This is a genomic window from Haloferax gibbonsii, assembly GCF_001190965.1.
Lineage (GTDB): Archaea > Halobacteriota > Halobacteria > Halobacteriales > Haloferacaceae > Haloferax > Haloferax gibbonsii.
On record NZ_CP011947.1, the window covers coordinates 1 to 56203 of the forward strand.

General features: G+C 67.8%; 54 protein-coding genes and 1 tRNA gene (1 of these 55 cut by a window edge). 20 read left to right on the forward strand and 35 right to left on the reverse strand.

Annotated elements, in window-relative coordinates:
* Positions 1 to 257: 257 nt before the first annotated feature.
* Positions 258 to 1931, forward strand: a complete 1674-nt coding sequence (locus ABY42_RS00005) for a Cdc6/Cdc18 family protein (protein WP_050458398.1) — start codon at positions 258 to 260, stop codon at positions 1929 to 1931.
* An 89-nt stretch (positions 1932 to 2020) separates the two neighbouring features.
* On the opposite strand, the gene ABY42_RS00010 is transcribed toward ABY42_RS00005, so the two are convergent.
* Positions 2021 to 2869: a S26 family signal peptidase gene (locus ABY42_RS00010; protein ID WP_004974062.1), complete on the reverse strand. Its 849-nt coding sequence runs from the start codon at positions 2867 to 2869 to the stop codon at positions 2021 to 2023.
* 78 nt (positions 2870 to 2947) lie between these two features.
* Here ABY42_RS00010 and ABY42_RS00015 point away from each other — a divergent pair, with 78 nt between their 5' ends.
* Together ABY42_RS00015 and ABY42_RS00020 are read left to right on the forward strand one after the other, a co-directional pair.
* On the forward strand, positions 2948 to 4540 hold the full coding sequence (locus tag ABY42_RS00015) for a DNA-directed DNA polymerase II small subunit (RefSeq protein WP_050458399.1): 1593 nt from the start codon (positions 2948 to 2950) through the stop codon (positions 4538 to 4540).
* Between the two features lie 134 nt (positions 4541 to 4674).
* A complete protein-coding gene (locus tag ABY42_RS00020; protein ID WP_050458400.1) occupies positions 4675 to 5802 on the forward strand; it encodes an oxidoreductase in 1128 nt (375 codons plus the stop codon).
* A 124-nt stretch (positions 5803 to 5926) separates the two neighbouring features.
* Here the strand turns inward: ABY42_RS00020 and ABY42_RS00025 are convergent, their stop codons facing one another.
* Together ABY42_RS00025 and ABY42_RS00030 are read right to left on the reverse strand one after the other, a co-directional pair.
* On the reverse strand, positions 5927 to 6736 hold the full coding sequence (locus tag ABY42_RS00025) for a ZIP family metal transporter (protein WP_050458401.1): 810 nt from the start codon (positions 6734 to 6736) through the stop codon (positions 5927 to 5929).
* Between the two features lie 153 nt (positions 6737 to 6889).
* Positions 6890 to 7318: a hypothetical protein gene (locus ABY42_RS00030; RefSeq protein WP_004974055.1), complete on the reverse strand. Its 429-nt coding sequence runs from the start codon at positions 7316 to 7318 to the stop codon at positions 6890 to 6892.
* A gap of 187 nt (positions 7319 to 7505) precedes the next feature.
* On the opposite strand from ABY42_RS00030, the gene ABY42_RS00035 reads away from it, so the two are divergent.
* Positions 7506 to 8684, forward strand: a complete 1179-nt coding sequence (locus ABY42_RS00035) for an aspartate kinase (protein ID WP_004974053.1) — start codon at positions 7506 to 7508, stop codon at positions 8682 to 8684.
* 216 nt (positions 8685 to 8900) lie between these two features.
* Positions 8901 to 10247: a tryptophanase gene (locus ABY42_RS00040; protein ID WP_050458402.1), complete on the forward strand. Its 1347-nt coding sequence runs from the start codon at positions 8901 to 8903 to the stop codon at positions 10245 to 10247.
* A 39-nt stretch (positions 10248 to 10286) separates the two neighbouring features.
* Here ABY42_RS00040 and ABY42_RS00045 read toward each other — a convergent pair whose 3' ends face one another.
* The gene (locus tag ABY42_RS00045; protein WP_050458403.1) at positions 10287 to 10946 is read right to left on the reverse strand and encodes a metallophosphoesterase family protein; all 660 of its coding nucleotides are present in this window, start codon (positions 10944 to 10946) and stop codon (positions 10287 to 10289) included.
* A gap of 84 nt (positions 10947 to 11030) precedes the next feature.
* Positions 11031 to 11603: an IMP cyclohydrolase gene (locus ABY42_RS00050; protein WP_050458404.1), complete on the reverse strand. Its 573-nt coding sequence runs from the start codon at positions 11601 to 11603 to the stop codon at positions 11031 to 11033.
* A 132-nt stretch (positions 11604 to 11735) separates the two neighbouring features.
* On the opposite strand from ABY42_RS00050, the gene ABY42_RS00055 reads away from it, so the two are divergent.
* Positions 11736 to 11808 (forward strand) — tRNA-Gln (locus tag ABY42_RS00055).
* Positions 11809 to 11969: 161 nt separating this feature from the next.
* Here the strand turns inward: ABY42_RS00055 and cgi121 are convergent.
* Together cgi121 and ABY42_RS00065 are read right to left on the reverse strand one after the other, a co-directional pair.
* Positions 11970 to 12464: a KEOPS complex subunit Cgi121 gene (gene cgi121, locus ABY42_RS00060; RefSeq protein WP_050458405.1), complete on the reverse strand. Its 495-nt coding sequence runs from the start codon at positions 12462 to 12464 to the stop codon at positions 11970 to 11972.
* Positions 12461 to 14953 carry an ATP-dependent DNA helicase gene (locus ABY42_RS00065; protein WP_050458406.1) on the reverse strand — a complete coding sequence of 831 codons (2493 nt, stop codon included), beginning with the start codon at positions 14951 to 14953 and terminating at the stop codon, positions 12461 to 12463. Before ABY42_RS00065 ends, cgi121 begins: the two co-directional genes overlap by 4 nt.
* 161 nt (positions 14954 to 15114) lie before the next feature.
* On the opposite strand from ABY42_RS00065, the gene ABY42_RS00070 reads away from it, so the two are divergent.
* The 3 genes from ABY42_RS00070 to ABY42_RS00075 all read left to right on the forward strand — a co-directional run bounded on the left by ABY42_RS00070 (position 15115) and on the right by ABY42_RS00075 (position 16474).
* Entirely contained in the window at positions 15115 to 15360 is a 246-nt protein-coding gene (locus ABY42_RS00070; protein WP_004974040.1) for a ferredoxin, read from the forward strand.
* A 162-nt stretch (positions 15361 to 15522) separates the two neighbouring features.
* Positions 15523 to 15609 carry a hypothetical protein gene (locus ABY42_RS20150; protein WP_422653684.1) on the forward strand — a complete coding sequence of 29 codons (87 nt, stop codon included), beginning with the start codon at positions 15523 to 15525 and terminating at the stop codon, positions 15607 to 15609.
* Between the two features lie 4 nt (positions 15610 to 15613).
* Complete coding sequence (locus ABY42_RS00075) at positions 15614 to 16474, forward strand: DUF7089 family protein (protein ID WP_050458407.1); 861 nt, start codon at positions 15614 to 15616, stop codon at positions 16472 to 16474.
* 21 nt (positions 16475 to 16495) lie between these two features.
* Here the strand turns inward: ABY42_RS00075 and ABY42_RS00080 are convergent, their stop codons facing one another.
* Positions 16496 to 17074 (reverse strand): DUF7090 family protein, encoded by a 579-nt coding sequence (locus ABY42_RS00080; RefSeq protein WP_050458408.1) that lies wholly within the window; start codon positions 17072 to 17074, stop codon positions 16496 to 16498.
* 98 nt (positions 17075 to 17172) lie between these two features.
* On the reverse strand, positions 17173 to 17631 hold the full coding sequence (locus tag ABY42_RS00085; RefSeq protein ID WP_004974024.1) for a DUF2391 family protein: 459 nt from the start codon (positions 17629 to 17631) through the stop codon (positions 17173 to 17175).
* A 126-nt stretch (positions 17632 to 17757) separates the two neighbouring features.
* Between ABY42_RS00085 and ABY42_RS00090 the strand changes: the two genes are divergently transcribed.
* Entirely contained in the window at positions 17758 to 18438 is a 681-nt protein-coding gene (locus tag ABY42_RS00090) for a class I SAM-dependent methyltransferase (protein ID WP_004974023.1), read from the forward strand.
* A 42-nt stretch (positions 18439 to 18480) separates the two neighbouring features.
* Here the strand turns inward: ABY42_RS00090 and ABY42_RS00095 are convergent, their stop codons facing one another.
* The 3 genes from ABY42_RS00095 to ABY42_RS00105 all read right to left on the reverse strand — a co-directional run bounded on the left by ABY42_RS00095 (position 18481) and on the right by ABY42_RS00105 (position 22579).
* Positions 18481 to 19617: an ABC transporter ATP-binding protein gene (locus ABY42_RS00095; RefSeq protein ID WP_050458409.1), complete on the reverse strand. Its 1137-nt coding sequence runs from the start codon at positions 19615 to 19617 to the stop codon at positions 18481 to 18483.
* A 94-nt stretch (positions 19618 to 19711) separates the two neighbouring features.
* Positions 19712 to 21427: an ABC transporter permease gene (locus tag ABY42_RS00100; protein WP_050458410.1), complete on the reverse strand. Its 1716-nt coding sequence runs from the start codon at positions 21425 to 21427 to the stop codon at positions 19712 to 19714.
* 9 nt (positions 21428 to 21436) lie between these two features.
* Positions 21437 to 22579: a thiamine ABC transporter substrate-binding protein gene (locus ABY42_RS00105; RefSeq protein ID WP_004974020.1), complete on the reverse strand. Its 1143-nt coding sequence runs from the start codon at positions 22577 to 22579 to the stop codon at positions 21437 to 21439.
* A gap of 130 nt (positions 22580 to 22709) precedes the next feature.
* Between ABY42_RS00105 and ABY42_RS00110 the strand changes: the two genes are divergently transcribed.
* The gene (locus ABY42_RS00110) at positions 22710 to 23744 is read left to right on the forward strand and encodes an AI-2E family transporter (protein WP_050458411.1); all 1035 of its coding nucleotides are present in this window, start codon (positions 22710 to 22712) and stop codon (positions 23742 to 23744) included.
* Between the two features lie 12 nt (positions 23745 to 23756).
* On the opposite strand, the gene ABY42_RS00115 is transcribed toward ABY42_RS00110, so the two are convergent.
* Positions 23757 to 24533 (reverse strand): sulfurtransferase, encoded by a 777-nt coding sequence (locus tag ABY42_RS00115; RefSeq protein WP_004974018.1) that lies wholly within the window; start codon positions 24531 to 24533, stop codon positions 23757 to 23759.
* 251 nt (positions 24534 to 24784) lie between these two features.
* Between ABY42_RS00115 and ABY42_RS00120 the strand changes: the two genes are divergently transcribed.
* Positions 24785 to 25645 (forward strand): sulfurtransferase, encoded by an 861-nt coding sequence (locus ABY42_RS00120; protein WP_004974017.1) that lies wholly within the window; start codon positions 24785 to 24787, stop codon positions 25643 to 25645.
* A gap of 53 nt (positions 25646 to 25698) precedes the next feature.
* Here ABY42_RS00120 and ABY42_RS00125 read toward each other — a convergent pair whose 3' ends face one another.
* On the reverse strand, positions 25699 to 27141 hold the full coding sequence (locus ABY42_RS00125; protein ID WP_050458412.1) for a short-chain fatty acid transporter: 1443 nt from the start codon (positions 27139 to 27141) through the stop codon (positions 25699 to 25701).
* A 185-nt stretch (positions 27142 to 27326) separates the two neighbouring features.
* Here ABY42_RS00125 and ABY42_RS00130 point away from each other — a divergent pair, with 185 nt between their 5' ends.
* Positions 27327 to 27926, forward strand: coding sequence for a hypothetical protein (locus ABY42_RS00130; protein WP_004974015.1), 600 nt, complete (start codon positions 27327 to 27329; stop codon positions 27924 to 27926).
* A 257-nt stretch (positions 27927 to 28183) separates the two neighbouring features.
* Here the strand turns inward: ABY42_RS00130 and ABY42_RS00135 are convergent, their stop codons facing one another.
* Positions 28184 to 28453, reverse strand: coding sequence for a DUF7553 family protein (locus tag ABY42_RS00135; RefSeq protein ID WP_004974013.1), 270 nt, complete (start codon positions 28451 to 28453; stop codon positions 28184 to 28186).
* Positions 28454 to 28541: 88 nt separating this feature from the next.
* Here ABY42_RS00135 and uvrB point away from each other — a divergent pair, with 88 nt between their 5' ends.
* The 4 genes from uvrB to ABY42_RS00155 all read left to right on the forward strand — a co-directional run bounded on the left by uvrB (position 28542) and on the right by ABY42_RS00155 (position 33062).
* Complete coding sequence (uvrB, locus tag ABY42_RS00140; protein ID WP_050458413.1) at positions 28542 to 30638, forward strand: excinuclease ABC subunit UvrB; 2097 nt, start codon at positions 28542 to 28544, stop codon at positions 30636 to 30638.
* Positions 30639 to 30644: 6 nt separating this feature from the next.
* Positions 30645 to 31064 (forward strand): NUDIX hydrolase, encoded by a 420-nt coding sequence (locus ABY42_RS00145; RefSeq protein ID WP_004974011.1) that lies wholly within the window; start codon positions 30645 to 30647, stop codon positions 31062 to 31064.
* 408 nt (positions 31065 to 31472) lie between these two features.
* Positions 31473 to 32558 (forward strand): sulfite exporter TauE/SafE family protein, encoded by a 1086-nt coding sequence (locus ABY42_RS00150; protein ID WP_008090981.1) that lies wholly within the window; start codon positions 31473 to 31475, stop codon positions 32556 to 32558.
* Positions 32559 to 32621: 63 nt separating this feature from the next.
* Positions 32622 to 33062, forward strand: a complete 441-nt coding sequence (locus tag ABY42_RS00155; RefSeq protein WP_050458414.1) for a universal stress protein — start codon at positions 32622 to 32624, stop codon at positions 33060 to 33062.
* A gap of 25 nt (positions 33063 to 33087) precedes the next feature.
* On the opposite strand, the gene ABY42_RS00160 is transcribed toward ABY42_RS00155, so the two are convergent.
* Positions 33088 to 33582 (reverse strand): acyl-CoA thioesterase, encoded by a 495-nt coding sequence (locus ABY42_RS00160; RefSeq protein ID WP_004974008.1) that lies wholly within the window; start codon positions 33580 to 33582, stop codon positions 33088 to 33090.
* Between the two features lie 455 nt (positions 33583 to 34037).
* Positions 34038 to 35240, reverse strand: a complete 1203-nt coding sequence (locus ABY42_RS00165; protein ID WP_050458415.1) for an SPFH domain-containing protein — start codon at positions 35238 to 35240, stop codon at positions 34038 to 34040.
* A 76-nt stretch (positions 35241 to 35316) separates the two neighbouring features.
* On the opposite strand from ABY42_RS00165, the gene ABY42_RS00170 reads away from it, so the two are divergent.
* Together ABY42_RS00170 and ABY42_RS00175 are read left to right on the forward strand one after the other, a co-directional pair.
* Positions 35317 to 35511 (forward strand): DUF7554 family protein, encoded by a 195-nt coding sequence (locus ABY42_RS00170; RefSeq protein WP_004974006.1) that lies wholly within the window; start codon positions 35317 to 35319, stop codon positions 35509 to 35511.
* 48 nt (positions 35512 to 35559) lie between these two features.
* On the forward strand, positions 35560 to 36057 hold the full coding sequence (locus ABY42_RS00175) for a 2'-5' RNA ligase family protein (protein ID WP_004974005.1): 498 nt from the start codon (positions 35560 to 35562) through the stop codon (positions 36055 to 36057).
* 93 nt (positions 36058 to 36150) lie between these two features.
* Here the strand turns inward: ABY42_RS00175 and ABY42_RS00180 are convergent, their stop codons facing one another.
* Together ABY42_RS00180 and ABY42_RS00185 are read right to left on the reverse strand one after the other, a co-directional pair.
* Entirely contained in the window at positions 36151 to 37527 is a 1377-nt protein-coding gene (locus ABY42_RS00180) for a cytochrome P450 (RefSeq protein ID WP_050458416.1), read from the reverse strand.
* Positions 37528 to 37601: 74 nt separating this feature from the next.
* On the reverse strand, positions 37602 to 39806 hold the full coding sequence (locus ABY42_RS00185) for an ATP-dependent DNA helicase (protein WP_050458417.1): 2205 nt from the start codon (positions 39804 to 39806) through the stop codon (positions 37602 to 37604).
* Between the two features lie 147 nt (positions 39807 to 39953).
* Between ABY42_RS00185 and ABY42_RS00190 the strand changes: the two genes are divergently transcribed.
* Positions 39954 to 40424 (forward strand): hypothetical protein, encoded by a 471-nt coding sequence (locus ABY42_RS00190; protein WP_050458418.1) that lies wholly within the window; start codon positions 39954 to 39956, stop codon positions 40422 to 40424.
* A 30-nt stretch (positions 40425 to 40454) separates the two neighbouring features.
* Here the strand turns inward: ABY42_RS00190 and argF are convergent, their stop codons facing one another.
* The 16 genes from argF to ABY42_RS00270 form a co-directional block, all read right to left on the reverse strand.
* Entirely contained in the window at positions 40455 to 41354 is a 900-nt protein-coding gene (gene argF, locus ABY42_RS00195) for an ornithine carbamoyltransferase (protein WP_050458419.1), read from the reverse strand.
* Between the two features lie 63 nt (positions 41355 to 41417).
* Complete coding sequence (locus tag ABY42_RS00200; protein ID WP_050458420.1) at positions 41418 to 42605, reverse strand: [LysW]-lysine hydrolase; 1188 nt, start codon at positions 42603 to 42605, stop codon at positions 41418 to 41420.
* A complete protein-coding gene (locus ABY42_RS00205; RefSeq protein WP_004974000.1) occupies positions 42602 to 43738 on the reverse strand; it encodes an aspartate aminotransferase family protein in 1137 nt (378 codons plus the stop codon). The genes ABY42_RS00200 and ABY42_RS00205 overlap by 4 nt, the downstream gene beginning before the upstream one ends.
* Complete coding sequence (locus ABY42_RS00210) at positions 43738 to 44721, reverse strand: acetylglutamate/acetylaminoadipate kinase (protein WP_050458421.1); 984 nt, start codon at positions 44719 to 44721, stop codon at positions 43738 to 43740. Before ABY42_RS00210 ends, ABY42_RS00205 begins: the two co-directional genes overlap by 1 nt.
* 54 nt (positions 44722 to 44775) lie before the next feature.
* A complete protein-coding gene (argC, locus tag ABY42_RS00215) occupies positions 44776 to 45819 on the reverse strand; it encodes an N-acetyl-gamma-glutamyl-phosphate reductase (RefSeq protein WP_004973998.1) in 1044 nt (347 codons plus the stop codon).
* A complete protein-coding gene (gene lysX, locus ABY42_RS00220; protein WP_004973995.1) occupies positions 45816 to 46691 on the reverse strand; it encodes a lysine biosynthesis protein LysX in 876 nt (291 codons plus the stop codon). The genes argC and lysX overlap by 4 nt, the downstream gene beginning before the upstream one ends.
* A 1-nt stretch (position 46692) precedes the next feature.
* Complete coding sequence (gene lysW, locus ABY42_RS00225; protein ID WP_004045057.1) at positions 46693 to 46872, reverse strand: lysine biosynthesis protein LysW; 180 nt, start codon at positions 46870 to 46872, stop codon at positions 46693 to 46695.
* Positions 46873 to 47189: 317 nt separating this feature from the next.
* Positions 47190 to 48656 (reverse strand): argininosuccinate lyase, encoded by a 1467-nt coding sequence (gene argH, locus ABY42_RS00230; RefSeq protein ID WP_050458422.1) that lies wholly within the window; start codon positions 48654 to 48656, stop codon positions 47190 to 47192.
* Position 48657: 1 nt separating this feature from the next.
* Entirely contained in the window at positions 48658 to 49875 is a 1218-nt protein-coding gene (locus ABY42_RS00235) for an argininosuccinate synthase (RefSeq protein ID WP_004973993.1), read from the reverse strand.
* Between the two features lie 484 nt (positions 49876 to 50359).
* On the reverse strand, positions 50360 to 51574 hold the full coding sequence (locus tag ABY42_RS00240) for a cation:proton antiporter (protein ID WP_050458423.1): 1215 nt from the start codon (positions 51572 to 51574) through the stop codon (positions 50360 to 50362).
* Positions 51574 to 52059 carry a cation:proton antiporter regulatory subunit gene (locus ABY42_RS00245; protein ID WP_004973991.1) on the reverse strand — a complete coding sequence of 162 codons (486 nt, stop codon included), beginning with the start codon at positions 52057 to 52059 and terminating at the stop codon, positions 51574 to 51576. The genes ABY42_RS00240 and ABY42_RS00245 overlap by 1 nt, the downstream gene beginning before the upstream one ends.
* Before the next feature lie 73 nt (positions 52060 to 52132).
* Positions 52133 to 52735: a diacylglycerol/polyprenol kinase family protein gene (locus ABY42_RS00250; protein WP_050458424.1), complete on the reverse strand. Its 603-nt coding sequence runs from the start codon at positions 52733 to 52735 to the stop codon at positions 52133 to 52135.
* A gap of 6 nt (positions 52736 to 52741) precedes the next feature.
* Entirely contained in the window at positions 52742 to 54526 is a 1785-nt protein-coding gene (gene glyS / locus ABY42_RS00255) for a glycine--tRNA ligase (RefSeq protein WP_004973989.1), read from the reverse strand.
* Positions 54519 to 55373 carry a CBS domain-containing protein gene (locus ABY42_RS00260; protein WP_004968794.1) on the reverse strand — a complete coding sequence of 285 codons (855 nt, stop codon included), beginning with the start codon at positions 55371 to 55373 and terminating at the stop codon, positions 54519 to 54521. The genes glyS and ABY42_RS00260 overlap by 8 nt, the downstream gene beginning before the upstream one ends.
* Positions 55374 to 55496: 123 nt before the next feature.
* The gene (locus ABY42_RS00265) at positions 55497 to 56087 is read right to left on the reverse strand and encodes a DUF7529 family protein (protein ID WP_004973987.1); all 591 of its coding nucleotides are present in this window, start codon (positions 56085 to 56087) and stop codon (positions 55497 to 55499) included.
* 59 nt (positions 56088 to 56146) lie between these two features.
* Positions 56147 to 56203, reverse strand: the 3' portion of a protein-coding gene (locus tag ABY42_RS00270) for a DUF7555 family protein (protein ID WP_004973986.1). Its footprint extends 381 nt past the window's final position; 57 of the gene's 438 nt are visible here — the last part of the coding sequence; the start codon falls outside the window, past its right edge; the stop codon is at positions 56147 to 56149.

Below are 56203 nucleotides of genomic sequence, written 5' to 3' on the forward strand. Positions count from 1 at the left end.
GTGGTCGCGAGGAGTCTCCGTCCCCCGAGCGAATCGAGCGCTCGTGTTGAAACGGTCCCGTCCGGCCGAGTTCCGGTCGAACGACGGCAGACGAGTCGGAGAAGTAAGATTTTTGTACCGACTGTTCGTTTGGTTCCTTTGCATCATCTGGAATCGCCTTCTTCGGCGTGACGCGCAGATGCCGACTACCACCGGCCTCACGCACCGTATGCGCCGCTGCGGGCGACTATTCCACTTGAAACAAAGGGGTATTCACGATGGACGAGGAAGAGAATCCGCGAGGCGGCGCACGAGGAGAAGTCGGGAACAGCACGTCGGACGACAGCGCCGTCGACGGCGACTCCGGCGATGCACCCAGTACCGACGCGTCCGCTGACGATGCGTCCTCCGAGACACCGACACCAGCCGCCGAGGACGACGTCTCCCCCGAAGACATCGACATTCAGGCGAGCATCGGCCCCGACGCCGACGCGCCCGACGAGGACCTCGACCAGCACAAAGACCCCGACGTCGGTCTCGACAAGGTCGTCCTCAACGACGACGAGGGTTCGAAGGGACTGTTCGACGACCTCCTCGCCGGCGAGCCGATTTTCGAGAACAAAGAAGTCCTTCGCCCGTCGTACACCCCGCACGAACTCCCTCACCGGACCGACCAGATAAACCAGATGGCGACGATTCTCGTCTCCGCCCTGCGCGGGGAGACGCCGTCGAACATCCTCATCTACGGGAAGACGGGGACCGGGAAGACCGCGAGCGCGAAGTTCGTCAGCCAGGAACTCGAATCCACCTCCCAGAAGTACGACGTGCCCTGCGAGGTCGAGTACATCAACTGCGAGGTGACGGACACGCAGTACCGCGTGCTCGCGCAGTTGGCGAACAAGTTCATCGAGAAGAACGTCGAGCGCGTCGAGGCCGAACAGGAACGCCTCGACGAGATGCGCACGCGGGCGACGGAAGACCCGAACGCCCTCGCGGACACGCCCTACGACTCCATCGCCGAGATAGACGAGCGCGCGGCGGAACTCGACGACGACGCCGACGAGATGGAGACGGTGCCGATGACCGGGTGGCCGACCGACCGGGTCTACACGACGTTCTTCGACGCCGTCGACTACAAGGAGCGCGTGGTCGTCATCATGCTCGACGAAATCGACAAACTGGTCGAGAAGTCGGGCGACGACACCCTCTACAACCTCTCGCGGATGAACTCCGAACTCGACAACTCCCGCATCTCCATCATGGGTATCTCGAACGACCTGAAGTTCACCGACTTCCTCGACCCCCGGGTCAAGTCGAGCCTCGGCGAGGAGGAAATCGTCTTCCCGCCGTACGACGCGAACCAGCTCCGCGACATCCTCCAGCACCGCGCCGACGTGGCGTTCAAGCCCGGCGCGCTCACCGACGACGTGATTCCGCTGTGCGCCGCCTTCGCCGCGCAGGAACACGGTGACGCCCGGCGCGCGCTCGACCTGCTCCGCACGGCCGGCGAGCTCGCAGAGCGCGGGCAGGCCGACACCGTCGAGGAGGCACACGTCCGGCAGGCGCAGGACAAAATCGAACTCGACCGGGTGGTCGAGGTCGTCCGTACCCTCCCCACGCAGTCGAAAATCGTCCTCTTCGCCATCATCCTCCTGGAGAAAAACGGCGTCCGCAACATCAACACCGGCGAGGTGTTCAACATCTACAAGCGCCTCTGCGAGGAGATCGACGCCGACGTACTCACCCAGCGCCGCGTCACCGACCTCATCTCGGAACTCGACATGCTCGGCATCGTCAACGCCGTCGTCGTCTCGAAGGGTCGCTACGGCCGGACCAAGGAAATCAGCCTTTCTGTCCCCATCGACGAGACCGAGGCCGTCCTGCTGACGGACTCCCGGCTCGGCGACATCGAGAGCGCACAGCCGTTCGTGCAGGCGCGGTTCGACAACTAAACGACAACCGTCGCTCTCTGACCGGAGCCGTCGTAGAAGTTCTGCTCTGCTTAGTTCTTCTCTGCTTAGTCCTGCTTACCGAACCCGGGTCACGCCGCGACCGCGTCGCCGTGCACTGCTGTCTTCGACGTCTCGACCGGAAGCGGTGCCGTCGTCGCTACGTTGGCGACCGTCGGCTCCGCCGTCGTCACGTCCTCGGTCGCCACGTCGACGGATTCGACGGAATCAGCGGAATCAATCGACACGGGCGCGACCGGCGTCGTCGTCGCCATCGAGTTGGCGAGCGTCAGGCGGACCCAGCCGAGAAGCGGGATGCGGACCCGCGCGACGCCTTGAACCCACTCGGGTCGGACCGGGTCGGCGATGCCGCTCACCTGGTCGTACCGCGGGTTGTTGTCGCCTTTCGTGATGAAGCCGGCGTACTCCGCGGGGCAGTTGGCGAGTTCTCGACAGTTGTCGGCCGACATGTACTCGGGGTTCGCCCGGTCGTACCAGTTCTCCCCTTCGTCGACCCAGAACATCGCCCGGTGGATAATCGGGGGCCCTGCCGACCCGGGGTCGTCGTAGACGATGACGCTGCCGGGGCCGCCGAACTTCCGATAGTCGACCTCCGCGCCCGTCTCGGCGGTGACGACGGCAGTTCCCTCGACGGACGCGTCCGGGGCGTACCGGTCCGGTCCCGTGATGAACACGAGGTCCCCTTTGTGCATGTGCGGTTCCATGCTCCCGCTTTCGACGGCGACCATCGGCGGCCACACGCCGCTCACCGCGAACAGGAACAACCCGACGGCCAACACGGCGAGCGCGCTCGTCAGGACTTCGCGGACGAACAGCAGCGGCCCCTCCTCTGCCGTCCGGAGCCGAGTTAGTACGCCTTCGTCGGAGGCGGGACCGCGCCGCGGTTCGGGGGAGGGCGGGCGACCGTCGTCGTCACTCATCACTCCCAGTTTACCCGGACTGGGTTTCAACGTTCTGGGTTTCGGCATCCTTTTTGCCGCGTGTCGCACACTCCGGGTGTGCCACTGGAGACGCCGGCGCGCATCGTCCGGGCGCTCGTCGGTCGCGGCTACAACGCCGAACGCGAGGCCGTGACCCTCATCGCCGGCTCCGACGACCCCGGCCGAACCCTCGCCCGCGTCGTCGAAGCCGTCCCGGACGACGCGCTTCGCATCACCGCCGACCACGTCCGCGAGGTGCTCGCGTCCGCCCCCGCCGCGGACCCGCCGGGAACGGAATCGACCGGCCCGGCCGCCGCGCGGGCTACGGACGCCGACGCGTCTGCCACCGCCGCGTCAGACCCCCCTGTTTCCGCTGCAACATCGCACGACAACGCGGACCACACCGCTCAATCGACTCCAGCCGAAGCCGAGGGAGAGCCGACCGGGCGGAACGTCGACCCGGCGCTTCGGTCCCTCGAAATCGCCAACGACATGACGGGCCAGTCGACGGGCACCGGCGAGTACGACGACTTCGTGAAGGTGTTCCGCGACCGCTACGAGAAACTCTCGAAGATGCTCCGCGGGCGCGTCAACCACCGCCCCGCGAAGGCCATCTCGAACATGTCCGGCGGCGAGGATGCGGAGCTCATCGGCCTCGTCGACGACGTTCGCTCCACCAAGAGCGGCCACTGGATTATCGAACTCGAAGACACGACGGGGACGTTCCCCTGTCTCGTGATGAAGGACAAGGACATCGCGGGCTACGTCGACGAACTCCTCATGGACGAGTGCATCGCGGTGCAGGGGACGCTCTCGGGCGACGCGGGCATCCTCTTCGTCGACTCGATGCACTTCCCCGACGTGCCGCGGAGCCACCGCCCCAACACCGCCGACAGGGACGTGCAGGCGGCGCTCATCTCGGACGTCCACGTCGGCAGCCAGGAGTTCATGGCCGACGCGTGGAACCGGTTCGCGGACTGGCTCCACACCGAGGAGGCGGAGCGCATCGAGTACCTCCTCATCGCCGGCGACATGGTCGAGGGCGTCGGCGTCTATCCGAATCAGGACGAGGAACTCGACGTCATCGACATCTACGAGCAGTACGAGTCGTTCTCGGAGCACCTCAAATCGGTGCCCGGCGACCTCGACATCGTGATGATTCCGGGCAACCACGACGCCGTCCGACTCGCGGAGCCACAGCCCGGCTTCGACGACGAACTCCGCGACATCATGTCGGCCCACGACGCTCGAATCACGAGCAATCCCTCGATGATCACGCTCGAAGGGGTCAACGTTCTCATGTACCACGGCGTCTCGCTCGACGAGGTCATCGCCGAGCTGCCGGCGGATAAGGCGAGTTACGACGAGCCGCACAAGGCGATGTATCAGCTCCTGAAAAAGCGCCACGTCGCGCCGCAGTTCGGGGGCCACACCCGCCTCGCGCCCGAGGAACTCGACTACCTCGTCATGGAGGACGTGCCCGACATCTTCCACACCGGCCACGTCCACAAGCTCGGGTGGGGCAAGTACCACAACGTTCTCGCGGTCAACTCCGGCTGCTGGCAGGCCCAGACCGACTTCCAGAAGTCCGTCAACATCGACCCCGACGCCGGCTACGCCCCCATCGTCGACCTCGACACGCTGAACATGACGGTTCGGAAGTTCTCCTGAGACGGCGACTGCGTGGTTTTCCTGTGCCGTCGACTCGTTTCCCGCCCTTCGTGCGCCCTGATAGCACGCCGGATGTGCGGGGGTCGGGACCATTCCGCCGTCGGTTTTTATCCGCGACGCGCGCAGAACCGGTGATGACTGACGACGCGCTGTTCGACGCGACGAGCCTGAACGACCTGTCGCTCGCTAACCGGGCCGGGTTGGCACCGATGACGCGTATCAGCGCCACCGACGAGGGGTTGGCGACGAACGAGATGGCCCACTACTACCGGAAGTTCGCCGACGGCGGGTTCGGATTCCTCGTCACCGAGGGCGTCTACACGGACGACGCGTACAGCCAGGGCTATCTGAACCAGCCGGGGCTCGTCACCGACGACCACGTCGAGGTGTGGACGAACGTCACGGACGCCGTCCACGAGGTCGACACGCCGATTTTCGCGCAGTTGATGCACGCCGGGGCGCAGTCGCAGGGGAACCCGCACCTCGACGGCGACCGGACGCTCGCGCCCTCTGCGGTCCAGCCCGACGGCCAGAAGGCGGAGGCCTACGGCGGAAGCGGCGAGTTCGCCGTCCCGAAGGCGGCCGACGAGGCGGACCTCGAAACCGCTCGTGAGGGCTTCGTACAGGCGGCGAGGAACGCGGTCGAAGCCGGCTTCGACGGCGTGGAACTCCACGGCGCGAACGGCTATCTGCTCAACGAGTTCCTCGCGGCGGACGCGAACCAGCGCGACGACGAGTACGGCGGCGGGCCCGAGTCTCGCGTCAAGTTCCCCGCCGAGGTCCTTTCTGCGGTCGCCGACGCGGTCCCCGAGGAGTTCGTCGTCGGCGTCCGCGTCTCGCAGGAGAAAGTGACCGACGGCGACTACGAGTGGCCCGAGGGCGAGGACGCGGCCGCGGTCTTCTTCGAGGCGCTCTCGGCCGCCGGAGCCGACTACGTCCACACGACCGAGACCGACGCGACGAGCCCGACCTTCGGCGCGGACGGTCCCTCGCTCGCGGAGGCGGCCGCCGAACACGTCGCGGACGACACGGTCGTCATCGCCAACGGCGGGCTCGGCGACCCCGACGCGGCGCGGCTCGCCGTCGACGCCGGCGCGGACCTGTTCACGCTGGGGACGAGCGCGCTGGCCAATCCGGACTGGCCGGCGCGCGTGGCCGCCGGCGACGGCCTCGACGCCTTCGACCCGGCGAAGTTCCTCGCACCGACTGCCGGGCTCTCGGACCACGAGGTTCCGTCGGACTCGCCGGTCGCCGACGACTGACGCGCGCTCGACGCGAGTTTTCTGCCGACAAACCGACGACTGAACCCCTTCGCTTCCACTCGAACTCCCGCCTTTGCGACGTTTCTCGGCGTTTCCTGTTTCGGACACCGCGACGCCGACTCGACTACCCGAGCGTCACGTCGAGGTAGAGCATCACGACGACGCCGACCATCGTCCCGAAGGTCGCCACGCGCTCGTGGCCGTTCGAGTGCGTCTCGGGGACGATTTCGTCGGAGATGACGAACAGCATCGCGCCGGCGGCGAAGCCCATCGCGTAGGGGAGCAGCGCCGAGGCGTACTGGATGGCCCACGCGCCGAAGACGGCGAGCGGAATCTCCACGAGGCCGGCGCGGATGCCCGCGAACGTCGCGTAGGTCGTGTTCCGGAGGCCGGCGTTGACGGCGGCGATGGAGACCGCCAGCCCCTCGGGGATGTTCTGGATGCCGATGGCGAGCATCAGCGGGATTGCCGTCCCGAGGTCGCCGGAGCCGAAGCCGACCCCGACGGCGAGGCCCTCGGGCATGTTGTGGATGGTGATGGCGACGATAAACAGGATAACCGAGGCCATCTTCGTTTCCGTCTCAGGGGCGTCCGTTCGGGTCTTGCCGGTCACGAGGATGTGGACGTGCGGAATCCACAGGTCCGCTTGGTCGAGGACGACGACGCCGATGACGAAGCCGACGAGGACGGGAATCGGACTCCCGCCCGCCGCCTCGATGCCGGGGAGGATGAGGCTCGTGAAACTCGCGGCGAGCATGACGCCGGCGGCGAAGCCGAGAAGCGTGTCGAGCGAGCGCTTCGAGGGGTCGCGCCAGACGAGAATGAGAAGCGCGCCCAGCATGTTCATGCCGGCGATGACGATGCCGCCGAGGAGGCCCTGCATCACGGGGTTCGACCCCGCGAGCGAGACGAACAGTTCCTCGACCGCGGTCACGGTCGTCTCACTTCCGGCGGTTGGTTTCCGTGTCGGTCGGTCATGGGCCACCAAACGAGAGGGAGGTATGTATGCCCTCCGTCGGTTCTCGCCGACCGCGCCCTCGTTGCGCGCGACGGGAGCGAACTGGGCGGCCGCGACCCGCGGGCTGGATTACCCCGTCTCGTCGAGGACGTACCGGACGGTCGGCGCACCCTCGAACCGGGGGCCGTGACCCACCCGGTCGAACCCGGCGTGCTCGACCGCGTCACACAGCGGCCGCTCGGATTCGAGGACGAGCACCTCGACCGGCAGGCTCTCGGCGCTGGCGAAGCGGAGCGGCTCTTCGAGCAGCCGTCGCACCGCCGGCTCGGTCCCGCCGAGTCGAGTGACGTGGAGGACGCCGTCGCGGACGTCGAAGCCGACGAACCCGAGCACCGGTTCGTCGTCGGCCGGCGCGTCGGCGTTCGGGTCGGAGCCCGTGTCGGCGGTGGCGAGACGGACCGTCCGGTCGCGTATCAGCCGCCGCATCGCCCGTATCGGCGCGTCCGCGACGGCGGCGAGCGCCTCGGCGTCGGTGTCCACGGCGTCTCTGACATCCATGCCCGAACGTACCGCGCCTTCGGTGATAAATCTCCGCACGCGAGGCGGCGGTACGAGCCGTCTCGTCGCCGGATTCGCGGGTGACGGCAACGGTTGAACCGGAGGACATAGTTATACGTCCCCCCGCGTTAGCCCCTCGCATGTTTACCAACGAAGCCCCGAAGCGACGCGACGCACCGGAGGGACGATGCGCGTAGTCGCGAAGTTCGGCGGCACCTCGCTCGGTAGCGGCGACCGAATCAACCGCGCCGCGGACTCCATCGCCGCGGCCGTCGAACACGGCCACGAAATCGCCGTCGTCGCCTCCGCGATGGGCTCGACGACCGACGACCTCCTCGACGAAATCAAGTTCGAGGCCGACGACCGCGACCGAGCCGAAATCGTCTCGATGGGCGAGCGGACCAGCGTGCGCATGCTCAAGGCGGCGCTCGCCGCCCGCGGCGTCAACGCCCTGTTCGTCGAACCCGGCACCGACGAGTGGCCGGTCATCACGAACGACCTCGGCGAGGTCGACGTCGAGGCGACCCGAGAGCGGGCCGCGAAGCTCGCCGCCGAACTCGACGGCGTCGTCCCGGTCATCACCGGCTTCCTCGCGCAGAACCACGACGGCGAAATCACGACGCTCGGCCGCGGCGGCTCCGACACCTCCGCCGTGATGCTCGGCAACTACATGGACGCCGACGAGGTCGTCATCGTGACCGACGTGGAGGGCGTCATGACCGGCGACCCGCGCGTCGTCGAAGGCGCGCGCAACGTCGGCCGCATCACCGTCGACGAGCTCCGGAACCTCTCGTTCCGCGGGGCAGAAGTCGTCGCGCCGTCCGCGCTCTCGTACAAGGACGCGGCGCTCGACGTTCGGGTCGTCCACTACCAGCACGGCGACCTGCTCACCGGCGGGACGCTCATCGAAGGCGAGTTCCACAACCTCATCGACATGCAGGAAGAGCCCCTCGCGTGTCTCACCGTCGCCGGGCGAGCGATTCGCAACCGGCCGGGAATCCTCGCGGACCTCTCGGCAGCCCTCCGAGAAGAGGACATCAACGTCGACTCGGTCGCCTCCGGGATGGACTCTATCACGTTCTACGTCCTCGAAGACGACTCCGACCGGGCCGAGGCCGTCCTCCACGACCGCGTCGTCGCCGACGACGCGCTGTCTTCGGTCACCGTCGAAGACGACATCGCCGTCGTCCGCGTCACCGGCGGCGAACTCCCGAACCGCCCCGGCGTCATCCTCGACATCGTTCAGCCGCTGTCCGACGCCGGCATCAACATCCACGACGCCATCACCTCCGCGACCTCCGTCGCAATCTTCGTGGCGTGGGACGACCGCGAGGAGACGCTCGGCATCATCCAAGACAAGTTCTGAGCCCGCTCCTCGGCTCGATTCCGTTTTCACGCAGTCGTTTCCGCCAGCGACGCCGAACAGTCGGCAGTATCCGACGGTCGGCGTGGGCGGTTCGTGGCGATAGCGGAACAGCCGGCGACACCGATGCACATTCCCGTCCACGAGCGCCGAAAATCGGTCGTCGTCCCTCGATTTTCCGCCTGCCGATTACTTCACGCTCGCGGGTCTATTGCGGGCATGAAATCGTACAAGGCGAAGATGGTCGAGCCCATCGAACTCCCCTCGCGCGAGGAGCGCGAGGCCGCCCTCGAACGGGCCGGCTACAACGCGTTCAACCTCGACGCCCGCGACGTGTACATCGACCTCTTGACCGACTCGGGGACGGGCACCATGTCCGCAGAGCAGTGGGCGGCGATGATTCGCGGCGACGAGGCCTACGCGGGCAGCGAGTCGTTCGCCCGACTCGCGGAGTCGGTCCGCGACGTGATGGGCTTCGAGCACGTCGTGCCGACCCATCAGGGCCGCGGCGCGGAGAACGTCCTCTACGGCGTCCTCCTGGAGGACGGCGACGTGGTGCCGAACAACTCGCACTTCGATACGACCCGGGCCCACATCGTCAATCAGGGCGCGGAGCCGGTCGACTGTCCGTCGCCCGCCGCCCGCGACCCGAACTCCACGGAGTCGTTCAAGGGTAACTTCGACATCGACGCGGGCTACGCGCTCGTCGAGGAGGTCGGCGCCGACGCGATTCCCGTCGTCGTCCTCACCATCACGAACAACTCCGTCGCCGGCCAACCGGTCTCGATGGCGAACATCCGCGCCACCGCCGAGTTCGCCCGCGACATCGACGCCATGTTCGTCATCGACGCCTGCCGGTTCGCCGAGAACGCCCACTTCATCAAGACCCACGAGGCGGGCTACGAGAACCGCTCGGTCGCCGAAATCGCCCGCGCGCAGTTCGAACACGCCGACGCGATTACGATGTCCGGCAAGAAGGACGCGCTCGTCAACATCGGCGGCTTCGCCGCGATGCGCGACGAGACGGTGTTCGAACACGCGAAGCAGCGCGCCATCCTCTACGAGGGCTTTCCCACCTACGGCGGCCTCTCGGGCCGCGACATCGAGGCGATGGCCGTCGGCCTCCGCGAGGCCGTCACGCCGCCGTACGTGTCTGACCGCGTCGAGCAGGTGGCCGAACTGGGCGACCTCCTCGTCGAGGCGGGCGTCCCCGTCTACCAGCCGACCGGCGGCCACGCGGTCTATCTCGACGCCGGCGAGGTGTTCCCGCACATCCCGAAAGACGAGTTCCCCGGACAGGAACTCGTCTGCGCGCTCTATCTCGAAGGCGGCGTCCGCGGCGTCGAACTCGGCGGCTTCGCGTTCCCCGGCACCGACCGACCGGACCTCGTGCGCCTCGCGCTCCCGCGGCGCACTTACAGCCGCGAACACCTCGAACACGTCGCCGAGACGGCCGCGAAGGTGATGGACTCCGCCGGCGAGTACGGCGGTCTCGAAATCGTCGAGGAGCCGCCGATGAAGGAGCTTCGGCACTTCTCGGCGCGGCTCGAACCGGTGTCGAACTGACGGCTTCAGGACGCCTACTCGATTTCGTCCCTATTTTCCCTATTTTCCCTCGTACAGCCGACTCGCCAGTCGCTCCGGCAGGCCGACCTCGCGCACGCGCTCGGCGACGCGGTCGATGTCGTAGTTGACGCGCTCCGCCTCGATTTCCATCGCGTCGAGGTCGGCGACCGCGTAGGCCGCCCGCGGGTCGCCGTCGCGGGGCTGGCCGACGCTTCCGGGGTTCAGGACGATTCCGTCGTCGTAGATTCGGTGGCCCTGCACGTGGGTGTGACCCAACACCAGCAGGTCCTCGCCGTCGAGGAGCGACGGCGCGAAGTCGTCGGGGTAGGTGTAGCGGTCGGGGTGGTCGGGGTGGCCGTGGGCGAGTTTGACCCGGCCGTCGGCGACGTGTCGGGTTTTCGGAAGTGAGGATAGCCACTCCATCGACGCCGGGGAGAGCGCGTCGCGGGCGTAGTCGACGCCCGCGGCCGCCATGCTGTTGAAGCGGAAGCCGGTCCCCGACGTGACCGCGCGGTCGTGGTTCCCCGAGACCGTCGGCACGTCCCGTTCGGCGAGTTCGGACACGCACTCCTCGGGCCACGGGTTGTAGCCGACCACGTCGCCGGCGCAGACCAGTCGGTCGACCGGCGGCATCGATTCGAGCACCGCGTCGAGTGCCGGGAGGTTCCCGTGCACGTCCGAGATGACGCCCAGACGCATGGCTCGGTGTACGGGTGCGCGGCTGAAAAGTTCCGGGCCGGTCGCGGTCGAGCGCCCGCCCGCGGCGGGACGCCGACAGTTGCGTTACTCGCCGTTGTGGAAGGCGGTCTCGACCGAGTCGCCGACGGTCGCGGCGGCGGCGCAGACGGCGTGTTCGAACTCGTGGTCGTAGAGTTCGCGGGCCGCGTCGGCCGCGGTCTCCGCGTCGAGGTCGAACGCGCGCGGGTCGTCTTCCTCGTAGGTCGCCACGAGCGTGGGTTCGGAGACGGCCTCCACGACGAGCGCGTCCTTTCGGACGATGCCGATGAACGCCTCGTCGTCGCCGACGACGCCCGCGATTCGGGGCGTGTCGTAGTCGTCTTTCTCGTAGTCGAGCGCGAGCAGAATCTCGGCGAGGGCGTCGCGCGGCGGGTAGCCGAGGTCGAGTTTCTCCGCGATGGGGTCGACCTGCGAACCGTTGCCGACGACGACGTAGTCGCCGCCCTCGCGGACGCAGTTGTAGGCGATGTAGGGGTTATCGGTCTCGGGGGCGTCGGGCGTCGGCCCGACGGTCAGGGCTCCGTCCCGGTCGACGACCTGTCGGTTCGGGAAGGACCGAGAGGAGACGCGATACGCACCGATTCCGGGGCCAACGACGACGAAACGTCCGACGTACATACACGAGAGTGGATAGAATAGGGGCAAATAGTTGGCGGTTTATGCACGTCCGTCCGTCACCGTGCCATAAAATCGCACGGCGGAATCGACACGCAACGTTTACAAATACCCGCGAAGTACGAACTGATGCGAAGTCCCATGGGGTAGTGGCCAATCCTGTTGCCTTCTGGGGGCAACGACCCAGGTTCGAATCCTGGTGGGACTACTTCTCAGCATTCTACTCTCGATGAGGCCGCGCCGTCCCCTGTTCTCCAGTTGAAACGAAGGGGTAGGTTTCAGAAACCCAAGGGGTGTGTTTCGAGTGGAGTGTTTGCTGACGTATTCTCAGACCGTCCGAATACGGAGGGTACGGGCCGCGAAAACCGCTTAGCGTTCGACCGCGAGCAGCGCGACTCGCTCTTTGACCAGTGCGGGGAGGTCGCCGTCGGCGACGCGCAACTCCGTCTCGCCCACGTCGAACACCTCGCGGACGAGCGCTTCGTCGTAGTCGCCGAGGGTCTCCGCGGGTTCGAGGTCGAGTCGGTCGAACAGCGCGGCCTCGGCGTCTTCTTCGTCGCTGCCGTCGACGAGAATCACGACGGGGAGCGTCCCCTCCGAGACGCCGATTTCGAACGCGCGGTTAATCTGCCGGCGGCCGCTGGCGTAGAGGAGGATTTCGACGGCCCGGTCACGGGCGATTTCGTTGCCGCGGCCGATGGCCCGGTCGGCGAGTTCGATCGCCCGTTCGAGGTGCTCGCGGTCCACGACGTACCGGGCGTCGAACGCCTGCACCGTCGCGCCCGTCTCGTCGGCCACGTCGCCGACGACCGCGATGAACGAATCGAGGTCCGAGACGGTCGCCTCGGCTTCGACGAGCCTCATTCGAAATCACCCAGACTGGCCTGCTGGTCGGCGCGCTCTTTGGCCGTCTCGAAACCGGCGTCGTCGGGAACGGCGTCTTCCGGCGCGTCGTCCTCGTCCACCTCGTCCATCGAGGGGTCCTTCCGACCCGCGGCTTCGAGGATGTTCTCCGCGGTCTTCCTGCGACCCCGGAGCGCGGCGAGGATGCGCGATTTCTCGGTCTCGCGGAGGTCGGCCCGACTCTCGACGCCGGCTTCGAACAGCCGTCGGGCGCGCTTTCGGCCGACGCCGCGGACGCCGGCGAGGTCGAGCAGCTCCTCGCGGACGCCGTACTCGACGCGCTTTTTCGCCTCGCGGACCGCGTACACGGAATCGAGGTCGAGTTCGGAGGCGAGTCGCTCGGCCGCGCCGAGGAGCCACTCGGCCGTCTCGACCTTCCCGCGGATGTCGCCGGGGCCGACGCCGTAGCGCTCGGTGATGCGGTCCTCGTCGACCTCACCGACCCAGTCTTCGAGGAGCTTCGCGGTCTTCAGCGCCGACAGCCAGTCTTCGAACGCCACGTCCTCGTACTCAGAGGGGACGCGCCCGAGGAACTCCGGTTCGCGCTCGTAGCACAGTTCGGTGTAGGTCTCGCGGTCGCCGGACTTCAGGTAGAGCTGATACATGTCCGGCGTCCGGCAGACGAGGTGGTAGAGGCCGAGCGGCGTCGGATACGTCCGGTCCGCCTCGAACTCGTCGGCGTCGTCGTTGTCGTCGTCGCTGTCGTCGCCGTCGTCCGCCCCCGTTCCGTCTCCCGCGTCGCCGCTCTCTGCCGCGACCATCTCGCTGGCCCGCTGGAAGCCGCCGGGTTCGTCGTCGGATTCGCTCCGCGCTCGCTTCGGCTTCTCGGGCGTCTCGCCCGCGAGCGCCCGGAGCTTCTCGGTTCGGTGGTCCGCCGCCCACTCGAGGCCGTCGATGATTTCGGCGGCGCTCATCGGGTCGAGGTAGAGCCGCGAGACGGTGTGGCCGACGGGCGTCGCCCGTATCGTCTCTCCTTCGAACTCGACGAACCCGTTCACTTCGAGGTAGTCGAGCACGCGGTCGGTCACCTGTCCGAGTCGCTCGGGGTCGTCGGTCTGGGTCGCATAGAGCGTCTGGTCGAGGAATTCGAGCAGTCCCTCGCGGGTGTGGGCGAAGCCGGAGGCGACGGTGGCGAGCAGGTGCGTCCGCAGCGCGGGCTCGGCCGCGAGCTTCGACCGCACGTCCTCGGCGTCGGCCCAGATGTACCGCTCGAACAGTTCGTCGCGGGCGTCGGCGTCCTTCGCGAGCAGCACCGCCTCGCCGTAGGGGTCGAGGCCGGGCCGACCGGCGCGACCCATCATCTGGTGGACTTCGAGCACGTCGAGCGGCTTCATCCCGCCGTAGTCGCCGTCGTAGCGCTGCCAGTCGCGGACGACGACGCGGCGACTCGGGGTGTTGACGCCGGCGGCGAGCGTCGGCGTGGCGCAGATGCACTTGATGAGTCGGTCGCGGAAGGCGTCCTCGACGAGGGTTCGGTGCTCCGCGGCGAGCCCCGCGTGGTGGAACGCCGCGCCCTTGGCGACCGCCGCCGCGAGGTCCTCGGAGGTCTCGGTGTCGGAGACGTCGCGTATCTCGGCGGCGAGTTCCGCGAGGTCACCGCGCTCGTCCCCGGTGATGTACCGCTCCGTCACGTCGGCCATGCGGCGGGCCGCGGACTCGGCGTTGCGCCGCGAGTTCACGAAGACGAGCGAGGAGCCCTGGTCGCCGTCGCCGTCGCCCTCCAACGCGTCGGCGACGAGCGCGGGCGTCTGTCGCTCCCCGCGGCCGACCGGCACCTCGCGTTGGCTCCCGTCGGCGAAGGAGACGGCGTTGCCGTAGTGGACGCCCATCTTGAGGTCGATTGGTCGCCAGTCGGACTTGACGAGTTCCGCGTCGAGCCAGTCGGCGACGACGCCCGCGTTGCCGACGGTCGCCGAGAGCGCGACGACCTGCAGGTTCGGGTTGAGCCGGCGGAGCTTCGCCAGCGTGACCTCCAGCGTCGGCCCGCGGTGTCTGTCGTCGACGAGGTGGACCTCGTCGGCGACGACGCAGGTGAGTTGGTCCATCCACGCCGCGTTGTTCCGGACGAGCGAGTCGACCTTCTCGGAGGTGGCGACGATGATGTCGCGCGAGGAGAGCCACTCGCCGTCGGACTCGTAGTTGCCGGTCGAGACGCCGACGTCGATGCCGTACTCCTCCCAGCGCTCGAACTCGGCTTTCTTCTCGGAGGCGAGCGCCCGGAGCGGGACGATGTACAGCGCCTTCCCGCCGCGCGCGACGCTCGACAGCATCGCCAGCTCGGCGATGAGCGTCTTCCCGCTCGCCGTCGGAACGGCGGCCACGAGGCTCTCGCCGTCCGTCAGGCCGGCCTCGACGGCCTCGGCCTGCGGCGGGTACAGCTCCTCGATACCCTCGTCGCGGAGGGCCTCGGGAATCCCCGTCGGCAGGCCCGTCAGGTCCGCAGTTCGCATTGCATCTCCCTTGGACCGTCCCCCGGTTTAAGCCATCGGGTCGGTTCGGGCGCGGACGCGTCGCCGCCCGCGGCGTCGGTCGCACGACCGCGACGCGAGGCGACGCCGACCCACGTCCCCGCGTCGGCAGGGCTTTGTACGGCCCGGCGGTACGATGGCGCATGAGAGTCGAGTACGACCGCGACACCTGCATCGGCATGTTCCAGTGTGTCGACGAGTGGGAGGGCTTCGAGAAGAACGTCGACGACGGCAAGGCCGACCTCGTCGACGGCGAGGAGACCGACGACGGCGTCTTCGTCCGCGAGATTCCGGAGGACGCCGAGTTCGACGCGAAGTTCGCCGCCCGCGTCTGCCCCGTCGAGGCCATCCGCATCCTCGACGACGACGGCGAACAGCTCGTTCCCTGACCGCGACGCCGACGAGTCTACCGTTTTCTCTCGCGTCCGCGACGCGACCGAACCGTGTGACCGACGACCGTGGGGCGCGTCCCCGAACCCCTCCGTTTCGACTGGAGATTCGGCCGACGATAGAGTGTAAAGGTTAAGCGGCGGGCCCCTAATCGTGCCACTATGAGCCAAGCGACGAAAATCGTGCTCGGTACCGTCGGCGTGTCGGCCCTGCTGGCCGTCGTGTTCGTCGGGATGAGCATCGCCTGAGCGGATGTTCGAGACGCGCACCCTGCCGTCGGACCTCGAATCGGTCCGCGACGAGTACGCCCCCGGCGCGCTCGTCTTGGACGTGGCCGGCGACTTCGACACCATTCCCCCGGAGGCCGCGGAGAACCTCGGGCTGGTGGTCGAGTCGCTCTCCCCGGCGGCGTACCCCGCGGAGTGGCTACCAGACGACTCGCCCCAACAGCTCCGGCGCTACGCCTCGTCCGACTTCACCATCGGGATGCCCGGCGACGGCACCGTGACGTGGTCCCGACAGACCGACCCGCCGGTCGTGCTGGTGAAGTACCGCGCGAAGGGGACGCCGGACGACTTTCTGGACTTCCTCATCGCCGAGGCGTTCGTGCAGGCCGGAAACGACGAGATTCCGGAGCACTTCCTGCCCTTCTTCGGCGAGCGGTACCGCGACCTCGCGGCGGCGACGCCGCTCGGCCCGAGCGAGACGTATCAGGTCGCCGCCGCGCTCTACGAGGGCTGGGTCGGCCTCCACACCCGCGAGGCGTTCGCGTCGTGGGAGGGCGACCACGACCGCCTCCACGAGGCGTGGGTCGACGCCGGCGGCCGACTCGACGACCGACTTGCGAACCTCCCGCGGCTCGTCGCGCTCGGCAGACTCTCCTTCGCCGAGGCGACCGAGTTCGCGTGTTCGGCCGTCAAACACGGCCGCGACCTCCCCGCGCCGTTTTCGGCGCTTGACACCGCGGCGTACCGCGACCACGGGCCGAGCTACGCGGTCAAGTGGGCCGAAAAGACGTTCGCGCAACTCGCGGCGGACGACGACGCGGACTCGGTCGATGACGACGACCCGACCGCCGACGACTCGGGTGACGACGCCGCCGATTTGACGTAGCCGCTCGCGTCGCGTGCCGCCTCAGAACTCGGTCGTGACGGTGCCGTCCTCTTCGAGGTCGACGACGCCGTCGAACAGTTCGCGGAAGCGGTCGAGCGTCTCCTGGTCGTGGACTTCCTTCGAGAGGTGGAACAGCCCCACCGCGTCGAACTCGTCGAGCAGTTCGAGAATCTGCTTCGTCGCTTCGAAGGCGCGGTCCTCGTCGGCGTAGTACGCCATCTCCGTGACCGAATCGACGCTGAGCCGGAGCTTTCCGTCGTGGCGTTCGAGGAACTGCCGGGTCTTCTCGACGATGGCGTCGAGGTCGTCGGGGGCCGCGACGTAGTAGATGTTGTCCGAACTGCGTCGGGAGTAGCCGCGCTCGATAGAGAGCGTGTCGAGGATGGTGGCGCTGGACTCGTCGACCTCGTAGTGCTCCAACTTCTGTTCGACCTCCCGCGCGGTGGTCCGCGTCGAGATGACGAGGAAGCGGTCGGTGTCGACTTTGAAGAAGTCCGTGTCGATGCGGTCGGTCTCGCCGATGCTCGGATGAAGGAGCAAGATACCTGTGCCGCCCGGAATCGTCTCGGGCGCGTCTTCGATGGCGAGCTCGTAATCCATACCCCAAGCAGTTACCCTGCCGACTTAATCCTTCATGCCGCTCGGGCCGCGGCGTCCCCGAGCCGTGGTGCGTGTTCACTCCCCTCGCGCCGGCGGCGTCAGAACAGCGAGTCGGCCGTGGCGGCGCCGATGACGCTGAACACCGCGCCGACGCTCGTCGCCTTGAGCGTGATGCGGAGCACCGCGAGGTCGAGGTCGTACCCCAGCACGGTGACGAGGACCTCCCCCGACACGTCCGAGAGGAACGTCCCCGGCGCGTCGAACGCGAGCGCGAGGATGAACACGGAGAGGTACGAGACAGTGATGAGCGAGATGAACCGGACGGGAATCCCGCCGACCTCGCGCTCGCGGTCGGGGTCGCGGTCGTCGGCCTTGTAGAGCGCGCCGTAGCCGACCGCGAGCACGATAAAGAGGGTGAGAATCGCCTGCGCGAACGACATGCTCCGCGCGAGCACCCACACCTCCTCGGTGACGACGAACGGCCCCGCGAGGAGGAACCCGCCGACGACCTGCTGAGCGGTGTCGGCGAGCGCGAACCGGCGGCGGACTCCGACCATACACCGGTCGTCGGGACGCCGGTAATTAAAAGGCGCGACGGGAGACGCGGCCGATTCGCCGCCGGATTCGCCGCCCCCGCGGGACCAGTTCGAACGCATTTTCACCCCGGCGCGCGAGGCTCCGGTATGAGCGTCCGCGACGAGTTCGACGCCTGGGCGGCCGACGGCCGCGACAAGGGCATGGAGGACCGACACTGGCACACCGCGAAGCACGCGCTCGCACGGATGCCGGTCGAGGAAGGCGACACCGTCGTCGACCTCGGGACCGGGAGCGGCTACGCCCTGCGCGCGCTTCGCGACACGAAGGGCATCGGCCGCGGGTTCGGCCTCGACGGCTCGCCCGAGATGGTCCAGAACGCCCGCGAGTACACCGACACCGACGACCTCTCGTTTCTCGTCGGCGACTTCGACGACCTCCCGTTCGACGACGACAGCGTCGACCACGTCTGGTCGATGGAGGCGTTCTACTACGCCGCCGACCCGCACCACACCCTCGAAGAAATCGCCCGTATCCTCAGGCCCGGCGGGACGTTCTACTGCGCGGTCAATTACTACGAAGAGAACGTCCACTCCCACGAGTGGCAGGACCTCATCTCCATCGACATGACCCGGTGGTCCCACGCCGAGTACCGCGAGGCGTTCCGCGACGCCGGCCTCCACGTCGCCGAACAGGACTCCATCGCCGACCTCGACATCGACATCCCGGCAGCCGCCGAGTTCCCGACCGACGACTGGGAGACCCGCGAGGCGATGGTCGAGCGCTACCGGACGTTCGGCACGCTCCTGACTGTCGGCGTCGCACCCTGACGCGGAACGGGACCGCAGAACCGACCGACCCGCGCTTCCGGCCTAGTCGACGATGTGAGCCGACGCCGGGGCGAATCCGATATCCAGCGTCGTCCCGACCTCGAACCCGGCCGCTGATTCTTCGCCGCCGTCTTCGACCGCCACGACGAGTTCCGTCCCGCCCCAGTCGAGTCGCACCCGCGTCGTCGCCCCCTGAAACTCGGTGTCGACGACGGTTCCGCGAACCCGGTTCGTCTCCGCGCCGACTCGGAGCTGTTCGGGTCGGACGCAGAAGGTGAGGCTGTCCCCGGTCTCGGGACGTGCGGGTCGGCCGCCGTCTCTCCCGTCGGTTTCAGCGCGGTCGCCGGACGCCGAACCACCTTGGCCGAGGACGCGTCGACCCTCGGCCAGCGTGAACACCGCGTCGCCGACGCCGACGCGAATCCCCCCCGTTTCCGGTCGAGACTCGACGACCCCGTCGAGGACGTTGTTCTCGCCGAGGAACTCCGCGACGAACCGCGTCCGCGGGCGGTGGTAGAGTTCGCGGGGCCGGCCGACCTGTTCGACGCGGCCGCGGTTGAGGACGGCCACCCGGTCGGACACCGCCAGCGCCTCCGACTGGTCGTGGGTGACGTAGACGGTCGTCACGCCGAGTTCCGACTGGATGCGCTTTACCTGTCGGCGGAGGCGGTCGCGGAGCCGGGCGTCGAGCGCCGACATCGGCTCGTCGAGGAGCAGGAGGTCCGGGCCGGGCGCGAGGGCGCGGGCGAGCGCGACACGCTGTTGCTGCCCGCCCGAAAGCGAGTCCGGGTCGCGGTCTTCGAACCCCGCGAGGTCGACGAGGGAAAGCAGTTCCGCGACGCGCTCGTCGCGGGTGCCACCGCCCGGCGGGTCGGTAAAGCGGAGGCCGTAGGCGACGTTCTCGCCGACGCTGAGGTGCGGGAACAGCGCGTAGTTCTGGAACACGACGCCGACGCCCCGGGACTCGGGCGCGACGCCGGCCATCGACTCGCCGTCGAAGCGCACGGTTCCCTCGGTCGGGAACTCGAAGCCGGCGATACAGCGGAGCGTGGTCGTCTTGCCGCAGCCAGAGGGGCCGACGAGCGTGAAAAACTCGCCGTCGTCGACCGACAGCGAGACGGAATCGAGCGCCGTCGCCGACCCGTAGCGCTTGGACACCGCGTCGAGTTCGAGTCTCACGGGTTCGCCTCCGAAGTCACGTTCTCCCCTCGCCGGCGGACGGTCATAATTCTCACTTCCCGCGGCTCGCCCCCGTGTCGTTCTCCGGGTACCCTCATAGCTCGCCCCACCGGCCGCCGAAGCGGTCCACGACGAGGAAGCTGACGGACGTGACGAGAAGCAGGAGACAGCCCATCGCCGTCGCGGGGCCGAGCCGTCGCCCGAGGAACCGCTCGACCGCGATGGGCATCGTGTAGCTCCCCGCGCCCTCCGCGAGGATGATGGTCGAGTCGAACTCGCCGATGCTGATGGCGACGGCGAACGCCGCGCCCGCGACGACGCCGGTCCAGACGAGCGGCAGTTCGATATCGACGAGCGCGCGGGTTCTGGTCGCGCCGAGCGACCGCGCGGACTCCACGAGCCGGCCGTCGAGTCGGGCGAAAAGCGGCGCGACGTTCCGGGTGACGAAGGGGTACGCGCCGACGGCGTGGGCCGCGACGATAGCGAGCGCGCCGGTGACGCGGACTCGCGTCCCCAGCACGTCGACGCCGAAGACGAGGCCGCGGAGCAGGCCGAGGCCGACGACGATGCCCGAGACGGCGAAGGGGGCCATCGAGAGCACGTCGATGAGGCCGCGCCCGCGGTACCGGCGGGTCGTGAGGACGGCCATCACCACGCCCATCGGGACGGCCACGACGAGCGTCCCCGCGGCGAAGGCCAGCGAGTTCAGGATGGCGGGGAGTGGTTTGACCTGAAAGCTCGCGCCGGTCGCCTGTCGCTCGACGAGGAAGGCGTAGTTGGCGAGCGTGAAGCCGCCGTCGCCGCCGGTGACGCTCGCCAGAATCATGCTGGCGATGGGGACGACGAACACCAGTCCGACGACGAGGGCGTAGCCGGCGATGCCGACCGTCCGAAGCGTCGATTTCGGCGTCCAGTCGGACGGGACGACAGACCGGCGGGGAAGCGGGTTCGCCGCGCCGCCGGCCGACCGCTGGCTGGCCTCGTACCGGAGATAGACGGCGGTCAACGTGATGGAGATGACCGTCTCGATGACCGCGAGGCTGGCGGCCTCGGCGTACGCGAGGTCCCGGACCCGCGAGTAGACGAACACCTCGATGGTCGCCAGTTGGAAGCCGCCGAGCGCGAGGACGATGGGGAACGACGCGAAGGTGAAGATGAACGTCAGGGTCGCGCCGACGCCGATGGACGGCAGGAGCTGTGGGAGGACGACGTCGCGGAAGGCCCGCCGCGGGTTCGCGCCGAGCGAGCGGGCGGTCTCGACGGTCCGGGCGTCCACACTCTCCCACGCGGCGGTGACGACGCGGGCGACGAGCGGGGCGTTGTAGAACGCGTGGGCGACGATGATGGCTTCGAGCGTGAACAGCAGTTCGACCGGCGGGAGGCCGACGGCGGAGAGCGCGCGGTTCAGCGTCCCGTTGCGGCCGAACGTCGCCACGAAGCCGATGGCGACCATGATGGAGGGCATGACGAACGGGAGGATGGTAAGCGAGCGGAGCGTCTCGCGGCCGCGGAACTCGAAGCGCGAGAACAGCCACGCGGCGGGGAGGCCGAGCGCGAGGCTGGCGAGCGTCGAGTAGAACGCCTGTTTCGCCGTGAACCAGATGATGTCGACGAGGTAGAACTCGCTCGTCAGAATCGCCGCGATTGGTTCGACGGTGAGTCGGCCGTCCACGAGGACGGCGTCGGCGAAGACGGTGGCGACGGGGTAGTAAAACAGGACCAGGAGGACGACGGCGGTGAGCGCCGCGACGAGGGTGAGCAGTCGCTGTTCGAGGACGCGGGCGACCCGGCGAACCGAGACGCGGCTCACCGGTTCACCTCACTTTCTGGCGAACTCGCGGGCCCAGGCGTCGGTCCAGTCACTCAGGTTGTTCTGAAGCCGGTCGTAGGAGAACGTGACGGCTTCCGGCGGCTCCTGTGCGTACTGCGCGAAGTCCTCGGGCAGCTCCGCGGTGGTCGTGGCCGGGAACTGGACGTTGCGGACGGCGATTTCGGCCTGCACCTCGGGTCGGAGCATGAAGTCCATGAACTCGGCCGCGAGGTCGGGGTTCGACGCGTCGGCGAAGTGGGCCATCCCCTCGGGGTTGGCGTAGCCCTCGTCGTTCAGGAAGCGAATCTGGTGTTTCGCCATGTCCTCGCCGGACTCGGCGGCGAACACCTGGTCGGTCGAGTACGAGACGACCATCGGGGCCTCCCCGTTCGAGTAGGCGTTGTAGGAGTCCTCCCAGTCGCCGAGGACGCGGACGTCGTTTTCCTTCAGACTCGCCCAGTAGTCGAGGTAGCCGTCTTCGCCCTTGGCGTCGATGGTGTGGAGTAAGAACGCCTGTCCCGTCGCCGACGACGTGGGATTCTGCGCGAGGAGCGCGCCCGCGTACTCGGACTCCAGCAGGCCGTCGAACGTCTCGGGGGCGACGAAGTCGCCGTCGCCGTAGGTCTCGTTGTAGACGAGCGAGATGTAGCCCGTGTCGTAGGGGACCGCGCGGCCCTGCGGGTCGAAGTTCAGTTGCTCGTTCACCTCGTCGGCTCGGGACAGTCCCTCGGCGGGCGAGAACAGCGCCTCGTCGAGCTTCTGGTCGATGCGGACGAGCATCTGCGCGTCGAGGCCGACGTAGAGGTCCGCGCCGGACTCGACGCCCTGGAGGGCGCGCTCGATGTAGTAGTTCACGCCCGAATCGGGCGTCTGCCACTCCAGCGTCGCGTCGAACTCGGACTCGAACGTCTCTTTCAGCCACGGACCTGGGCTCGAACTCGGCGCGTCGACGAACGAGCCGTAGGTACCGACGGTGAGCGTCGGCGACTCGCCGCCCGCGGTCGTCCCCTCGGTCGTCGTCGCCGTGGTCGTCTCGGTCGTGTCGCCCGAAGCCTCGGTCGTCGTCTGCTCGCCGCCGGTCCCGGTACAGCCGGCGAGGAGCGCGGAGACGCCTCCCGCACCGGCGGCCTTCAGGAAACTACGTCGTCTCATTACTCGGTTGTTGCACTCTGTGGTACTTAACGGGCGTGGTGTTCTCGGAGACGGATAAACGGCCGAATCCGTCGGATTCGAGGTCCGTGTCGGGAGAACGACTTTATCCTCGGCGGGAGTATCACCGGAGGTGACTGCTTCTCGTCCGTACGTCCTCGGCGGTGTGCTCGCCCTCTTCGCGCTGCTCGCGGCGGTCATGCTCGCGGACGTGTTGGCGACGGTGTTTTTCGCCATCACCGTCGCCTACCTGCTCGTGCCGCTCAGGCGACGCCTCGAAGCGCGCGGGGCCTCCCGCTGGGTCGCCAGCCTCGCCGCCACCGTCGTCGCGGCGGTCGGCGTCGGCGTCGTGCTCGCGCCGCTCGTCGTCATCGTCTTCCTCCGACTGAGCGACATCCTCGAGCTCGCGGCGCTCCTGCCCGACGTGGTGACCGTCGAGTTCCTCGGGATGGTCGAGACGGTGACGCTCGACGACGTGGTTGCGGTCGGCCTCAACCTGCTCCAGTCGCTCGGCCGCGCCGCCGCCACCGCCGCGCCCGTGGTCCTCATCAAACTCACGCTGTTCGGGTTCCTCGTGTTCTCGCTGCTCCTCAGCGGCGACGCCGTCGGGCGGACGCTCCTCGCGCTGGTCCCCGCCGACTACCGGGACGCGGCGACGGCGCTCAACAAGCGGGCCCGCGAGACGCTGTTCGCTATCTACGTCCTGCAGGCGGCGACCGCCGTCGGCACGTTCGCTATCGGCCTCGTCGTCTTCTGGGCGCTCGGCTACGAGTACGTCGTCACGCTCGCCACGGTCGCGGCCGTCCTCCAGTTCATCCCCATCGTCGGCCCGAGCGTCCTGCTCGCGGCGATGGCCGTCTACCACGCCGCGGTCGGCGACCTCGTCGCCGCCGCGCTCGTCGTCGTCGTCGGCGGATTCGCGGTCGCGTGGCTCCCGGACATCCTGATTCGCCCGCGACTCGCCAGGGAGACCGCCGACCTGCCGGGGAGCCTCTACTTCGTCGGCTTCGTCGGCGGCCTGCTCAGCCTCGGCCCGGTCGGTATCATCGCCGGCCCGCTCGTCGTCGCGCTCCTCGCGGAGTCCGTTGACCTGCTCGGCGCGGAGTTACGCGTCGACGACGGCGGAGGCGAGGAGGACGCGGGCGACGACCCGGTCGAGACTCCCTGACTGCGCCGCTCGTCAGCCCTCGACGACCGCGCCGTCGCGTTCCTCCCACTCGGTGAGGCTGCCCTCGTAGAACGCCACGTCGTCGTAGCCGAGGTGCGAGAGGACGACGTAGGTGTGGCTGATGCGCCGGGCGGTGTTGCAGTAGAGGACGACCCGACGGTCCGGGGCGACGCCCGCGGCGTCCAGAATCGAGTCGAGTTCGTCCCGCGGTTTCAGCCCGCGGGTCTCGTCGTCGACGAGTTCGCGCCAGTCGAGGTTGACCGCGCCGGGGAGGTGGCCCTCGTCGTACTCCGCGGGGTCGCGGGTGTCCACGATGACGGTCTCGGGGTCGTCGAGCGCGGCTTCGACCGCCTCGAAGTCCACGAGCGGCGTCTCGGTCGGGTCGGTTATCTCGTAGACCGTCCCCTCGACCTCGGTCGCCTCGGTCGTCGTCTCGCGCTCGCGGTTCCACGCGCTGAAGTCGCCGTCGAGGAGGTGGAGTTTCTCGGGGTCGTGTCCGTAGAGGAGGGCGGTCACGAGAAAGCGGGCGGCGAAGACGCCGTGGGTGTCGTCGTAGGCGACCACGTCGTCGTCGGCCGCGACGCCCGCGCCCGAAAGGAGGTCGGACCACGCGTCGCGGCCGGGGAGCATCCCCACGTCGCCGTCGGCGCTTCGGAACTCGTCGAAGGGTATCGACACCGCGCCGGGGAGGTGCCCGATGCCGTCGAACTCCCAGCCGTCCCGCACGTCCACCACGCGAACGTCGCCGAGTCGGTCCGCGAGCCACGTCGAAGAGACCACGTCTACCATGTCCCCACGTTTCCGGGCCGCGGGTTTAGGTCCGCCCCTCCTCGCACCCCTCGCCACGTGTCCGGGGTAGCGGATGTTGTTGCTGGTTTCGTCGGATACCGGGCTGAGAGTCCCCGAGACGGCCGTTCTCCGAGTCAGTTTCGCCGTCTCCCCCGCCATATCCGGGACAATATTGCCGCATCACCCGAGGTCAGGCCGTACATGCCGTCGCTGTGAGAGTTATGGGCCTTCCTGTTGTACGGAGAAACGCGATGTCAAACTCCGATTACGCGAAGGACGTGCTCGTCTCTGCGGACTGGGTGGAGAGCCACCTCGACGAGTTCCAGAGCGACGACCCGGCGTACCGACTCGTCGAAGTGGACGTGGACACCGAGGCGTACGACGAGAGTCACGCCCCCGGTGCCATCGGGTTCAACTGGGAGTCCCAGCTGCAGGACCAGACGACCCGTGACGTGCTGACCAAGGAGGACTTCGAGGACCTCCTCGGTTCCCACGGCATCTCCGAGGACTCCACGGTCGTCCTCTACGGCGACAACTCCAACTGGTTCGCCGCCTACACCTATTGGCAGTTCAAGTACTACGGCCACGAGAACGTTCACCTGATGAACGGCGGCCGCGACTACTGGGTCGACAACGACTATCCGACGACCGACGAAGTCCCGTCCTTCCCGGAGCAAGACTACAGCGCCAAGGGTCCCTTCGAGGACATCCGCGCGTACCGCGACGACGTCGAGAAGGCGGTCGACAAGGGCCTTCCCCTCGTCGACGTTCGCTCGCCCGAAGAGTTCTCCGGCGAGATTCTCGCGCCCCCGGGACTGCAGGAGACCGCCCAGCGCGGCGGCCACATCCCCGGCGCGAGCAACATCTCGTGGGCCGCGACCGTCAACGACGACGGCACCTTCAAGTCCGCCGACGAACTCCGCGAACTCTACGCGGACCAGGGCATCGAAGGCGACGAGTCCACCATCGCCTACTGCCGCATCGGCGAGCGCTCGTCCATCGCGTGGTTCGCCCTCCACGAACTCCTCGGCTACGAGAACGTCACCAACTACGACGGCTCGTGGACGGAGTGGGGCAACCTCGTCGGCGCGCCCGTCGAGAAGGGTAACTGAGCCGCCTCGGCCTCAGTTCGTTTCGATACCGACCGACCGGTTCTTTTTGCGGTTCACATCGGCAGGACGCTGATGCCGACGGCGACGAGTACGCCCGCGCCGAGAAGCACCATCACGCAGTAGCCCATGATGTCGCGGACCGACAGGCCGCTGATGGAGAGCAGCGGGATGGCCCAGAAGGGCTGGATCATGTTGGTCCACGCGTCGCCCCACGAGGCGGCGACGGCGACTCGCGGGATTGACTCGCCGGACGCCTTCGCGGCCGTGACGAGCGTCTCGCCGATGACGGCCCACTCGCCCCCGCCGGAGGGGACGAAGAAGTTCACGAGACCGGCGGTGAAGAAGGCAAAGGCCGGGAGCGTCCCGTCGGGCGCGACGGCGACCATGCCCTGTGCGATCTGCGTGGCGAGGCTGACGGAGCCCTCGGGCGCGTAGGCCATGATGCCCATGATACCCGCGTAGAAGGGGAACTGGAGGATGATTCCCCAGACGTTCTCGACGGCCTCGACGATGGCCTCGATGTACGCCTTGGGCGTCCCGTGGAACAGCAGGCCGAGGAAGAGGAAGCCGAAGTTGACGATGTTCAGGTTGAGGTTGTTCCACGGCATCGTCCCGTTCTGGATTCCCTCCCAGAAGTACAGGGCGACCGCGAGCAGGCCGACGACGCCGATTGCCACGCCGATGCCGAGCGAGTGCTCGATGCGCGTCGCGAGCGAGGCGTCCTCGGGGACGGCCGTGGAGGCCCACCCGCCAGTCGTTTGCTCGCCACCGTCGGTCGCCGTCTCGAACGCCGCGGGGTCGATGGGCGTCTTCTTCGCGTCGTCGGCCGGGTACATGAGCGCGAACAGCGCCGGCAGGAAGAGGAAGCCGACCGCGACGACCAACACGAGGTTGGCGACCGTGAAGATGGTCCCGCCGGTGCCGAACGTCGTGTCGAGGATGCCCGCCTCGATGAGGAAGTTCCCTTCGGTGTTCAACAGGAGCGGAATCGACCCCGCGAGACCGCCGTGCCAGACGACGAACCCGGAGTACGCCCCGGCGACGACGATGGGGAAGTCGATGCCGCGCATCTCGGTCGCTATCTTCCGGGCGAACAGCGCCCCGACGACGAGGCCGAGACCCCAGTGGACGAACGACGCCGCGGCGGCGACGACCGGCACCATCGCGGCCGCGCCCCGCTCGGTGTTCGGGACGCCCGCGAGGCGCGTCAGGAGCCAGTCCACGGGCTTCGTCTGCGCGAGCGCGTAGCCCGTCATCAGGATGAGCGTCATCTGCATCCCGAACGAAAGCAGGTTCCAGAAGCCGCCGTACCAGCCGTCGATGAGAAGGTTCCCGGCGTGTCCGACCGCGCCGACCCCCTCGGCCGGCGCGACCGACACCAGCGCCAGCACGAACGCCACCCCGGTCAGGATGATGGCGAACAGGAACGCGTCGGGGAGGTACTGTTCGACCAGTTTCGAACTGCGCTCCGCCGCCTGCCTGATAGCGTTTGTCATAGCTCGGATAACCTCATGATAATACAACATATAATGTTTAATATTCGTGCTAGTTCGACTCGGTAGAATGTCACGAACCGGCCGACACGCCGGTCGTCGTCTCGGGTCGAGCCGGGTCGTCGCAGACCCGCGCCGGACTCGCCGCCGCCGATGGGTACAAACCCGAGACGGACATACGGGGGCGTATGTCCGAACTCCTCGACACCCTCCGCGACGACCACGAGACGCCGCTTTCCCGACTCGGCTCCTCGAAGGCGCTGTACGCCGTCACCGGCGGCGAGATGGACGGCGACGCGGTCCGCGCCGCGGCCGCCGCCGAGGCCGCCGCCGCCGCCGACCTGTTCGACTGGTGGGCAGACGACGAACCGAACGACGAGGCGGCCGCGCTCTTCGCCGACCTCGCCGACACCGCCCGCGAGCACGCCGAAACCGTCGGCGCGGAGCCCGACGGCTCGAAGCCGAACGTCTACGACGTGCTGGCCGAGTTCGAGACGACCGACGGCCGCCTCGGCGGCGCGCTCGCCCGCGCGCTCGTGTCGCTGAAGACCGTCGAGCAGATGGTCGGCTTCTTCGTCGGCGACGCGGACCCGATGGCCGCCAACGACTTCCGCACGCTCAAGTCCGACCTCAACGACCAACTCGACACGCTCGAAGCCGCCATCGACGACCTCGTCGAGGACGACGCCGTCGCCCGCGAGGCCGCCGACGCGGTGGTCGAAGCCGCCTACGACGAGTACGTCGAGACGCTGGAAGGCATGGGCGTCAAGCCGAAGAACGTCTGCTAAGCCCCCTCTTCACTCACAGGGGTCGCCGTTGGCGACCGACCCGGCGTAGACCGTCTCCGCGAACGGTAGCGGAACGACGGCTCGTGAGACGCGCTGCGTCTCACGGTGGAGAAAACCGGTCGCGAGACTCGACTTCGGCCCCGCTCGCGGTGCGGTATGCTCGGAACTTGTGTCTTCGTTCGCCCAGTGCCGACAGCGACGACTCGCGGCGTAGCGGGCGAGTTCCAGTAGAAACGAGGGGGTTTGTCAGCCGGTCGTCAGACGCCGGGGACGCCCTTGCGGTATTCGAGGACTTCGCTTCGGGCCTCGCGGACCGTCTCGGCGACGTCGCCGTCGAGGTCCTCGGCGAGTTCGTGGAGGACCGTCATGTGGCGGGCGAGTCGCCCGTGGTCCGGTCCCTGCTCGCGCGTCGCCAGCTTCGCGAGCTGGTCGGACTGTTCGTAGAGTCGCTCCTGCACGTCGCCCTCGGTCGCCTCGGCGGCTTCCTTGAGCAGGTTGCTCGCGCGTTCGAGTTCGGCTCGCGTCATACTGGACGGTTCGACAGCCCGGCCCAAAACCGTTCCTCCGGCGACAAGCACCGCCTCGCTCAAGTACGCCGCGACCCAAGGACGGGCAATGAGCGAGTCCGGTCCCCTGTCCGCCGACAGACCCGACGCAGACCGCGAATTCCGCGTCGACGCCCCCTTCGACCCCGCGGGCGACCAACCCGAGGCAATCGAGGCGCTGGCCCGCGGCTTCCGCGAGGGTGCCGACGTGCAGACCCTGCTCGGTGTCACCGGTTCCGGCAAGACAAACACCGTCTCGTGGGTGGTCGAGGAGATTCAGAAGCCGACGCTCGTCCTCGCGCACAACAAGACGCTCGCCGCCCAGTTGTACGAGGAGTTCAAGAGTCTCTTCCCCGACAACGCGGTCGAGTACTTCGTCTCCTACTACGACTACTACCAGCCCGAGGCGTACATCGAGCAGACCGACACCTACATCGACAAGGACATGTCGATAAACGAGGAAATCGACCGGCTCCGCCACTCCGCGACCCGGTCGCTTCTCACCCGCGACGACGTTATCGTCGTCGCCTCGGTGTCGGCTATCTACGGCCTCGGCGACCCGAAGAACTACGCCGATATGTCCCTCCGACTGGAGGTCGGCCAGCAGATGGACCGCGACGAACTCCTCCGTGGTCTCGTCGACCTCAACTACGAGCGCAACGACGTGGACTTCCGGCAAGGGACGTTCCGCGTCCGCGGCGACACCGTCGAGGTGTTCCCGATGTACGGCCGCTACGCCGTCCGCATCGAGTTCTGGGGCGACGAAATCGACCGGATGCTGAAGCTCGACCCGCTGGAGGGCGAGGTCAAGTCGTCCGAGCCGGCGGTCCTCGTCTATCCGGCGGAACACTACTCCATCCCCGAAGAGCAACTCGAAGGAGCCATCTCGGAAATCGAGGAGCTGATGGAACAGCGGGTGAAGCACTTCCAGCGACAGGGCGACCTCGTGGCCGCCCAGCGCATCGAAGAGCGCACCACCTTCGACATCGAGATGCTCCGCGAGACGGGCCACTGCTCCGGCATCGAGAACTACTCGGTCCACCTCTCGGACCGCGAGCCGGGCGACGCGCCTTACACCCTCCTCGACTACTTCCCCGACGACTTCCTCACCGTCATCGACGAGTCGCACGTCACGCTCCCGCAGATTAAGGGCCAGTACGCCGGTGACAAGTCCCGAAAGGACTCGCTCGTCGAAAACGGCTTCCGCCTGCCGACGGCCTACGACAACCGCCCGCTCACCTTCGAGGAGTTCGAAGAGACCGTCGGGCAGGCGCTTTTCGTCTCCGCGACCCCCGGCGACTACGAGCGCGAGCACTCCGACCAAATCGTCGAGCAAATCGTCCGGCCGACCCACCTCGTGGACCCGAAGGTCGAGGTGACGGAGGCGACCGGGCAGGTCGACGACCTGATGGCCCGCATCGACGAGCGCATCGACCGCGACGAGCGCGTGCTCGTCACGACGCTCACGAAGCGGATGGCCGAGGACCTCACCGAGTACCTCGAAGAGGCCGGCGTCGACGTGGCCTACATGCACGACGAGACCGACACGCTCGAACGCCACGAACTCATCCGGTCGCTCCGCCTCGGCGATATCGACGTGCTCGTCGGCATCAACCTTCTCCGCGAGGGCCTCGACATCCCCGAAGTCTCGCTCGTCGCCATCCTCGACGCCGACCAGCAGGGCTTCCTGCGCTCCGAGACCACGCTCGTCCAGACGATGGGCCGCGCCGCCCGCAACGTCAACGGCGAGGTCGTGCTCTACGCCGACGAGATGACGGACGCGATGGAGGCCGCCATCTCCGAGACGCAGCGCCGCCGCCGCATCCAACAGGAGTTCAACGAGGAACACGGCTACACGCCGACGACCATCGAAAAGGAGGTCGGCGAGACGAACCTGCCGGGGAGCAAGACCGACACCCGCGGCGTCTCCGGCGACGAACCCGCCGACGCCGACGAGGCGGTAGAACAGATCGCCTTCCTCGAAGACCGGATGCAGGAGGCCGCCGACAACCTCGAATTCGAACTCGCCGCCGACATCCGCGACCGCATCCAGAACCTCCGCCGAGAGTTCGACGTGGACGCCCTCGAAGACGGCGTCGCGCCCGAGTATCCCGACGAACACGACGGCGAGGCCGACGACGGCCTGACGCCCCCGGACGAGTTCTGACCGGTCGTGTCCTCACCATCGACTCTGACGTTCGCGGCTGGCGGACTCCTCCGCCGCGACGACGGCCGACTCTGTCTCGTCCACCGGCCGCGCTACGACGACTGGTCGCTCCCGAAGGGGAAACTCGAACCGGGCGAGACGCTGGTCGAGACCGCCGTCAGAGAGGTCCGCGAGGAGACGAGGTGCGAGGTCGACTGCGGCCGGTTCGCCGGGCGCTACGAGTACCGCGTCCCCGACGACGCGGGGACGCGGAGCGGCCCGAAGGGCGTGTTCGTCTGGCACATGCGCGTCGCCGACGAGCGCCCGTTCGAACCCGACGGCGAGGTCGACGCGCGCCAGTGGGTCACCCCCGCCGAAGCGCTCGAACGGCTCACCTACGAGACCGAACGGGCGCTGGTCAGACGGGCGTTCGAACCCAACGACTGAGCACAGATTTTGGATAGAAACACATGTTACTGGTTTTTCGACGCGCGTCGGTGTGTGGACCGTACCCAAATTGGGGGGTCGACATCAAGACTTATTAGCCCGACCTCGCTATGCCCGTTCCACCGTGATCCGCACCTCGGCGGACGAGCCTGCAACCCACACCGTTCACCACGCCTACCCCAACGGAGGCATTACCTGAATGGTCCGCGGATTCGAGCACTCCGTGCTCGACAGTTCGGGCGACCACCGCACGCCGGTCTCCCCGGTGTGCGACGCGGTCGCATCCTCGGGAGACGGTGAACACGCGCGGGTCGGTGCCGCTGATGACTCGGCGAACGGGCTGTTTTCGGCGTGCCACTCCACGCGAGTGCACGCGAACGCTACTGCGTACTGATAACAACGAGAACCATGAGCTCTCAGTCTCTCAGTCACGTCCAGAAGTCGTTCCTGAAGTACCAACACATCCTCGTGTTCATCGCTCCCCTGCTGTTCCTCGCCTCGGTGTTCACCATGGCACCGACGCCGTCGGGTGCAGGCATGGAGTACTGGCTCCAGTACTGGTGGCTGTTCCCGGTGTTCCTCACCGGCGCGACCATCGTGAACACGGTCGGCATCAGCGGGTCGGCGCTCTTCGTCCCGTTCCTCATCTTCATCTTCCCCATCTTCGCGCACCCGCTCGACTCGTCGACGCTGGTGAAGGTGGGCCTCATCAGCGAGGCGTTCGGCCTCTCCAGTTCGGCCGTCGCCTTCATCCAGTACGGCCTCGTCGACCGGCGACTGGCGCTGACGCTCGTCGGCGGCTCGATTCCGTTCGTCGTCGGCGGCGCGCTCCTGTCGTTCGTCATCCCCGACGTGGTGTTCCACGCGCTGCTCGGAATCGCGCTGCTCGCCGCGTCCTACCTGCTGTTCAACGCCGACCTCGGCCACGACGAACCCGGCTCGTCGGACTCCGACCACGCCGCGGCCACCGACGGCGGCACCGTCTCCGCGAGCCTCCCCAACGACCCCGGTAAGCTCGGTCCCGCGGGCGTCCACACGGCCGACGACGGGACCGTCACCCGCGTCGACCGCGAGGGCGACGACTACACGTACACCCGCGGCGGCTACCTGCGCCGCTTCGCCAACTACAGCGTCGGCGGGATGTTCCAGGGCCTCGCCGGCTTCGGCGTCGGCGAACTCGGCATCATCTCGATGCTCAGCACGAAAGTGCCCGTCCGCGTCGCCATCGGTACGAACCACATCGTGGTCGCGCTGACCGCCATCCTGGCGTCGCTCGTCCACGTCTTCGGCGGCGGCATCGTCGGCGGTCACTCACTGAGCCTCGCGACGACGCCGTGGAACATGGTCGTCTTCACCGTCCCCGCGACGGTCCTCGGCGGCCAAATCGCGCCCTACGTGTCGAACGCGCTGGAGACTGACGTCATCAAGAACTTCGTCGGCGTTCTCTTCGCCGTCATCTCGATTGCGCTGTTCATGATGGCGCTGGGCATCTAACGACCCGCTCGAACCGTTTTCACCGGCACCACTTTCACAGTCCTCGATTCTGAACCCTCACCCATGTACGACCACATCCTGCTTCCGACCGACGGTAGCGACGCGACCGATGCGACCATCGAGCACGCGGCGACCCTCGCCGAAACGTACGGCGCGACGGTCCACGTCCTGTCCGTGGCCGACTCGCGCAACCGCTTCGAGTCGCCCTCGGCCGGCATCGCGCCGGACGTGTGGGAGAAGTCCGAACTCGACCGCGCGGAGTCGGCGGCCGACGCCGCCGTCGAGGCGCTCCCCGACGGCGTCGAGACCGAACGCATCGTCGAGGAGGGCGTGCCTCACTCGACTATCGTCGACTACGCCGCCGACGCCGGGGTCGACCTCGTCGTGATGGCGACCCACGGTCGAACCGGCCTCGACCACTACCTCGTCGGCTCCGTCACGGAGCGCGTCGTCCGCCAGTCGGACGCGCCGGTGTTGACCGTCCGCGCGGCGGACGAAGAATAAGCGCCGCGACCCCTCGCGGTCCGCGTTACTCGAACTCTTCTGCCAGCGCGGCGCGGTGCTCGCGGCGCTTCTGAAGCGCCGCGTCGCGCAGTTCGCGCTCCTCTTGGGAGTCGCAGACAAGGTCCGGAACCGGACTCGGCTTCTCGTCGTCGTCGAGCGCGACGAACGTGAAAAAGGAGGTGATGGTCTCGCGGCGGTCGCCCTCGCTCGGTCGCTCGGCGGTCACGTCGACCTTGATGTCCATGCTGGTGCGACCGGTGTCGAAGACGTACGCCTCGACGGTCACCACGTCGCCCACGTCGATGGGTGCGAGGAAGTCCACGTGGTCCATCGACGCCGTGACCACCTGCCGCTCGGCGAAGCGTCGCCCGGCGATGGCCCCGCAGACGTCCATCCACTCCAGAATCCGCCCCCCGAGGGCGCGACCGAGGTTGTTCGTGTCGTTGGGCATCAAAATCTCGCTCATCTCGGCGCGGGACGCCGACAGCGACCGCGTGCCGACCGACGACTGCTGTTGCATACCACACGATCTGAGACGGACGTGGTTAAATTATTCTACGTAGTGAAAAATAGAAATAAAGGCGATTAATCGCTCGGGTTGTCGATTGTCGACAAACGCCCCCTCACATTTCAACGACCTAGACAATTAATAGTGTTTATTACGTATCGAACGGTGTCTGCGCGAACCGCAGACAGGTGGTGGGACGCCGACACCCATCTCTCGTTCGCGTGCGGGGGGACGTTCCCGAGGGTTCCGACTCCCGTTCGACCGCGACGAGCGACGGGGAATCAGTCGCCGATTCCGACGCCGACGACCCGAGCGGCTCCCGTTTCACGTCCGTCCCGCGCCTCGCCGAACCGCGACGGCCGGACGACGGGGCTCGCGCCGGTCGCCCCGCAGACCGGACACGACGCTGCACCGGCCCCTCGGCGCGTCGGTGGAATCGCGACTGCTTCGCGTATTCGATTTTTCGCTCACTCGACCCGCTCAGCCTCGACGCCGCCGTCTTCGATTTCGATATCGACCGCGTCGGCGGAGATGTCCGCCGTCTCGATGCCGTCCAACTCGCCGAGTATCTCGCTGATGTCGTCGAGGCCGAGGAGTTCGCGGGTCTCCTCGTCGAACGCCTTGCTTTCGAGGCCCGCGGCCTGCTGTATATCGGAGCCGGTCAGCCCCTTCCCGTAGCGGCCGAGCAGCGACGTGAGTTCCTGCGGCAGCACGTACGTCGTCGACGGCGAGGTACCGATGTTCCCCAGCGTCTCCATGCCCTTGTCGATGATGGCGCGCTCGCCCATCGACTCCGCCGCGCGGGCCCGGAGGACCGTCGAGATGGCGTCACCCTGCGCTTCGAGAATCTGCGACTGCTTTTCCCCCTGCGCGCGGATGATGTTCGACTGCTTGTCGCCCTGCGCCTTCTCGACGGCGGAGCGACGTTCACCCTGCGCTTCGAGAATCATGGCGCGGCGGCGGCGCTCGGCGGAGGTCTGCTGTTCCATCGCGTTCTCGACGTCCTTCGAGGGCTTCACCTCGCGGACCTCGACGGATTCGACGCGGACGCCCCACTCGTCGGTCGGCTCGTCGAGTTCCCGGCGGATGCGCGCGTTGATGTGGTCGCGGCGCGCCAGCGTGTCGTCGAGTTCCATGTCGCCGAGGGCGGCCCGCAGCGTCGTCTGCGCGAGCAGCGAGACGGCCCGGCGGTAGTTGTCGACCTGCAGGAAGGCGCGCTCGGGGTCCATCACGCGGATGTAGACGACGGCGTCCGCCGTCACCGGTGAGTTGTCTTCCGTGATGGCCTCTTGGGAGGGCACGTCGAGCGTCTGGGTTCGCATGTCGAAGCGGTAGGTCTTCGAGACGAACGGCGGGACGACGTTCAGCCCCGGTTCGAGGATGCCCTTGTAGTCGCCGAACACGGTCAGCGTCCGCTTTTCGTACGCCTGCACGATTTCGACCGCGTCGTACACCGCGGCGACGGCGAGCGCGAGGACGACGTATCCCGCGAGCGTCAGCGGCGTGACGGGGAAGACGACGACGGCGATGCCGAAGACGATTACCGCGACGGCGAGGGGACCAAGCCAACGCGGGATTCGGCCGGGCTCGCTGTCGACCGGCCCCGCGCCCGACGACGAAGACGACGAGGACGCCGAGAGCTTCCCGAGTTGGTAGAACAGGCTGTCCATGGTGGAGAGTGACACCGAAGCGGAATAAAGCTACCCGGCCACCAGCTATTTGTCTGCGAACGACCCACCGCCCCGTATGCGAACGAACCGCGGCCGAATCGACGTGGAGGACCTGCTGAAAATCATCCTCCTGCTCGTCCTCGTCTGGCTCGTGCTCGAAATCATCGGCGAGGTGCTCGGGCTGTTCGGTGCGTTGCTCGGCCCGCTCCAGCCGATTCTGGGACTCGTCGTCGCGGCGCTCATCGTCCTCTGGCTGCTCGACCGAATCTGACCCCCGCTGCGACGATACGCCTTTGTGTCTCTCGCGTGAGTCACGGGCGTGTACAGTCTGAACGTCCCGGTTCCGGGGCGGGTCGCCCGCCTCGCGTCCGACCTGTTTCCGTACCTCGCCCCGTTCGACCGGGTTCGCGACCGGCACACGCTCGTCTGCAAGCGGTTCGAAGACACTGAGTTCGACCGCTTACACGAACAGTTGCGGCGCGTGCTCGCCGGTCAGCCGGCGTTCGAAGCCCGCGTGACCGACGTCCGGTTCTTCGAAGCGCCGCCGCGCGGAGCCGCGCCGGTCGTCTATCTCGCTGTCGAGAGCCCCGGCCTCGCCGACCTGCACCGCGCGCTCACTGACGAGTTCGGCGCTGTCGACGGACTGGAGGGCGACGACTACGTCCCGCACGTCACGCTCGCCCGCGGCGGCAGTCTCGCCGACGCCCGCGCGGTCGCGAGCCAGTCCATCGAGCCCGTCGAGTGGACCGTCTCGCAGCTCGACATCTACGACTCGTCGTTCCGCGAGACCGCGGCCTCGATTTCGCTTCCGGCCTGACGGGGGGATTCGACCGCGTCGCCGTCGGCGAAGCGACGACCGCCGGTGTGTCGCCCCGTCCCGCCCCCTCCCGTCCTGCCCCGTCCCGCCTCGTCAGTCGCGCGCCCGGAGCCGCATCCCCATCGGCTCTTCGGGGTGCATCGTCAGCGACCCGCGAAGCGAGAACGGCTCGTCGCGGACGTAGTCGAGTTCGTACCGCTGGGCGACGGTGCCGAGGATGAGCCGCCCCTCGAGCAGCGAGAGGTGCTTGCCGATGCAGTGGCGCGGCCCCCCGCCGAACGGGAAGTACGCGAAGCGCGGGCGGTCGCCGGCCCGCTCGGGTGCCCAGCGGTCCGGGTCGAACGAAAGCGGGTCGTCCCACCAGCGCTCCGAGCGGTGGACGACCCACTGCGGGAGCATGATGGCCGAGCCCTCCGGGACGCGGTAGCCGCCCAGACGAACGTCCACCTTCGGCTCGCGGAACATGACGTACACCGGCGGGTACAGCCGCATCGCCTCGTTCAGCACGCGTTCGGTGTACTCCAGCTTCCGAACGTCTTCGAACGTCGGCGTCCGCCCGCCGAGCACCTCGTCCAGTTCGCGGTGGAGCTTCGCCTCCGCCTCGGGGTGCTGCGAGAGCAGGTACCACGCGTACGTCAGCGTCAGCGCCGTCGTGTCGTGGCCCGCGAGGAGCATCGTCATCAGCTCGTCGCGGAGGTTCTTCTCGGTCTGCTCGCCCTCGTCGTAGGCGCGGAGCAGAATCGAAAGCAGGTCCATCGGTCGGTCGTCGCCCGTCGCGTCGGCGGGCACCGACGACGCCGGCGTCTCGCCGTACTCGGTCCCGCGGCGCTCCTCGACGATGTCCCAGACGAGCGATTCGAGTTCGGACAGCGCCTCCTTGTACTGGCGGTTCTCCCGCGTCGGGGCCCAGTCGGGCGTCAGGAACCGAAGCGGGTCGGGTTCGAACCGCGCCCCGAGCGGTTCGAGGTTCTCCTGTACCCGCCGGACGCGCTCGTCGTCGAGGTCGGTGCCGAACATGGCGTCGACGATTATCTCGACGGTCAGCCGCGCCATCTCCAGTTGCACGTCGACCACGTCGCCGTCGCCCCACGACGACAGCATCGACTCCGTCCGGTCGGTCATCATGCCGGCCATCGTCGAGATGCGCCGCACGTCGAACGCCGGCTGGGCGAGTTGGCGCTGTTTCTTCCACGTCGCGCCCTCGCTCATGAGCAGGCCGTCGCCCAGCAGGTCGCCGATGGCGCGGTCCTGGAACTGCGGCTTCCTGAACTTCGACGCCTCGCTCACGAGCACCGTCTCGACGTCCGCCGGATTCGTGAGCATGTAGGTGTCGAGCGGGCCGAGGTCGAAGTGGACCACGTCGCCGTAGGCGTCCGCGACGGCCGTCAGGAACGTAAACGGGTCGCGGGCGTACTGTCTGCTCGCGCCGAACAACGGGAGGCCCTTCGGTCCGGGAGGGGTCGCACTCATCACCCTGTGTTGGTTCGAACAGGTAAGAATCGCACGGCGGTCGCGGCCGACTTTTCGCGCCGACCGCGACCCGCTCAGGGCCGCGGCGGGTCGCCGTCGTAGGCGTCGCGGTCGTTGTAGAAGTTCAGCATCGCGAACTTGAGCTTGTTCGGCGCGATGTCGACCATCTCGGCGCGCTCTTCGACCGGGAACGACCCGCGGACGCCGTACTTGCCCATCGAGGAGCTCTCGCGGGTGTAGCGTTTGTCGGCCAGCACGCGGACGCCGAAGTCGTCGGGCGCGCGGATGACTCGCCCGAGCGCCTGTCTGGTCTTCCGAATCGTCGGAATCTCGACGGCGTAGCGCCAGCCGGCGTCCTTCTTACCGCGGTAGGCGCGGTCGTAGGCGTCCTGTACCGCCTCCAGTCGCTCGGAGAGATGCGGGTAGGGAACGCCGACGACCACGACCGTCCGGGCGTCGTCGCCGTCGAAGCTCACGCCCTCGGCGAGCGTCCCCCAAAGCGAGGTGAGAAGCACCGCGCCGTTCTTGCCGACGAACTCGCGGCGCAGCTCCTCGGCGCGGACGCCCGGTTCGTCCAAGAACAGTTCCGCGTCGACGTCCGGGTTCGCCCGCAGACGCTCGTGGTAGCGCTCCGCCTCGGCGTACGACGGGAAGAACACGAGCGTGTTGCCCGGCGTGAACGTGGCGGCGTCGGCCAGCATCCCCTCGATGGTCTCCTGCGTGCCGGGGTCGTCGCGCTCGGAAGAGAACAGCGCGGGCAGCGAGACCGAAAACGTCCGTCGGTTCTCCTCGGGGTATTCGAGGCCGTAGGCCATCGTGACGGGGTTTTTGAGCCCGAGGGTCCCCTCCGTCACGTCGAACGGGCGGAGCGTCGCCGACATCAGGATGCTCGCGTGAACTTCCTCGAACAGCTCTTTCGTGACCTCTCTCGGGATGCAGGTGTACAGCTCTGCGCGGCCGTAAATCTCGTCGGTGCCGCCGTCGCGGCGGACCGACAGCATCGGATGGCGGCCGAGTTCGCCGCCCATCTCCGTCCAGTCGGCGATGAAGTTCGCCGCCTGTAGCGTCTGGCACTCCTTGCGCGTCGTCGCCTCGCCGTTCTTGTACGCGTCTTCGTACTGCTCGTCCAACTGCTTGCCCAACTGGAGCGCGAGTTCGACTTCCACGTCGATGCCGCGGCCCTCGTAGGACTGCAGGAACTCCATCGTCAGGTCGTCTCGGCGGCCCTGATTGGCGATAGAGAGGTCGTACCAGTTCTCGTCGACCTGCTCGCGCTCGCCGAAGCCGAACGCCTCCTCGTAGCTGTCGCGAAGCGAGTCGAGGAACGTCCCGATGACGTTGCGGGCGCTCTCGGCCCGCGAGTCGTCTTCGTCTTCCAGCTCGTTCATCGCGCTCTCGAGCGTGTTCTCGGTGAGCGCGCGACTGGCGTGGTCGCGGGCCGCGCTCTCGATGTTGTGCGCCTCGTCGAACACCGTAATCACGTCGTCGGGGTCGCGGTCCAACCACCGGAAGAACTGCTCGCGTATCATCGGGTCGAGCAGGTGGTGGTAGTTGCAGACGACGAGGTCGATGCCCTCCATGCCCTCCTTGAGTAGCTCGTAGCCGCAGAGGTTCTGCTTCCCGGCGTACTCGAAAATCTCGTCGGGCGTCCGCACGTCGTCGAACAGCCACTGGAAGAACTCGTCGGTGTTCCGCGCGAGGTTGTTGTAGTAGTGCTCGCAGTAGTTGCCCTCCTTCAACTCCTCCAGCTCGTCGTCGATGCTGTCGAGTTCGTCCGTGACGGCGCTCCGCGCGTCGGCCGCGCCGGACTCGCCCTCGCGCATCCCGTCGAGGAGCGACTGCGCCTGCTCGGAGAGTTCTGCCCTGTCGGACTCCTTTTCGACGATGCTCCGGGTCGTATCGCGGAGGGTCTGACACTCCTGAAAGCCCACGTCGATGTGGCACATCGAGGACTTCCCGCGGAACACCACCGCCCGGATAGCCTCCTCTCTGGTGATGGCGCGGGCGTCCTCGACGAACTGGCGCATCTGCTGGTGGACGTTCGTCGTGATGACGACCGTCTTGTCGTGCTCGCGGGCGTACGAGAGCGCGGGCACGAGCGCGGAGATGGTCTTCCCGGTCCCGGTCGCCCCTTCGAGGAGGACGTTCCGCTCGTCGTCGAGGGCGTCGGCGATGCCGGACATCGCCGCCTCCTGATTGGGGTACGGCTCGTCGTACGGGAAGAACCGCCACGCTCCGTCCGCGTCGCCGTCGTCGGGTGCGCCGTTGGCGTGGGCCACGGGAGAATCTCGGCCGCCATCCGATTAAAAGGCTCGGAGCCCCCGACACCGCTGGACGCGGCAGGGACGGTATAATAATACCCCCGCGGTGCGGCGGCGTCGCCCGTCCGAGAGAGCGTTATTGTGCCAGACGTTGGCACGCTATTCATGGCCTCTGAAACAGCCACGACGCGACTCGAATCGACGACGACTGACTCTTGGCGCGCCGGCGTCGCCGCCGGCTCGCTCGCCGCCGTCGTCATGGGGGCGATGATGGTCGTCCAGATGCGGCCGGTCCTCGAAGTCGCCATCCCTTCGATGTACGGCCTCACGGGTGGGACCGTCGGCTTCGCAATCCACGTCGCTCACGGAGCGGTTCTCGGTGTCACGTTCGCGGGCCTTGTGAGCGCCCTTGACTTCGACCTCAGCGGCTCGCTCAGGTCGCTCGGTGCGGGCGTCGGATACGGCGTCGTCCTCTGGGCCGTCCTCGCCGTCGTCGTCATGCCCGTGTGGCTCGGTGTGGTTGGCTCTCCGGCGAACCCCCCGCTCCCGAACGTGAACGTGACGAGCCTCGTCGGGCACGTCGTCTACGGGGCCGTCATCGGGGCGTCGTACCCCGCGCTCGACGGCGTCTTCTGAGAAGAGAACCGACCGCCGCGGAGCCGATTGCTATTCTTCGAGCAGTTCGACGATGAGTCCCTTCTGGGCGTGCAGGCGGTTCTCCGCCTGGTCCCAGACGAGCGAGCGCTCGCCTTCGAGCACGTCGCCGGTAATCTCCTCGCCGCGGTGGGCCGGCAGGCAGTGCATGACCTTCGCGTCGGTGCCCGAAAGCAGGTCCTCGTTGAGTTGGAATCCCTCGAACGCCTGCAGTTTCTCGTGGCGCTGGTCCTCCTGGCCCATCGAAATCCAGACGTCGGTGTAGACCACGTCCGCGTCGGCGACGGCCTCCTCTGGGTCGGTCGTAATCGTCGGCGTCGAGCCGAGTTCGGCGGCCTTTTCGAGCACGTCGTCGTCGACGCCGTAGTCCGGCGGCGTCGCCACGGTGAGGTCGATGCCGGCCATCGCGCAGCCGAGGACGAACGACTGGCCGACGTTGTTGCCGTCGCCGACCCACGCCGCGGACACCTCGTCGAAGTCGCCGACGTGCTCGCGGATGGTGAGCAGGTCGGCGAGCGTCTGGCAGGGGTGGGCGTCGTCGGTCAGGCCGTTGATGACCGGCGCGTCGGAGTGCTCGGCGATTTCGAGCAGGTCCTCGTGGTCGAACAGGCGGACCATGATGGCGTCGCCGTAGCGACCCAGCACGCGCGCGGTGTCCGAAAGCGGCTCGCCGTGGCCGAGCTGGATGTCTTCGGGGCCGAGGAACAGCGCGTGGCCGCCCAGTTCGGTCATCCCCGTCTCGAAGGAGACACGCGTCCGGGTACTCGGCTTCTCGAAGAGCATCGCCAGCGTCGCTCGGGTGAGCTGCGTCTCGTCGTTGCCGGACTTGATGTCGGCGGCGCGGGTGAGGACGCGGTCTAACTCCGATGCGCTGATGTCGTCGATGTCGGTGAAGTGGGTGGTTTCGAGCATTGTGTCGTGTGTCGTGTCTCCGTGTCGGTTCGCCGTCTCGGTCGGTCGTCGCTGCCGCCCGCCTCAGTCGTCCGCGAGGCGCTCGCACACGTCGACGAGCACGTCGATGGCGCTGTCGAACTCGGCGAGGTCGAGGTGTTCGTTCGGGGCGTGGTCGAGGTCCGAGTCGCCGGGACCGTAGGTCGCCATCGGGCAGTCCCACGTGCCGGCGAAGATGTTCATGTCGCTGGTCCCGGTCTTCCGGAGGAGCCGGGGCTTCACGCCGCCGACGTTGCGGATGGCCACGCGGAACGCCCGCGCCACGTCGGTCCGCGGGCTCATCATGACCGGCGGGATGGGCTTGTTCCAGTGGACGCCGCCGCGGGTGAGTTCGCCCTCCGCAACCTCGCGCACGTCGTCGATGGAGAGCCGCGGCGGGACGCGGAACTGCACGTCCACCGTCGCCTCGACCGCGAGACCGTCGTCGGTCGGGCCGCCGTCGAACGTCACGGGCTTGGTCGTCACCGTGTCGAAGACGCCGTCGCGCTCCTCGTCGAAGAAGTCGGCCACGCGGGACCACCACGCGACCGCGGACTGGATGGCGTTCTCCTCGGGGCGCGAGGAGTGGCCGAGTTCGCTCGTCGCGATGTACGTTCCCGAGAGGAACCCGCGGTAGCCGAGCGTGACGCCGTCCCAGCCCGAGGGCTCGCCGTTGACGACCGCGTCGGGCTCCTCGCGGTCCTCCACGAGGTGCCACGCGCCGCGCGAGGAGGTCTCCTCGCCGACGACGCCGACGAACGAGACGCCCGTCTCGACGGCCGCCGCGGCCATCGAACAGAGCGGCCCCGTCGCGTCGACGCTGCCGCGACCCCAGAGGACGCCGTCTTCTATCTTCACCGGCACGTCGCCAGGGACGGTGTCGATGTGGGAGGTGAGGAGCACCGCGTCGTCGGCCGGCACGCGGACGTTGCCGACCTCGTCTATCCAGACCTCGCGGTCGTGCGCCTCGAAGAACGCCTTCAGGACCTCGGCGGCCGCCTCCTCGTCCCCCGACACCGAGGGCGTCGAGACCATGTCGTAGAGGAGGTGGCGCGCGTCGACCCACTCGCCCTCGTCGAGGGCGTCGGTGTCGGCGTCCGCGTCGGGGGTCACGCCGGCATCGACCTCGGCGTCGGGCGTCGTCTCCGACTGCGACTGCGACTCAGCCACTGACTCCGTCTCGGTCTCCGCTTCCGCCTCGCCGCCGTCCTCGCGGTCGATTTCGGCGTTCATGATAACACGTTCGTCATGGCGTCGACCGCGCGGTCGGCGTGTTCCTCTTCGATGACGAGCGGCGGCAGGAACCGGACGACCGTCCGGCCCGCGGGGAGCGCGAGCAACTGCTCGGACAGCGCGAGGTGCTTCAGCGTGCGGTTCGCGCCGCGCTTGACCTCGACGCCGACCATGAGGCCGTCGCCGCGGACCTCGCGGACCGGCAGGTCGTGTTCCTCGACGGCGGCTTCGAGCTCCGTCGTGAGGTAGTCGCCCACCGCGGCCGCGTGGCCGGGCAGGTCCTCTTCGACGATGGTGTCGAGGGTGGCGTTCGCCGCCGCGCAGACCACGGGACCGCCGGAGAACGTCGAGCCGTGGGAGGCCGCGCCGTCCGCGATCCAGTCGGCACAGAGCGTCGCGCCGAGCGGCAGTCCGTTGGCGATGCCCTTCGCACTCGTCAGGATGTCGGGGACGACGCCGGCGTTCTCGCAGGCCCACAGCGACCCGGTGCGACCGATACCGGTCTGAATCTCGTCGAAGACGAGCGCCGCGCCGGCGTCGTCGGTCAGGTCGCGGGCGGTCTGGAGGTACTCCGCCGCGGCGGGGTTGATGCCGCCTTCACCCTGAATCGGCTCTAAGAAGACCGCGGCCGTCTCGTCGTCGATGGCCTCGGCGAGCTCCTCCTCGTCGCCGTAGCTGACGAATTCGACGCCGCCGGCGACCGGCTCGTAGGGCTTCTTGTACTTCTGCTTCCACGTGAGCGCGAGGCTCCCGAGGGTGCGGCCGTGGAAGGCGCGCTTCGTGGCGATAATCTTCTGGCGGCCGGTCGCCGAGCGGGCGAACTTCATCGCCGCCTCGTTGGCCTCGGTGCCGGAGTTACAGAGCCAGACGTTCGAGATGTCGCCGGGCGCGAGCGTCGCCAGCTTCTCGTAGAGTTCGGTGCGGACCTCGACGGGATACGACGCCTGCACATAGGTCAGCTTCGCGGCCTGCTCCTGTATCGCGGAGGTGACCGCGGGGTGGGAGTGGCCGAGCGCCGCGACGGCGTAGCTCGCGCCGAAGTCGAGGTACTCGGTGCCGTCGTCCGAGTAGAGGTACGGCCCCTCGCCGGACTCGATGGCGATGGGCTTCTCGTTGAAGACGAATCCAGACATTACTGCTCAGCCTCCTCGGTTTCGACCAGCGCACCGGGCGTCACGTGCGTGCCGCCGCCGTTGAGCGCCGTCACGATGGGGTCGTTCAGGTTCGCGTCGGAGACGATGACCTCGGCGGCCCCGCCGTCGAGCGCCTCCTTCGCGGCCATGACCTTCTTCGTCATGAACCCCTCGGCGGCCGATTCGAGCGCCGAGAACTCCTCGGGCGTGTCGGCCGTCTCGATGAGCGTGGACTCGTCGTCGGGGTCGGCGTAGACGCCCTTCACGTCGGTGAGGACGACGAGCTTCGCGCCGAGCGCGCCCGCGACCGCGGCGGCGGCGCGGTCGGCGTCGGCGTTGACCGGCACGCCGTCGTCGGCGAGCATCGGAACGGTCACGACGGGCGTGTAGCCGCCGTCGAGGAGCGTTTCGAGGAGCGTCGCGTTCACCGAGGTAATCTTCCCGGAGTGGTCGCCGCGCTTGATCTTCTTCTTGCCGTCTTCGATAACGCGGACGGCCGACTTGCGCGGGCCGGTCAGCAGGCCACCGTCGACGCCAGAGAGGCCGAGCGCGTCGACGCCCGCCTCGCGGAACAGCGCCGTCAGGTCCGTGTTGAGCTTGCCGGGCATCACCATCGAGAAGACCTCCATGGTGCGCTCGTCGGTGAAGCGGCCGGAGACGCCCGAGGGCGACTCGACGTACGTCGGCTCCTCGCCGAGTTCTTCGAGCGTCTCGTCGACGGCGGTCGAGCCGCCGTGGACGACGACAACGTCGGTGCCGTTGGCGACGAGGTGGGCGACGTCGGAGACGGCTCCCTGCGGGTCGACGGCCTTCGCGCCGCCGATTTTGACGACGACCGGCGGCTCCTTGCCGCCGTCAGCACGGAGCGCTGACGAGGTACCGGAATCTCCGATTCCGATACCGCCGTCGGCGATGAGGTTGTCTTCGTTGTCGACGAGCTGTTCGTGTGCCGCGAGCAGTTCCTCGCGTGTGTATCCTGTCATAGTCGAAATGGTGCGTAAATCGTGGGTCGGGGCGAGCGTTCGGGGGCGGTGCGGTCAGGGCGAGCCGATGGGGTGGAAGCCGGTGAAGTCGAGTCCGGCGGTCTCCTCCAGCCCGAGCGCGATGTTGGCGGCGTGGACCGCCTGCCCCGCGGAGCCTTTCATCATGTTGTCGATGGCCGAGAAGACGACGAGTCGTCGGTTTCCGGGGTCGATTTCGAAGCCGACCTCGCCGAAGTTCGTCCCGGCGACCGACTTGGGTTCCGGGTAGCGGTAGACGCCGCCGCCGCCGGCGACGGTGCGCATGAAGGGTTCGTCGCCGTAGGAGCCGCGGAACGCTTTCCACATGTCGCCCTTCGAGACGGGGCCGTCGGGGAAGACGTGACAGGTCGCCGCCGCGCCGCGGACCATGTCGACCGCGTGGACGGTAAACGAGACCGAGAGGCCGAGGTACTCCTCGATTTCGGCCTCGTGGCGGTGGCCGGTCGGCGCGTAGGGGCGGACGATGCCCGAGCGCTCGGCGTGCGACGACGCCTTGCTCGCGCCCGCGCCGCCCTCCGACGAGCCGACTTTCACGTCCACGACGACCTGCTCGTCGCCGGAGAGGATGCCGGCGTCGAAAAGCGGCTTGAGGCCGAGAATCGTCGCGGTCGCGTTACAGCCGCCCGCGGCGATGAGGTCCGCGCCGGGGAGGTTCTCGCGGTTCAGTTCGGGGAGCGCGTACTCCGACTGTTCGAGGTATTCGGGGCAGACGTGGCCGTCGTACCACTCGTCGTACTGCGCCGCCTCGGAGAGACGGAAGTCCGCAGAGAGGTCGACGACGGTGTCCGCCGCGTCCTGAAAGGCGTCGATGTGCTCCATCGAGACGCCGTGGGGCGTCGCCGTGAACAGCACGTCGACTGATTCGAGGTCCTCCGGCGAGGTGAAACGGAGGTCGAGGTGACGAAGGTTCGGGTGGACGTGTCCGACGGTCTTGCGCTCGTAGGAGCGGCTCGTCGCCTGTTCGACGTCGAAGTTCGGGTGGCCGTCGAGCAGGCGGAGCAGTTCGCCGCCGGTGAAGCCGGAGCCGCCGACGACGCCCGCGGTGAGCTGTTCGCTCACGCCGAGACCTCCGCCAGCGACTGCTCGCCGTCGACCTTCGCTTCGAGCCAGTCGACGACCGTCGCGGGAACGTCCGTCTCGACGGCGTCGTTGAGCGCCTTGAACTCGACGGTGTGGTTGACTTCGTGGACGGTGTAGTCGTCTCCCGTCTCCATGAGGTCGACGCCGAGGAGGCCGCCGCCGACCGCGTCGGACGCCTGCTTGACGAGTTCCTTCGCGCGGTCGTCGAGTTCGAACTCGTCGACGCTCGCGCCCTTCGCGGCGTTCGTGAGCCAGTGGTCCGACGAGCGGACCATCGCGGCCACGGGTTCGCCGTCGGTGGCGAGCACGCGGATGTCGCGGCCCGGCTTCTCGACGAACTCCTGGATGTAGAACACCTTGTGCTCGTAGTTGCCGAGCGTCGACTTGTGTTCGAGGATGGCCTCGGCGGCCGACTCGGAGTCGATTTTCGCCATCAGGCGACCCCACGAGCCGACGACCGGCTTGAGGACGCAGGGGTAGCCGAACTCCTCGACGATTTCCATCGCCGAGTCGACCGTGAAGGCCACTTTCGTGTTCGGCGTGGGGACGCCCGCGTCCGCGAGCGCGAGGCTGTTTTTCGCCTTGTCGGCGCAGACGTCGGCGGTCTCGTGGGAGTTGACGACCGGGATTCCGTACGACTGCAGGAAGCGCGTGATGTAGATGCTCCTGCTCGTCGCCAGACAGCGGTCGACCACCACGTCGAGTCCGTCGAACGATTCCGGCGGCTCCGTGAGGTCGAACTGCTCTTTCCGAACGTCTATCTTCGTCACCTCGTGGCCGCGGTCGCGAAGCTCGTTGAGCAGGAGCTTCTCGTCGCGGCGAATCCGGGAATAGAGCAGTCCAACGTGCAATTTACTCTCCCCAGTCCTCTTCGAGTTCGGGCGCTTCTTCGAGTGTCACGGGGTCGAGGGAGACGACCTCAAGCTCTGCGCCCGTGGCGGGGCTGTCGATGATTTCGCCGACTTCGACGTCGGCAGGCAGCTCGATTTCCTCTCCACTCAGCGGGTCTTCCGCGGTGATGGTGTCGCTCATTACATCCGTGGCTGGTCGACGGACGGTATTAAAGCCGTCGAAAATTACACGACGAAAATAAACGCAAAGAAGTCTCTAACGGGTGTTATCTGTCGAATCGGCCGACAATACGGGTCGGCCGAACGACGCGTCGAGCTTGGGTGCCACGCTCACTCGACGCCGGAGACGGGACCGGTCGTCGGACCGGTCGACCCGTCCCCCGCGTCGGGCGTGGTCGTCGTCGGGGTTCCGGTCGGGGTCGTCGGAGCCCCGCCGGTCGTCGCGGCGCGGTCGCTCGCGGTCGTCGGAGCAGACCGGCGGGCGTCGCGTCCGTGAACTCAGACATAGCTCGAAACCTCCTCTTCGAGACCCTCGGCCGCCGCGGCGAGCGAGTCGCGCGCGTCGGCGACGGCGGCGGCGTCGTCCGAGAGCTCGTCGCGGGCCGTCGAGAGCGTCGCCTCCACGGCGGCGGGCGCGGGCCCGCCGACCGAATCGCGACTCGCCACGCTCTCGGTCGGGTCGAGCGCGGCTTCGACGGCCTCGGCTGTCACGTGCGTAAAGAGTGACTCACCTAATACGTCCGTAGCGACGGCGTCAAGTGTTGCCACGTCGGGCGTTCCCTCCGAGCGGGCGGCCGCCTCCGCGACGACCTCGTGGGCCGTGCGGAACGGCAGGCCGGCCATCGCCAGCAGGTCCGCCACGCCGGTCGCGGTCGAAAAGCCGTCGCCCGCGGCCGCGGCGAGTTCGTCCTCGGGCCACGTCGCGGACCCGACCGCGCCGGCGGCCACCGCGGCCGCCTCGGCCACGTCGTCGACGGTGCGGAACGCGTGTTTGTGGGCGCGCTGCAGGTCGCGGTTGTACGCGCGCGGCAGTCCCTTCAGCGTCGTCAGGAGGCCGGTGAGTTCCCCGACGGCGTCGCCCGCGACGGCGCGGACGAGTTCCATCGTGTCGGGGTTCTTCTTCTGCGGCATGATAGAGGAGGTCGACGAGTAGTCGTCCGACAGCTCGACGAGGCCCTTGTTCGAGAATATCACGAGGTCCTCGGCGAGGCCGGAGAGCGTGACCGCGTGGGTCGTGAGCGCCGACAGCGTCTCCGCGAGGAAGTCGCGGGTCGCCGAAGCGTCCATCGAGTTCTCCATCACGCGGTCGAAGCCGAGCAGGTCGGACACGAGTTCGCGGTTCACGTCGAAGGGCGTGCCCGCGAACGCCGCCGACCCGAGCGGCGACTGGTTGATGCGCTCGTACGCGCACATGAGGCGGGCGCAGTCGCGGGCGACCGCCCGTTCGTACGAGAGGAGGAAGTGCGCGACCGTCGTCGGCTGCGCGGGCTGGAGATGGGTGTAGCCGGGCATCACCGTCTCGGTGTGTGCCGCGGCCGTCTCGAGTAACGACTCGCGCAGGGCGAGCGACGCGTCGAGGGCCGAAAGCACGTCCTCGCGCAGGCGGTAGCGGATGCAGGTCGCCACCTCGTCGTTGCGCGAGCGGGCGGTGTGCATCTTCCCGCCGTCGGGGCCGACGATGTCGATGACGGCGGCCTCGATGGCCTCGTGGACGTCTTCGCCGCCCGAAAGCGCGTCGTGGCCCGCGGCCTCGACCTCGTCCAGCGCGGCGAGAATCTCGCTCGCGACCTCGGACTCGATGATGTCCTGCGACGCGAGCATCACGACGTGCGCCCGGTCGACGGCGAGGTCGGCCTCGAAGATGCGTTCGTCGGCCGCGAGGCTCGACATGAACCCGCGGGCGGGGCCGCCGCTGAAGCGGTCCCGGCGGATGACGCCCTCGGAGTCGCCGTCCTCGCCTGCCATCTTACTCGTCGCTACCGCCGTCTGCGGCCAGTTCGGGCTTTTCCTTCTTCGCGTTCTGGTTGGCGAGGCGCGCCTGGAAGCCGTGGTACTTGGCGACGCCCGTCGCGTCGGCCTGTTCGATGCCGTCGACCGTCTCCGTGTTGAAGGAGGCGGCGGACTCGGAGTACGCGGCGTACTCGGATTTGCGACCGACCGGGCGGGCCTGCCCGCCCTCGAACTTGATGGTCACGGTGCCCGTGACGCGCTCTTGGGTCTTCTCGAGGAAGGCGTTCAGCGCGCCCACGAGCGGGGCGTCGATGAGGCCCTCGTAGGCCTTCTGGGACCACTCGTTGTCCACGGTGGCCTTGAAGTCGCGTTCCTCCTTCGTGAGGACGAGCCCTTCGAGCGCCTCGTGGGCGTTCAGGAGCGTCGTCGCGGCCGGGTGCTCGTAGTTCTCGCGCACCTTGAGGCCGAGCATGCGGTCTTCCATCATGTCGGTGCGGCCGACGCCGTGCTTGCCGGCCTTCTCGTTGAGGAACGAGATGAGTTCGAGGGGTTCCATCTCCTCGTCGTCGACGGCGACCGGGTAGCCGTCTTCGAACGCGATTTCGATGAGTTCCGTCTCGCCGGACGGCTGGTCGGTCCACTCGTAGATGTCCTCCGGCGGGACGTAGCCGGGGTCTTCGAGGTTGCCGCCCTCGATGGAACGGCTCCAGAGGTTCGTGTCGATGGACCAGACGCCCTCGTTGCCGCCCTGCACCGGAAGGTCCTTCTCGGCGGCGTACTCGATTTCCCACTCGCGGGTCATGCCCATCTCGCGGACGGGTGCGATGACTTCGAGGTCGGAGGCGCGCCAGACCGCTTCGAAGCGAAGCTGGTCGTTGCCCTTGCCCGTACAGCCGTGGGCGATACCGTCACAGTCCTTCTCTTCGGCGAGTCCGAGGATGGCCTTGGCGATGACCGGGCGCGCGAGCGCGGTGCCGAGCGGATAGCCCTGATAGTCCGCGTTGGCGCACACCGAGTCGAGACAGAGCTGTGCGAACTCCTGTTTCGCGTCGACGACGTAGTGTTCCAGTCCGAGGGCCTCGGCCGTCTCGTAGGCCTCCTCGAACTCCTCTTCCGGCTGGCCGACGTCGACGGTGACGCCGACGACTTCGTCGTATCCGTACTCCTCTTCGAGAATCGGGACGCAGACTGTTGTGTCGAGTCCGCCCGAGAACGCGAGTGCGACTTTCTTCATGTACTCGTCTGTGGCGGGGACATACAGATAAATTCTTTGCATTCAATTTCTGAAATTAAGTGGTAGAGATGCCTATAGGCACGAAAATAGGTGATTAGCGATTTCGACGTGTCCCGAAGGAGATGATGATTGTGGCCCTAAAGGGCCCGTCGTCGGGGTCGGACAGCCGCGGCTCGCAGCGGGGCAAAAGTGGCGAAGGTGCTGCGAGTCGCCATGGTTGCGAAACGCTACGACGTCTTCCCTATTAAACGCTTCCGGCGACGCAAACGTTTCCTCAGTCGAGCAACTCCCCGGCGAGTTCGACCAGTAGTTCGTTGTCGACGAGCGCGACCACGAGCGCGATAATCGCGAGCACGACGACTGCGATGATGAGCCACTCGATAAGGGTCATAGCACCCGCAACGTGACGACTCCTCGGATAAGTGTTCTGTGGCCGTTCGGGTCGGTCGGCGTCGACGGGTCGAAAACGCCGCGCCGGGGCGAGTCAGGCGCTCTCGGTCGAGGCATCTCCGTCCGCCGCGCCGCCGCGGAACACGAGTCGCTCCACGAGGTCCGACCGCTGCATCAGCACCGTTCCGAGCGCGCTCATGACGAAGACGTAGCCGACCGCGAACGCCGGGATGATTTCGCGCATCACCGGCGTCGTCCCCGCGGCGGCCAGCGCCGCGATGACGAGCGAGAACTCGCCGCGCGGCACCAACCCGACGCCGACCCGGAGCGACCGGTGCGCCGAGAGGTCGTACGCCCGACCGCCGAAATAGCCCGAGAGAATCTTCGACGGCGTCGACACGACGACCGCGATGGCGAGCGGGACGGCCGCCGCCGCCAACAGCGTCGGGTCGGTACCGAGGCCGATCCAGAAGAAGAACACCGCGGCGAACACGTCGCGGACCGAGACGAGCAGGTGTTCGAGTCGCTCCCGGTGGCCGCTCGTCGAAAAGCCCATCCCGACGAAGAACGCCGCGACGGCCTCGCTCACCCCGAGCGCGAGCGCCGCACCCGAGATGGGAACGACGACCGCGAGCGCCCGTAGGACGAACGCCTCCTCGTTCTCCACGTCGAGGACGCGGGCGAAAAGCGCCGTCCCGTACTGGACGGCCACGAACAGGAGGCCGAGGAAGCCGAAGGCGATGGCGAGCGAGCGACCGATGGCCGCGACGCCGCCGTCGCCGCCGAGCACGAGCGAGGTGACGACCGCGAGGTAGACCGCGATGGCGAGGTCCTCGAAGACGAGCGTGCCCAGAATCGGCTCCGACTCGGGGTCCGCGATCCATCCGAGGTCGATGAGCGTCTTCGTCACGATGGCCGACGACGAGATGTAGACGATGCCGCCGAGCAGCAGCGCCTCCACCGGCGACCACCCGAGGACGAGACCGATGGCGATGCCGATTGGCAGGTTCACCGCGAGGTCGATGACGCCCGCGCGGCCGATTTTCGCCCCCGACGACCGGAGTCGGTCGAGGCTGAACTCCAACCCGAGGAAAAACAGGAGGAGGACGATACCGAGCTCCGCCAGAATCGCCACCACCTCGCCGTTCGGGACGTACGGGAGGCCGAACCGCCCGGCGACGTACGGCCCGGCGACGACGCCGCCGACGACGTAGAGGGGAATCACCGACAGACCGAGGCGGAGCGCGACCGCTCCGACGACCGCGAGGACTGCGAACAGGTAGCCGAATTCGAGCAGCGCCGCCGCCATCAGGTCCCTTTGACGAGCGCTGTGAAGTCGCGGCAGGCCGCCTTCGGACCGATGACGACCAGCGTGTCGCCGGCTTCGACCATCGCGTCGCCGCCGGGCGACGTGATGACCTCGTCGCCGCGCTCGATGGCGATGACGGACGCGCCGGTCGCCTGCCGGAGGTCGGACTCGCCGAGGGTCTTGCCCGCTACCTCGGAACCGGCACCGACTTCCACCCACTCGATGAGCGTGTCCCCGCCGAGAAGCGTCTCGATGTTCTCCGTCTGGACCGGCTGGAAGTACGCGCCTTCGAGGAGCGTCCCCACCTGCCGGGCGAGTTTGTCGGTGAGCTCGAACAGCTTCTCGGAGTCGCTGTCGGCGTTCGGACGCCGGAACACCTCCCGTTTGCCGGTGTTGTGCGTCACGATGACGAGTCGGGAGCCGTCGCCGAGTTCTACCTCGTGTTTCTTCCCGACGCCCGGAAGGTCGCTCTCGTAGACAGTCATGACTGTCCGGTTCGTCGCCGACCGAAATAAAATCGCATCACGGACCGACGCCCGAACGCCGACCGCGTTCCGCTCAGGCGAGCAGCCAGAGCGTCACCGCGATGGCGGTACAGGCGACCGGCGGAATCGAGAGGTTGTCGTCGATGACGTAGCCGGCGACGACCGGCTTCGCGCCGTCGGCCAGCGTCGCCCCGGCGGCTCCGACGGCCGCGGCGACCCCGCCGACGACGAGTCCCGAGACGGGAATCACGAACGGGGCGGCGAGGACGAAACAGACCGCGAACATCGCCGCGAGCGTCCGCGCCGACTTCAGTTCGCCGACCGGGGCGGAGCCGAGGAGGCCGCTTATCGGGTCGCCGATGGTGAGCATGAGCATCCCCGGAATGGCGACGTGGGGGCCGAACACCAGCGCGACGGCGGTCTGGCTGTAGACGTACAGCGCGTAGCCGGCGACGTTGTCCTGTTCGTACTCGCGGGTGAGGTCGTCGTAGATGGCCCAGTCGAGGCCGCCGAACAGCCGGAGCAGTTCGAGGACGCTGACGACCGCCGCGAGGAAGACGAACAGATACCCGAGGGTACGCCACTCGACCAGCCCGAGGAGGTACAAAAGCGGCATCCCCGAGCCGCTCGCGTGGACCAGTCGCCGTTTCACCTCGGCGGTGTTCGGTCGCCCCACGGCGGGTTACGCCTCGACGACCTCGTTCTCGTCGAGCACGTCGTCGAACGAGGCGGTGCCGGCGCGCAGGCCGACGAGCGTTCCGACGAGGTCGTCGACGGGCAGTCGGACTTGCTTTCCGCTGTCGCGCTCGCGGATGGTGACGGTGTTCGCGCCGTCGCCTTCGAGCCCGTCGCGGTCGATGGTGATGCAGAACGGCGTGCCCACCTCGTCCTGTCGGCGGTAGCGCCGACCGATGCTCCCCGAGTCGTCGTAGACGACCGCGAAGCCGGCCGCGCGGAGTTCGGCGGCCACGTCGTCGGCGAGGTCGACCAGTTCGTCGACGTTGCTCACGAGCGGGAAGACGCCGACGTTCGTCGGCGCGACCGAGGGCGAAAGCGAGAGGTAGCTCCGCGCCTCGCCGTCGACCTCGTCGGTCTCGTACGCGTGCGCGAGGAGCGTGTACACCGTGCGGTCGATACCGAACGAGGGCTCGACCACGTGGGGCGTGATGTGCTCGCCCGCCTCGGTCTGCGTCTCGACCGAGAAGTTCGCCACGTCGGTGTCGACGGTGATGTCCTCGCCGTCGATGTCGAGGGTCACCTCGTCGGCGTCGAAGGCGTCGGGGTCGCGCTCGGCGAGCGTCTCCAGCGCCTCGGCCACGTCGGCGGCCTGCGCGCCGAACTCGGGGCCGAGCGTCGCCATGTCGGGGTCGACGACGGCGCGCTCGACCGTCTTCGGCTCGTCGTACTGCTGGAAGACGGTGAAGTCGTCGTCGCCGTACTCGCCGTGCTTCGAGAGGTCGTAGTCGCTGCGGTACGAGAAGCCCGCGATTTCTATCCAGTCGCCGTCGACCTCGCTCTCGGCGTCCCAGCAGTCCGAGGAGTAGTGGGCGCGCTCGCCCGCGAGGTGCTGGCGGAAGCGGAAGCGGTCCATGTCGACGCCGACCGTCTCGTACCACTCCTGGGCGATGCCGAGGAAGTAGCCGAGCCACGCGTTGCCGATGACGCCGTCCTCGACGGCCTCGCCGATGGTCGTCTCGACGTAGTCGCCGTCGTCGGCCTCCTGCTCGGTCGCGGGGTACAGGAGCACCTCCACGTCCTCGACCGCGGAGAGGTCGGCCTCGTCGCGCTCGGGGTCGATGAAGTGCTCCAGTTCGGCCTGCGTGAACTCGCGGGTGCGGACGATGCTCTTCCGCGGCGAAATCTCGTTACGGTAGGCGCGGCCGACCTGCGTCACGCCGAACGGGAGGCTGTTGCGCGCGTACTCCTTGATGCGCGGGAACTCCACGAAGATGCCCTGCGCCGTCTCGGGGCGGAGGTAGCCCGGCGTCGAGGAGCCGGGGCCGATGTTCGTCTCGAACATGAGGTTGAAGTCCTCGACCGACTGGCCGGCGAGGTCCGCGCCGCAGGTCGGACAGACGAGGCCGAGGTCGGCGATTTTCTCCGCCGCCTCCTCGGGCGACAGCGTCTCCGCGTCCTCCAGTTCGGAGTTGTCCTCGATGAGGTGGTCCGCGCGGTGGGACTCGCCGCACTCGGCGCACTCGACGAGCATGTCGTCGAAGCCGTCGAGGTGGCCCGACGCCTCGAAGACGGGTTCGGGCATGATGGTCGGCGCTTCGATTTCGAGGTTACCCTCCTGGACGGCGAAGCGCTCGCGCCACGCCTCTTCGACGTTGGACTTCAGGGCCGCGCCCTGCGGGCCGTAGGTGTAGAACCCGCCGACGCCGCCGTAGGCCTCCGAGGAGCCGAAGAAGAAGCCTCGGCGCTTCGCGAGTTCGGTGAGCGCGGCGGACTCGTCGCCCTCACTCATACAGCGCCTCCAGCAGGTTGATGTCGCGGACGATGCCGATGAGTTCGTCGCCGGAGACGAGCGGAATCTGCTCGATGTCCTCGCGAATCATCGTCTGGGCGGCGTCCTTGGCGGTGGCGCGCGTCGGGACGCTCACGAGGTCGTCGGTCATGAACTTCGAGACCGGCTCGGCCGGAATCTCGACGTTCCGGGTCGGGATGTAACGGTTGCCGACCGCCTTGATTCCCTCCCACATCCACTCGTCGTCTTGGTTGGCGACCGAGTCGCCGGTGCCGGCCTCGCCTTCGACGACGCGGGCGACCTCGATGATGTCGACTTCGGTCACGATGCCGGCCAGCGAGGCCTCGTCGTCGAGGACGACCGCGTAGGGAACGTTCGCGTAGAATATCTCGCGCTCGACGATGTGCAGGGGGACGTCGACGTACGTCGTGTTCACGTCGCGGGCGGCGAGGTCGCCGACCTCGGTCTCGCCGTCGATGTCGCCGCGGGCGATGGCCCGGACCACGTCGGTGACGGTGAGGATGCCCTCGATGGCGTCGCCGTCGACGACGGGGATTCGGCGCGCGCCCTCCGATACCATCGTCGCGGCCACCGCTTCGAGGTCGTCGTCGGCGCTCGCGGTCGGCACCTCGCGGACGAGCACCGCCAGCTGGTCCTCGTCGGGGTGTTCGATGAGGTCCTCCCGAGAGATGAGCCCTCGGTACTTCGTCCCCTCGTCGGTCTCTTTCACCACAGGAACAGAAGAGAACCCACGCTCTTGGAGGTATTCCAGAACGTCGTCGCGGGTGCCCGGCAGGGACACCGTCACGACCTCCTCACCGCGGGTCATCGCGTCGGCTACTTTCATACACCCGCTTTCTTCCCCCCGCCTAATGTACTCTGCGAACGCTTTCGGTTCGTTGACAGGCGTCCGCCGCCGCTCGCGGGAGCGTCGCGAGTCCTCCGAAAACGAAAGCGGGACGGCCCCGACTCAGTTGTCGTCGCTGGCGTCGCCTTCGGCCTCGTCGTCGCCGCTGTTCGGCGCGTATCGCCGAATCGCGTCGAGGTTGGGGAAGAACTTCTCGGGGTCGTCGTGCTCGACGACGCCGACGACGGTGCCGTCGAGCTTCTGCAGGTAGGTGTACATCCGCCCTTCCTCGACGGCGACGGTCGCACACTCGAGCGCCTCGCGGAGGTCCCACGCGCCCGCGAGGAAGATAGCGGTCTCGGCGTCCGGCGAGAACAGCGCCGTCACCATGTAGACGCGGCCGTCGTTCTCCGCGCGGTACACCTCGTACTCGGGGAACGACGTCGCTTCGAACAGGTCGGCGACCGTCTCGGCCTTGTCGCCGGGAATGACGTACGCGAGGCCGAACGCCCCCTCGTCGCCCTTGCCGCTGGAGGGACCGAACGGACCGCTGTCGCCCGCCGGGATGCGGACCGTCTCCCACCCGTCGGCTTCGAACTCGTCGGCCATCGCTGTCATGTCGTCGAGCGTCGCGCCCCACGCCTCGCGGCGGCGGTCCGCCTCGCTGGCGATTCGTTCGACATCGGGCGTCTCGTCGTCTCCGAGTTCGGCCATACCCGTTCTGGACGACGTATATGGTAAAAGGCATCGAAGGCCACGGGGGTCCGAGGCGGTCAGTAGTTGATGCCGAAGACGACCTCCATCGCGTACGAGGCCGCGAGGATACAGAC

Coding starts and splice junctions, on each gene's coding strand:
- ABY42_RS00005 (WP_050458398.1), top strand. CDS start 258: ATGGACGAGGAAGAGAATCCGCGAGGCGGCGCACGAGGAGAAGTCGGG.
- ABY42_RS00010 (WP_004974062.1), bottom strand. CDS start 2,869: ATGAGTGACGACGACGGTCGCCCGCCCTCCCCCGAACCGCGGCGCGGT.
- ABY42_RS00020 (WP_050458400.1), top strand. CDS start 4,675: ATGACTGACGACGCGCTGTTCGACGCGACGAGCCTGAACGACCTGTCG.
- ABY42_RS00030 (WP_004974055.1), bottom strand. CDS start 7,318: ATGGATGTCAGAGACGCCGTGGACACCGACGCCGAGGCGCTCGCCGCC.
- ABY42_RS00035 (WP_004974053.1), top strand. CDS start 7,506: ATGCGCGTAGTCGCGAAGTTCGGCGGCACCTCGCTCGGTAGCGGCGAC.
- ABY42_RS00040 (WP_050458402.1), top strand. CDS start 8,901: ATGAAATCGTACAAGGCGAAGATGGTCGAGCCCATCGAACTCCCCTCG.
- ABY42_RS00045 (WP_050458403.1), bottom strand. CDS start 10,946: ATGCGTCTGGGCGTCATCTCGGACGTGCACGGGAACCTCCCGGCACTC.
- ABY42_RS00050 (WP_050458404.1), bottom strand. CDS start 11,603: ATGTACGTCGGACGTTTCGTCGTCGTTGGCCCCGGAATCGGTGCGTAT.
- cgi121 (WP_050458405.1), bottom strand. CDS start 12,464: ATGAGGCTCGTCGAAGCCGAGGCGACCGTCTCGGACCTCGATTCGTTC.
- ABY42_RS00065 (WP_050458406.1), bottom strand. CDS start 14,953: ATGCGAACTGCGGACCTGACGGGCCTGCCGACGGGGATTCCCGAGGCC.
- ABY42_RS00070 (WP_004974040.1), top strand. CDS start 15,115: ATGAGAGTCGAGTACGACCGCGACACCTGCATCGGCATGTTCCAGTGT.
- ABY42_RS20150 (WP_422653684.1), top strand. CDS start 15,523: ATGAGCCAAGCGACGAAAATCGTGCTCGGTACCGTCGGCGTGTCGGCC.
- ABY42_RS00075 (WP_050458407.1), top strand. CDS start 15,614: ATGTTCGAGACGCGCACCCTGCCGTCGGACCTCGAATCGGTCCGCGAC.
- ABY42_RS00080 (WP_050458408.1), bottom strand. CDS start 17,074: ATGGATTACGAGCTCGCCATCGAAGACGCGCCCGAGACGATTCCGGGC.
- ABY42_RS00085 (WP_004974024.1), bottom strand. CDS start 17,631: ATGGTCGGAGTCCGCCGCCGGTTCGCGCTCGCCGACACCGCTCAGCAG.
- ABY42_RS00090 (WP_004974023.1), top strand. CDS start 17,758: ATGAGCGTCCGCGACGAGTTCGACGCCTGGGCGGCCGACGGCCGCGAC.
- ABY42_RS00105 (WP_004974020.1), bottom strand. CDS start 22,579: ATGAGACGACGTAGTTTCCTGAAGGCCGCCGGTGCGGGAGGCGTCTCC.
- ABY42_RS00115 (WP_004974018.1), bottom strand. CDS start 24,533: ATGGTAGACGTGGTCTCTTCGACGTGGCTCGCGGACCGACTCGGCGAC.
- ABY42_RS00120 (WP_004974017.1), top strand. CDS start 24,785: ATGTCAAACTCCGATTACGCGAAGGACGTGCTCGTCTCTGCGGACTGG.
- ABY42_RS00125 (WP_050458412.1), bottom strand. CDS start 27,141: ATGACAAACGCTATCAGGCAGGCGGCGGAGCGCAGTTCGAAACTGGTC.
- ABY42_RS00130 (WP_004974015.1), top strand. CDS start 27,327: ATGTCCGAACTCCTCGACACCCTCCGCGACGACCACGAGACGCCGCTT.
- ABY42_RS00135 (WP_004974013.1), bottom strand. CDS start 28,453: ATGACGCGAGCCGAACTCGAACGCGCGAGCAACCTGCTCAAGGAAGCC.
- uvrB (WP_050458413.1), top strand. CDS start 28,542: ATGAGCGAGTCCGGTCCCCTGTCCGCCGACAGACCCGACGCAGACCGC.
- ABY42_RS00150 (WP_008090981.1), top strand. CDS start 31,473: ATGAGCTCTCAGTCTCTCAGTCACGTCCAGAAGTCGTTCCTGAAGTAC.
- ABY42_RS00155 (WP_050458414.1), top strand. CDS start 32,622: ATGTACGACCACATCCTGCTTCCGACCGACGGTAGCGACGCGACCGAT.
- ABY42_RS00160 (WP_004974008.1), bottom strand. CDS start 33,582: ATGCAACAGCAGTCGTCGGTCGGCACGCGGTCGCTGTCGGCGTCCCGC.
- ABY42_RS00165 (WP_050458415.1), bottom strand. CDS start 35,240: ATGGACAGCCTGTTCTACCAACTCGGGAAGCTCTCGGCGTCCTCGTCG.
- ABY42_RS00170 (WP_004974006.1), top strand. CDS start 35,317: ATGCGAACGAACCGCGGCCGAATCGACGTGGAGGACCTGCTGAAAATC.
- ABY42_RS00180 (WP_050458416.1), bottom strand. CDS start 37,527: ATGAGTGCGACCCCTCCCGGACCGAAGGGCCTCCCGTTGTTCGGCGCG.
- ABY42_RS00190 (WP_050458418.1), top strand. CDS start 39,954: ATGGCCTCTGAAACAGCCACGACGCGACTCGAATCGACGACGACTGAC.
- argF (WP_050458419.1), bottom strand. CDS start 41,354: ATGCTCGAAACCACCCACTTCACCGACATCGACGACATCAGCGCATCG.
- ABY42_RS00200 (WP_050458420.1), bottom strand. CDS start 42,605: ATGAACGCCGAAATCGACCGCGAGGACGGCGGCGAGGCGGAAGCGGAG.
- ABY42_RS00205 (WP_004974000.1), bottom strand. CDS start 43,738: ATGTCTGGATTCGTCTTCAACGAGAAGCCCATCGCCATCGAGTCCGGC.
- ABY42_RS00210 (WP_050458421.1), bottom strand. CDS start 44,721: ATGACAGGATACACACGCGAGGAACTGCTCGCGGCACACGAACAGCTC.
- lysW (WP_004045057.1), bottom strand. CDS start 46,872: ATGAGCGACACCATCACCGCGGAAGACCCGCTGAGTGGAGAGGAAATC.
- argH (WP_050458422.1), bottom strand. CDS start 48,656: ATGGCAGGCGAGGACGGCGACTCCGAGGGCGTCATCCGCCGGGACCGC.
- ABY42_RS00235 (WP_004973993.1), bottom strand. CDS start 49,875: ATGAAGAAAGTCGCACTCGCGTTCTCGGGCGGACTCGACACAACAGTC.
- ABY42_RS00240 (WP_050458423.1), bottom strand. CDS start 51,574: ATGGCGGCGGCGCTGCTCGAATTCGGCTACCTGTTCGCAGTCCTCGCG.
- ABY42_RS00245 (WP_004973991.1), bottom strand. CDS start 52,059: ATGACTGTCTACGAGAGCGACCTTCCGGGCGTCGGGAAGAAACACGAG.
- glyS (WP_004973989.1), bottom strand. CDS start 54,526: ATGAGTGAGGGCGACGAGTCCGCCGCGCTCACCGAACTCGCGAAGCGC.
- ABY42_RS00260 (WP_004968794.1), bottom strand. CDS start 55,373: ATGAAAGTAGCCGACGCGATGACCCGCGGTGAGGAGGTCGTGACGGTG.
- ABY42_RS00265 (WP_004973987.1), bottom strand. CDS start 56,087: ATGGCCGAACTCGGAGACGACGAGACGCCCGATGTCGAACGAATCGCC.